The sequence below is a fragment of the Vibrio sp. Sgm 5 genome (assembly GCF_026241575.1).
Lineage (GTDB): Bacteria > Pseudomonadota > Gammaproteobacteria > Enterobacterales > Vibrionaceae > Vibrio > Vibrio jasicida.
Map to the genome: position 1 here is coordinate 1 of NZ_JAPHPY010000018.1, position 57,671 is coordinate 57,671.

Below are 57,671 nucleotides of genomic sequence, written 5' to 3' on the forward strand. Positions count from 1 at the left end.
GTTCTCCGTTACAAATCAGCAAAGTATCCAATCTGGAAAAAGAAAAATGCCAGTCAGCTTAACTGACTGGCATTAGCACAGCAGTGCTCCTTTTTTGTTGAGTTTTGCACGTCGTCATGTTGGCTTATGGAGTACTCATTCGACTAAGCGATATCTGATTGAGAAAATGGCTGGTCATTGGCGGATTTCCACCAGAGATTTAACTGCTCTTTATCCATTGGTTTACCGAACAGGTAGCCTTGCATAAAGTCGCACCGATAAGATGAAAGCCATTCGTGCATGACGTTGTGTTCGATGCCTTCTGCGGTGACTTTTTTATTCTGTGCATGGCAGAGCTCAATGATTGGCTTGATGACATGTCCATTATCGGTGTTCATTAATGTTAAAAGAAACTCTCGGTCAAACTTGATCTTTTGCACTGGGTATTGCACCAATTGTGTCAGTGATGTGTAGCCCGAACCGAAGTCGTCGATCGCGAGTTTGTATCCCAGTTTTGCCAACTCGTCGAGTAGGGCAGTACCTTGTTGGTCCGCAGCGAAGGTTTCGGTAATTTCCAACTCAATGCAATGTGCTGGCACGCCATTTAGTTTCGCTTTATCGTGAATAAACTCTGCCATAGAGAGCGAATTGAGTTCGGCAGACGACAAGTTGATGGATAGAATGATGTCTTTACCAAAAATGCTCTTAAGCTGGTGGTATTCTTCCATCGCGTTTGCGAAGACCCAACGGTCAATTTTCTCAAATAATCCGGTCTGTTCTGCTATCGGAATAAACTCTTTTGGCGGTATTGAACCAATGCCTTCCGCCTCCCAACGTAGTAAAACTTCTAAGCCTTCAATTTCGTTAGCATTGCTGTTCATGTAAGGTTGGAAGACTAAATGGAACTCGTCTTCAACGTTGTTTTTACGCAGTGCACGCTCAATTTGGCTGCGACGCTGCGCTTCAATATTCAGAGCGGCAGAATAGTACGCATACTGATTTTTACCTGCGCGCTTTGCTTGGTACATCGCGGCATCTGCACTAGAAAGCAATTTAGCGACATCGGCACCATCTCTTGGGTATTGGGCGATACCAACACTTGAGGTGACAGGAAATGAGTTTGTGGATGAGTGACTCAAATTGTGGATGGGTTTGAGTAGTTCGGTTGCAAACAAATCTGGGATGTTACTGTCTTTGTGGTTTGCACTAAGGAGAATCGCAAATTCGTCCCCAGACAAGCGAGCTCCAAAGCATGGGCTATTGTACTGTTGAGTGAACTTTTGACAGACTTTCTTGATGTGTTTGGAAAATACTTGTAGCAGTTTATCGCCTAACTCATGGCCGTATTTGTCATTTACGTATTTGAAGTTATCAAGGTCGATATAAATCACCCACAATTGTTCTGATGGTTCCGCCAGTTCGCGGGTCGCTAATTCGTGAAAACGGTGACGGTTTGCTAACTGAGTCAGGTGATCGGTTTCTGCTAATCGTTTTGTTTTGTGATAGATATTGTTTAGCTCTTCATACATATCGAAGAAGCGGGATGACAAACGTCCTATTTCGTCATCTGTATTCAGCTTCTCAATATTTTTGCGTTTGTTTGACTCAATTTCGCGTAACTGTCTATCGAGTCGAGAAACAGGACTTAGGACGTATCGGTAGAGAATCAGTACAATCAGAGTGATTGTACTGAAAGACGCAATGCCAAATGATAGCGCCAGTTCTAGCCATACTTTATCGACTTTGTTCCACATTAAGTACTCTGCAGGAGAGAGCACCGCATAAAAATGGGGTAGCAATTCGATGGTTTGTGCGAGTGGGATATCCAGAATAATCGGTTTGTTAGAAAAGGTGATGACGCTATGGGTATCGAACTCAATCTCGTGCTTGATGTTATTGAATGCTTCTAGAGAGACTGAAACCACAACGAAGAAAGCATTTTGTGGGTCAAAGCTTGGTGGGTGTTCGCCCGTTCGTTGATCAAACAGTTCGTATTGAAGCAGAATGCTCTGGCCGCTGGAGTTATAGATAAAGCCAGTGTGGCTAACCTCGCCATGCTGCGCGTAACTCGTTTCTACGTATTCAAGGATCTTGGGGTCAAAGCGACCACTGGATTCATAGAATTGGTTCTCAGTGTAATAAAGCAGTTGTTGATTGCCATCGAGGATCGCCATATTCGCATCGCCACTGTAGCCATGGCTTAATACATCAACGGTTTCATCGAGACGGTTGAATAGCTGTCGCTCACGATACGGATTGTCATGATTGACGAAGTAGTCTTGTAAAACTTCGCTTTTGCTTAATGTGTAGGCGTAGCTATTGAGGAATATGTTGGCCTGACGAAATTGCCCCGCGAGCTTTTCCATTTGCAGCTGAATGTAGCTGTCTTCTCGCTTAATCAGTGTGACTTTTTGAATGCTATATATGATGTAACTCGACACCAACGCGCTAATAAGAATGACTGGCGCGACAAGCAAAACAACTCTATTGCTTAGTTTCATTATGGTTCTTCAACTTCCGTTTGTGTCCCTACAAACGTTCCCTACTTAAAGGTTCCGAACGGATGACGATAGTATTTCTGTGTTTTTCAAATTGTAAGTGGGTGGTTTTCTAAAGTCAGACGACCTTCGTATATTTGTGATGCTGTGTGCGCTTTTTTACGAGATTGACCAGAATAAGTCTCAAACTTTAGACATATTTTCGTTATTTCAAACTAACTCAACATATTTTTGTTGTGAATGAGTTTGCTCACGGAATTAACAGTTCAATGACTTTGCTCATATTTTCATAAGTCATCGAAACGTTTCGATAGGGAAGTGTGACCTCAATATCTTTTTCTTAATCAGTTAGCACTCAATTACGGATCATTCTCACACCTTATCGATCTGTGACTGGTCAATTCTTCTTGGCGTTTTATTATTGCATCGAAACGTTTCGATGAGTGTTTTGTCAATATGGAATTTAGTCCAAGAGAGACACTCACAGTTGTATGAACGTGTAACCGAAAGGTCGATGAGATGAAAAAAAGTACCCTAATTAACTCAGAAATTTCTTACTTGGTGGCGACGCTGGGTCATACCGACGAAATCACCATTTGTGACGCGGGCTTGCCAATTCCTGATCATGTACAACGTATTGATTTAGCGTTGACTCATGGCGTACCTGGTTTCCTTGATACCGTTCGCGTGATTCTGTCTGAGTCCCAAATTGAAGGGGTCATCATTGCTGAAGAATTCGCAACAGTTAGCCCAGTTCACCATGATGCACTTGTTACTGAGCTGACGAAAGAGAGTGAGCAAACAGGTAAGCAAATCGCGATTAACTATGTATCGCATGAAGATTTTAAAGTTCGTACAGAACAGAGTCGCGCTGTTGTTAGAACAGGCGAGTGCACACCGTATGCGAACGTGATTTTCCTAGCTGGCGTGGTGTTTTAAGCCACAACTAATTGAGGACAAATTATGACTCAAGCCATTCTACAACTGAGCGACATCGAGAAAGCCTTCCCGGGTGTTAAGGCGTTGGATAAAGCCAGCCTTAATGTATACCCGGGTCGAGTGATGGCGCTGATGGGCGAGAACGGGGCAGGTAAGTCGACCTTGATGAAAGTGCTTACGGGCATCTACCACATGGATGCAGGAAGCATCAAATATCAAGGTCAGCCAGCGGCGTTTAAAGGTCCGCGTGATTCTCAAGAAGCGGGCATCAGTATCATTCACCAAGAATTGAACTTGATCCCTGAGCTGACGATTGCTGAAAACATCTATCTAGGCCGTGAATTTACCGGCTCTATGGGGCGTATTCAGTGGGGCAAAATGTATGAAGAAGCAGACAAGTTGCTTCAACGCCTTAACGTAAAACACTCTTCAAAAACTTTGCTTGGTGATTTGAGCCTTGGTGAACAGCAAATGGTTGAGATTGCGAAAGCGCTGTCTTTTGAATCTAAAGTCATCATCATGGATGAACCAACGGATGCTTTGACCGACAAAGAGACGGAGTCGTTGTTTAAAGTAATTAACGAACTTCGCGATCAAGGTTGCGGCATCGTTTATATCTCACACCGCCTGAAAGAAATCTTCGAAATCTGTGATGACATTACTGTGCTGCGTGACGGTAAGTTTATCGGTGAATGCCAAGTTAAAGACACTAACGAAGACGGACTCATCGAAATGATGGTTGGCCGTAAATTGGAAGAGCAATATCCACGTATCGATGTGACGCATGGTGATGTTTGTCTTGAAGTGATTGGTTTGACGGGCTCGGGTGTTCACGATATTAACTTCACGCTTCAACGTGGTGAAATCCTTGGCGTATCAGGCTTGATGGGTGCGGAGCGTACTGAACTGATGAAGGTCATTTACGGTGCGCTACCGAGTGAGCGTGGTGTCATCAACTTAGACAACAAAACCATTAACCCAGTTAGCCCGCAAGACGGCTTGGCGAACGGCATTGCTTACATCTCTGAAGATCGTAAAGGCGATGGCTTGGTGCTGGGCTTATCCGTGAAGGAGAACATGTCTCTGTGTGCACTGGATAAACTCACCAAAGGTTTCCAAATCCAACATGGCGAAGAAGTGTTGGCGGTTGAAGACTTCATTAAGTTGTTCAACATCAAAACGCCAACCCGAGACCAAATCATTGGCAACCTTTCTGGTGGTAATCAGCAGAAAGTGGCAATCGCAAAAGGGTTAATGACCAAACCTAAAGTTCTGATTCTGGATGAGCCAACTCGTGGTGTCGACGTGGGTGCGAAGAAAGAAATCTATCAGCTAATCAACAAATTTAAAGCCGAAGGTATGAGCATCATCTTGGTTTCTTCTGAGATGCCTGAAGTGCTGGGCATGAGTGACCGCATCATGGTGATGCACGAAGGTCGTATTACTGGCGAATTCGATGCGAAAGACGCCGACCAAGAAACACTACTCGCTTGTGCCGTAGGCAGAAAGATCAATGAGGAAGCAGCATGAGTACTAAGACCATGAGCAAACCAACCGAAGCGAACAGCACAAAGTTGTTCACCAAAGAATGGCTGATTGAGCAAAAGTCACTGATTGCACTGATTTTCTTGATTGTTGTTGTGTCATTCTTGAACCCGAACTTTTTTACGGTAGACAACATTCTTAATATTCTTCGTCAAACCTCAGTCAATGCGATCATCGCGGTAGGTATGACGTTGGTTATTCTGACCGCAGGCATAGACTTAAGTGTTGGTTCTGTACTCGCGCTGTGTGGTGCGTTTGCCGCGAGCATGATTGCGTTAGAAGTGCCGGTGCTTATTGCGGTTCCGACGGCATTGTTTGCTGGTGCGGTACTGGGTGCGATCAGCGGTATCATCATTGCTAAAGGTAAGGTTCAAGCCTTTATCGCAACACTGGTTACCATGACGTTATTACGCGGTGTCACCATGGTTTACACAGACGGTCGTCCTATCTCAACGGGCTTTACCGACACAGCAGACGCATTTGCATGGTTCGGCACAGGTTACGCACTTGGTATCCCAGTTCCTGTATGGTTGATGGTGATTGTCTTTGCAGCAGCTTGGTACCTACTGAACCACACTCGATTTGGTCGCTACGTGTACGCACTTGGTGGCAACGAATCAGCTACACGCCTTTCTGGTATCAACGTTGACCGTGTGAAAATTGGTGTATACGCCATCTGCGGTATGTTGGCAGCGCTTGCTGGCATCATCGTGACGTCTCGCCTTTCTTCCGCGCAGCCAACAGCAGGTATGGGTTATGAGCTAGATGCAATCGCAGCGGTTGTTCTTGGCGGCACCAGCTTGATGGGCGGTAAAGGTCGCATCATGGGAACTTTGATTGGTGCTCTGATCATCGGCTTCCTAAACAACGCGCTTAACCTACTCGATGTTTCTTCTTACTACCAAATGATTGCGAAAGCAGTGGTTATCTTGCTAGCAGTACTGGTAGACAACAAAAACAAGTAATTGATATTTAAAGTAAAGAGCTCCACTAAATCCTGAATACAAATCGAGCCAGAGGACGTGTGCTGGCTCACCCTACACAAAGGACTAGAACGATGAAAAAACTCGCAACTCTTATCTCTGCTGCACTTCTTTCTTCAACCGTATCGGTAGCGGCGCACGCTCAAGATACCATGGCGATTGTAGTTTCTACACTGAATAACCCGTTCTTCGTAACGATGAAAGACGGTGCAGAAGCGAAAGCGAAAGAACTGGGATATGACTTGATTGTACTGGACTCGCAAAATGACCCGAGTAAAGAACTGTCAAACATCGAAGACCTGACGATTCGCGGCGTAAAAGCAATTCTGATTAACCCAACAGATTCAGACGCTGTGTCAAACGCGATTCGTATGGCGAACCGTTCTAAGATCCCTGTGTTGACACTAGACCGTGGTGCAAGCCGTGGTGACGTAGTGAGCCACATCGCTTCTGACAACGTAGTTGGCGGCGAAATGGCTGGTCACTACATCATGGAAAAAGTAGGTGAGAAAGCGAAAGTTATCCAACTAGAGGGTATTGCAGGTACGTCTGCGGCGCGTGAGCGTGGTGAAGGCTTCATGACAGCAGTGAAGGGCAGCAACATGGAGCTACTAGCAAGCCAACCTGCTGATTTTGACCGCACTAAAGGTCTGAACGTAATGGAAAACTTGCTTGCTGCGAACCCAGATGTTCAAGCGGTATTTGCTCAGAACGATGAGATGGCTCTGGGTGCGCTTCGCGCAGTACAAGCTTCAGGTAAAGACGTAATGATCGTTGGCTTCGACGGTACTGATGATGGTATCGCTGCTGTAAACCGTGGCAAGCTAGCTGCGACGATCGCACAGCAACCAGATCTTATCGGTGCGTTGGGTGTAGAAACTGCAGCGAAAGTATTGAAAGGCGAGAAGGTTGAGGAGTACATTCCTGTTCCGCTTAAAGTCGTGACTAAGTAAGTTTAGAGCCTGACTCAGTGATTCTTCTTTGTTGAAGATAACGGAATGACCCAATGAGTGTGTTGGGTCATTCCAAACAACAAAAGCGGTAAGTTAGAAAATTAAATCTAGTTGAATCGTAATACGCTTACGTTTTTCCAAAGAGCGTAAACCTATTACTCCTGTTCAAATATAAAGGGTTCAATCAGAACCGAGGATAACCGTATGAATAAGTTAGTGGTGTTAGGTAGTGTAAACGCTGACCATGTTCTTCAAGTGCCTTCTTTCCCTCGCCCAGGCGAGACGCTGCATGGTCGCAACTATCAAGTTATCCCAGGTGGCAAAGGTGCCAACCAAGCTGTTGCGGCAGCTCGATTAAACGCAGACATCGGTTTTATTGCGTGTGTGGGTGATGATTCATTCGGCATCAACATTCGCGAGAACTTCAAAATGGATGGCATCGACATCACTGGTGTGAAGATGCAACCAAACTGCCCAACGGGCATTGCCATGATTCAAGTGGCGGACAGCGGCGAGAACAGCATTTGTATCTCAGCAGAAGCCAACGCAAAGCTGACTGCAGAGGCGATTGAGCCCGATCTAGAGCGCATTCGTCAGGCTGATTACTTGTTGATGCAACTAGAAACGCCAATGTGCGGCATCGAGAAAGCTGCGCGAATCGCGAAAGATGCGAAAACCAATGTGATTCTTAACCCTGCACCAGCTCGCGAGCTGTCAGATGAATTACTGTCTTGCATTGATGTGATTACACCAAATGAAACGGAAGCGGAAGTGCTAACAGGTGTGACGGTAACAGACGATGACAGTGCACAAGAAGCGGCGAACATCCTGCATTCGAAAGGCATTGAAATCGTCATGATCACGCTTGGTGCGAAAGGGGTGTGGTTGAGTCAAAACGGTCGCGGTGAAATCATTCCTGGTTTTCGCGTAGAAGCAACAGATACCACTGCGGCGGGCGATACGTTTAATGGGGCATTAGTCACTGGTTTATTGGAAGACTTACCTTTAGAATCAGCGATTAAGTTTGCCCACGCAGCAGCAGCGATCTCAGTAACTCGCTTTGGCGCGCAAACCTCCATTCCAACCCGTGAAGAGGTTGAGGAGTTTCTGGTTAAAAACTAATTAAGGAGTAATAACATGGCAACGATGAAAGACATCGCAAAACTGGCAGGGGTTTCCACCTCAACTGTGAGCCATGTTATTAACAAAACTCGCTTTGTCAGCGAAGAGATCTCGGAACGAGTCAACAACGCTGCCAAAGAGCTCAATTACTACGCGCCGTCTGCTTTGGCGCGTAGTCTCAAAGTGAACCGCACCAAAACCATTGGTATGCTAGTGACCACCTCAACCAACCCATTTTTCGGTGAAGTCGTAAAAGGTGTTGAGCGCAGTTGCTACCACAAAGGTTACAGTCTGATCCTGTGTAACACTGAAGGTGATAACGAGCGCATGCGTGAATCTATCAATACGCTGTTGCAAAAGCGCGTTGATGGCCTGATTTTGATGTGTTCATCGTTAGAAGGGGAGCGTATTGATGTATTCGAACGTTACCCTGACATTCCTGTTGTAGTGATGGACTGGGGCCCTATGCTGTTCACCAGCGATAAGATTCAAGATAATTCGCTTCGTGGTGGCTATCTTGCAGCTAAATACCTTATCGACTGCGGCCACCAAGAGATTGGTTGTATTACAGGTCCACTAATCAAGCATCAAGCGCAAATGCGTTACGAAGGCTATAAGCGAGCGATGATTGAAGCTGAGCTTGAATTCAATGCAAACTGGATTGTTGAATCTGACTTTGAATGTGAGGGTGGTTATCAAGCCTTCAAGAAAATGGCGGAACGTGGTCCGTTACCAAGCTCGATTTTTGTCTCCAACGACATGATGGCAATGGGCGCAATTAACGCGGCTAACGAGCTAGGAATTAAAATTCCAGAGCAGTTATCCATTATTGGCTACGATGACATCCATATCGCCAAGTTCATGTCTCCATCTTTGACAACGATCCACCAACCGAAATACCGTCTAGGGCAAGCTGCAGTCGAAACCTTATTGCGAAAACTGGATGATAAATCTGATGAAGCTCAGGTTGTACAGCTTGAACCAACATTGGTTGAGCGTAATAGTGTGAAGGTTTTAGAGAGTCAATAGTATCAATTCACCCCTGTGATACTTTGCTAGAAATTAGAAATAAATTATTTCTCTTTCTATGATAAAAGAATAATATTAACTTTCATTATAAATAGAAATGTTAATTATATATTCGGCGGAATAGCATTATGTTGTCAAAGGGATATGCGAAGTTTTCAGTGAAACACCCATGGTTTCACCGTTTGAACGTTACCGCAGTTGCGTTTATTTTTTTCTTGAGTCTTTATCAGCTATTGGTCAATGAAGCGTTTGAGTATTCAGCAGGTTTTATCATTACTCTTCTTGCGACGTTACTGTTTGCTTCATCATCTACGTTCAAAAAACGTTATTTAGGGCACGAGTCCTAATAGCTACCTGCTTAAATTGGCAGAATTCAGCTATTTTAAAACAATTATTGATCTGATTTATGATCGGATACATTGAAGGGAGGACAAATGTCCTCCTTTTTGTTTGCTGCGAGACAATAAGATGAGCGCATCCCAAGCACAATAATAAAGGACATCTTCATGGACCTATTTGCCCTGTTAGACATTAACAACACCCTTGTTAACATTCCTATTGGTGGTGGCTATGCAATGAGCTGGATCGAAGCGTTTGGTACAGTTTTCGGTCTGCTTTGTATTTGGTTTGCGAGCCAAGAAAAAACCATTAACTACTTGTTCGGTCTGCTGAACGTGACACTTTTTGCCGTTATCTTTTTCCAGATTCAGCTTTACGGATTGCTTCTGCTTCAACTTTTCTTCTTCTGCGCCAACATCTATGGCTGGTATGCATGGACAAGACCAAATGCACAAGGTGAGACACTTGAGGTGCGTTGGTTAAGCAAACAGAAGCTGATCGCGACAGGTTCAGTAAGCATTGTTGCGATTGCGATGTTAACGATTTACATCGACCCATTCTTCTTTGCGTTGGCTAACATTGCCGTTGATACGTTGAATGTGTTCGGTGCAGGTTTGTCTGAGCCAGTCTTAGAGCCAGATGCTTTTCCATTCTGGGATGCAACCATGACCGTGCTTTCTATCGTGGCGCAAATCTTGATGACACGTAAGTACGTTGAGAACTGGATTCTTTGGGTCGTAATCAACATCATCAGTGTTGGGATTTATGCGACACAAGGAGTGTACGCAATGTCGGTTCAATACGCGATTCTCATGTTCATCGCAGCAAACGGCACAAGAGAGTGGGCACGTAGCGCAAAACGCAACGGTGAGAAGCCCCTAACTCAAGCCGTAGCTCAAGGTTAAGCCAATGATGAAACAACCTCATATTGGCGTAGACAGCACTCAAATAGCGCCTCGAGTGATCGTCTGTGGTGAGCCAGATCGAGCAAACCGTATTGCCGCGTTATTTGATAACGCAGAACTGGTCTCTGAAAACCGTGAGTATCGAGTGTTTACGGGGACATACCGAGGTCAGCGCGTATCAGTGTGTAGTACAGGTATCGGCGCTCCATCGATGATCATTGCGGTGGAAGAGCTAAAACAGTGTGGTGTGACAGATGTGATTCGTGTGGGGTCGGCTGGCGCGATGCAATCTGGCATTCAACTTGGTGAGTTGATTGTGGCTGAAGGCGCAGTGAGAGACGAAGGTGGCTCGAAAGCGTACGTTCGCTCTTCTTATCCGGCTTACGCAAGCTTTTCGTTACTGAAAGCGCTGGACAGCTATTTAGCCGAAAAAGAGGCGCGCTATCATTTAGGTGTGGTTCGTTCCCATGACAGCTTCTATACCGACGACGAAGAAGCGATCTGCGAATACTGGAACAAGAAAGGTATTCTCGGCGCGGATATGGAAACCTCAGCTCTGTTTACCGTCGGTCGACTGCGTTGTCTGAATGTCGCCTCCATTTTGAACAATGTGGTTTTGTATCAGCAGGATGTGAAAGAAGGCGTAGGGCAATACGTCGACGAAGCGCAAGTGATGATGGAAGGGGAGCGTTTAGCGTCTTACGCTGCTCTTGAAGCCTTAATTGCACAGAGTTAACTAGATCACAGCTTAGTTTATTTTATAAGCGGCACCTTGGTGTCGCTTTTTTATTGGCTGTCATCAAACGATTCTAGCGAGTACAATCTATTCGAGATTGTTGTCATTAAAGAGAAACTCACGTGAAAATAAGCCCTTATCCGACTGGACGTTTCAAAAGCTTTCTAGAACAGAAAAGTGCTGAGTTTCGTGACTTGATCTATCAATGCCAAATCGGCAGTCGATACTTTGACTCTGGTGAAGAGATCCTTCGCCAAGGTGAACAACTTCAATATCTCTATGTTGTGCCAGTCGGGCGAGTTTCAATGAGTATCATTGCTGCTAACGGACGTCGTTTCCAGTTGGGCGAAGCCAATTGCGATTATCATATCTATGGTGAAATGGAGTACTTCACACAAACGCCTTGCCAATGGAATGTGGTAGCTGATGAACACATGCAGGTGGATATCATCTGTATCCAAAAACTGACTGAGGCGCTGCATCAGCAACCTGACATGATGTTCTTCTTTGCCTCTGCTTTGGCGGAGGACTATCAGGATTCAATGGACATCTATACCAATCGCTTGTTATACCCAATTACTTACAACATCGCTTATGATTTGTTAGTACAAAAACAGACTAATACATTGTTGGGTGGATTTGGCAAAGTAAACCAAGAAGCCGAAAGATTTGGCACTTCCGGGCGTGTTTATCGCCGAGCGGTGAAAGATTTAATGGACAAGGGTTTGATCAGAAAGGGCGAACAAGGGCTAGAGATTGTTGATGAACTTGCACTAAAAGCGTTTCTTGATGCCTATGAATAGCCCGCAACGATTCCATTCTAAAAATAAAAGCTGCGGGCTATCTGGTTTATCGGTTATTCAATCAAAACAATGTGTGTTTATTCTGATTTAAAAACACAATTTTTAGCAAAATCAGACGCTTCGTTAGCGGTCCATTCGCCTTTTGGCTTTTCTTTCATGTCGTTACACCACGCTTCACTGCCCACCTCTGTACAAGCCATCAGTTGCGCTGCGACAAAAACCATTAATGCTAACTTCTTCATTTTCTAATCCTTTTTGATAAGACTTGTTTTGAAGTATAAGCACTCGATCACGAGATAAACATGAAAATTATTATTTTGCGCTTACCGTCTCAAATCCGATATAGGTACAGTGTAATTTGTTGATTTATTAAGCCAATTTAGAAGTGTAACGAATGTAAAGTTATTAAATAATCGGTTGAATGCCTATGTGAGTAACGATATATTGCGAATGCGCATGATAATGGATCTCATTTAAGGTTTAAAATAATGGAAAAACTCGTCAGTGCGGCTCTTGTTTCGCTGCTCACAATCTCACCTGCTTTTGCTGCAACCGTCAAAATTGATCACTACATGGGAACGACAGAAGTCGAACAATCACCAAAGCGTGTGGTTGTGATTGGCTTTGGCCCTCTTGATATGCTCGATAGCTTTAATATCGACCCTGTTGCAGTCTCGAATGCCTCGCATCTTCCTAAATACTTATCGAAATACAATAAAGACAATTACACCTCTGCTGGTAGTTTGTTTGAACCAGATTTCGAAACCATCTATATGCAAAAACCAGATTTGATTTTGGTTGGTCCTCGTGGTTCATCGAAATACGATGAGTTAAGTGAAATTGCACCAACAGTCGTTTTTGCATCAGGAGAGAAAGAAGATTACTGGCAGGGCACAAAAGCACAATGGCGCAATCTTGGTAAGATCTTCAACATAGAGGACAAGGTTGAGCAAAAGATCGAAAACTTGGATGCACAGTTCAAGGCGATTCGCGAATACAACCAAACCAACAATAATGATGCACTCACGATTTTGAGTATCGGAGACAACATCAGTGCATTCGGTTCGAAGTCTCGTTTTGGCGCGATTTACACAGATTTTGGCTTTACTGAAACAGTGAAGAACCTCAAAACAGGCACGCACGGTGATGTCATCTCTTACGAGTTTATTCGCGAAGCTAACCCGAAAAATATTCTAGTCATTGATAGAAACTCACTTCACGCAAAGTCTGACAATGACCTCGCTAAAGCGTTGGATAACGATTTGGTTAAAGCAACTTCGGCTTACAAGAACAAGAAAATTACCTTCCTAGATGTTGATGCTTGGTACTTAGCAATGTCCGGCGTAACCGCAACAGAAAAGATGGTGAGTGAAATCAAACACACGATCGATCTGTAAAAAGCTAGCTGAGGTTAACTTTGAAAAAGTTATTGCTTGTTCTTATTGTTCTGAGCGTCGCATCGTTGTTTGTTGGGGTGGCAAATATGACACCCCAACAGTTGTTTTCGGGCGATGCAAAAGCATCAGAACTCTTCTTGACTAGTCGAATTCCACGTTTATTTGCCATTCTTCTTGCTGGAGCAGGGCTGAGCATCGCTGGATTAGTTATGCAGCAAATTAGCCAAAACCGATTCGCCGCGCCTTCAACAACGGGCACGATTGAGTGTGCCATGCTCGGTTACGTAATGAGTGTGGTGTTTTTTGGTAATGGCGAACAGCTTTGGCTTGTCTTTGCAGTCTCTATTCTGGGTACCTTGATGTTCGTCCAGTTCATTCAACGCATCCAATTCAAAAGTGTCGTGTTTGTGCCGCTCGTCGGCATCATCTTTGGTAACGTTGTTGACGCCGTTACTACCTTCATTGCCTACAAATACGATGCACTACAAAGTCTGTCAGCGTGGAGTGTGGCGAATTTTGCCAACATTTTGCGTGGTGATTTTGAGCTGCTTTATGTTGCTGTTCCCGTCGCCCTTTTAAGTTACCTATTTGCTGCACGCATATCTGCGGTTGGCATTGGTAAAGACTTTGCAGTAAACCTTGGTCTTAACTACCAACAAGTGGTGACGTTAGGTGTACTTTTGGTATCGGTAATGTCTGCCAGTGTTGTGATGATCGTTGGTCAACTGCCGTTTCTTGGGCTTATCGTTCCAAACTTAGTCAGTTACTTCTATGGTGACAATCTTAAACGCAATATCCCGCTTACTGCCATGTATGGGGCAATACTCGTTTTGGCGTGTGACTTGGTTAGTCGATTGATCATCTTCCCTCATGAAATGCCGATTTCAATCGTGATCAGTATCTTGGGTGGAGTGGTGTTTATCGCGATGTTATTGCGAGGTAAGCAAAGTGCGTGACTCCAAGAAACTGTTCTTATTGGTAGCCGTCGCGCTGCTTTTTGCGTTTTTGTTTATTGGTATTGGCTTAACGGCAGATAATTACCAGTACTTTTTGTCGCGACGCGTGCCTAAAGTGTTAGCCATGGTATTGGCGGGTATTGCGATTGCTCAATCTTCGTTGGTGTTCCAAACCATTACCCACAACCGGATTCTTACTCCAAGCATCATGGGGTTTGATGCGTTGTATGTGTTGACGCAAGTGCTGATTGTTTTGCTGTTTGGTGGTTTAAGCGCGCTCGTGCTGAATGTCTACGTCAACTTCTCGATTGCTGTGCTGGTCATGGTGGGATTTTCGCTATTGCTATTTGGTTTTTATTTTTCAAAAGGCGGGCGCAATCTCATCACTTTGCTGTTGGTTGGGCTGATCTTTGGGCAGTTGTTTAGCAATATTGCGGTGTTCTTCTCCCTTCTGATGGACCCAAATACGTTTGCGTTTGTGCAATCTAAACTGTACGCGAGTTTCAACAATGTGAAGGTGAACTTGGTGTATCTCAGTTCGCCTATATTGCTCATCGCTTGTTGGTTGTTGTATCGCATGCATCGCACTTTAGATGTTTTTTGGCTAGACCAAGACAATGCTAAGAGTCTAGGCGTTGATGTCCCTAAAGTGACGCGCAATATCTTTATTCTCTCTGCGGTTCTCATTGCCATTTCGACGGCTTTAGTCGGTCCAATCATGTTCTTTGGTTTATTGGTGACGAACTTGAACCGTGAAATGTTCCACTCTTACCAGCATCGTACCTTGTTAGTCGGTTGTTCATTGATGGCAATTTGTGCCTTGTTGTCGGGGCAGTGGATTATAGAAAACTTATTTTCATTTGAAACGACGCTGAGCGTGGTGATTAACTTTATTGGTGGTATCTACTTCTTGTATCTACTGCTGAAAAACAAAGTCGTATAAACATGATAGTTATAGATAAATTAACCAAAGCATTTGGTTCCAACAAAGTGGTTGATGGCGCGGATACCCAATTTGAGAAAGGGAAGGTGACATCGATTATTGGTCCAAACGGAGCAGGAAAGAGTACCTTGCTGTCGATGGCGTCACGATTAACCGAGCGAGATGGCGGTAGTGTCATGATTGACTGCAAAGAGATTGCAGAATGGGACACAAAAGAACTTGCGAAAAAACTGGCAGTGTTGCGCCAAGCAAACACGATCACGATGCGTTTTACCGTAAAAGAATTGGTCTCGTTTGGGCGATTCCCTTATTCAAAAGGTAACTTGTCCAAAGATGATCACGCGATCATCGAGCAAGCAATTGACTACTTAGACTTGAAAGAAATTCAAGATAAGTTCTTAGATGAATTGAGTGGTGGTCAACGACAGTTGGCGTTTATTGCGATGGTGATTGCCCAAGATACGGATTATGTTTTCCTCGATGAACCATTGAATAATCTTGATATCAAGCACTCGCTACAGATCATGAAAGTCGTTCAGCGCCTTGCTCACGATATGAATAAAGCCATGGTTGTGGTGATTCATGATATTAACTTTGCGGCTTGTTACTCCGACGAGATCCTTGCGTTGAAGAAGGGCAAAGTGGTTGCCACTGGCAAAGTAGAGGAGGTGATTCAGGCATCCACGTTAGAAGATATCTACGAGACACCTTTTAATATCATTGAGCTTAATGGCAAGCGTATGTGTACTTACCACTAAAGCTACATTCATTAAATTAAAACGAAATAGAAAGGTTGGCGAGCTTACTTGGTGAGCTCGTCAATGATTGGACATCGGCTCTCGGCATCGCCTGGGCAAGATGAAACCCAACCTTCTAATTGCTTTTTAATCTCCAACAAGTGCGCGATCTTTTGCTCAACTTCATGAAGCTTATCCATCGTACGCGCTTTCACTTCGCTGCTCTTGCGATTTGGATTGTGCGCCAGTTGCACAAATTCTTTGCATTCTTGCAGTGAGAATCCTGCGTTTTTCGCTCGGGAAACAAGGTTGAGCTCTTGGATGTGTTTGTCAGAATATTCGCGATAGCCTGAATCGCTGCGAGCTGGTGACGAGATGATGCCTTTGTCTTCGTACATACGAATCGACTTAGAAGACAAACCTGTTAATTTCGCAACTGCACCAATATTCATGATGACCTCTGTATTTCAGATAACCTTTCTCGCGAGTATAACGCCAAGTGTTTATCTTCCCAAATGGCTTTGAGAGCAAACCTATTCTGTGGCGTTGACACGGATACCATCAATGGCTGTTCACGACCTCGTGTGGTGGAACACCAAACACTTTCTTGAAGGCGTTGGTAAAGTTCGATGGGTGGTGGTAACCCGCCTCGTATGCTGCTTCTGTGATGGTGACTAATCCACGCTCCAAGTGCTGACGAGCGATCTCCAACCGGCGGTGACGGATGTAACCGTTGATGGTCATATTAAAAGATTGTTTAAAGCGACGCTGGAGGTTAGAGACGCTCATCGAGAACTGTTCTGCTAAGCGTTCTAAGGTTAAATCTTCTTCGAGGTGCGTCTCTATGTAACTGACGACATCCTCGATTCGAGCATCGCCAGAACGCTTTTTCTCTTCGCACTCCGCGCAGTAGTCGTCTGGCATTTGCCCAATCGAGTGGGAGAGCACTTGGTAAATCAAACTCTCTACCTCTATACGATCTTTCATGTTTGTCGGAGATTCATGTTGAGTGAGAGCTCGTGTCAGCTTAATTAACGTCTCGTTAAGCTCCAGCGTGTAAAAGGCTTGGTGAGTTTCAATAAAGCGCTTGTGACCGCAATGTCCCGCCATTCTCGATTCCAACCAAGGTGGCTTAATAAGAATATTAATCTTATTCATGCGGTTGTTTTGAATCAGCGAACGGCGGAAGTTTGCAGGTTTAGCTAGGTTAACAACCACGCCTTGTGGGCCTTTGCTTGCGTCAAAATCAAATTGGAGGTCATCGTAGCCAAAAGAGAGTTTCCCCTCCAAAAGAATGGTAATCAGTAGTGCAGAATGCGCGGTTGAAACGATATTCGAATCGACTAATTCAATGCAACGTCCGCCATGAACAAAGATTTGGTAGTTGTATTGGTAGGAGAGGAATTGACCTTCCGCGAGTTGGGTTTGGTTGCTTTGACCTTGGGTTACAATGATCTGTTTTTCAGTCTGCTCAAGCTTTTTGGTTAGAGCTACTTTGGCAATTTTAGTTCTTTTTTTGGTCTCTTCCGCCATTTGACGTTTCCTCATAACACCTATGCGATTTCGCATAAGTGATTCGTCTTTGTATTTATCAATAGCGACCCTATCATACGTGAGAATTATTATCATTTATATTTAGGAAGACGTTTATGGAAAGCCCAGTTAGCTCACCAATTAAGCTTTCAAGCCTATGCCTAGCAGTCGGGGTGGCACTTTCTCATCCCGCTTTAGCTCAAGATTCTCACTTCGAAGAGGTAGTGGTGTGGGGTACGAAGGTATCCAGTAACACCGAATCAATGTTTGCTGACGACATGTCGCTTAAACAAGCTGACCACATGTCTGATTTACTTCGTGATATTCCCGGCGTCGACGTGGGTGGTACACACTCTGTCAATCAACGTATTACCATTCGTGGTCTGGGGGAAACCGATCTTGATATCCGTTTAGACGGTGCCTCTCAGCACGCCAATATGTTCCACCATATTGGTAACCTTACACTCAACCCAGACATTCTAAAGTCAGCAGATATCCAAGTGGGTAATAACTCTGTTACCCAAAGCGGTCTTGGTGGTTCTGTGTACTTTGAGACTAAAGATGCTCGTGATCTGCTGCGTTACGATGAAAACTTTGGTGCTCGCGTTTACGGCGGTTATGCGTCTAACGACAACCAACAAGGTTCTCTAACGCTATATGGATTGCTGTCTGAAAACGTGGACGCGATGGTCTATGGTCACTACGTAACACGTGATGACTTTAAAGATGGTGATGGCAATAAAACCTTTGGTGCAGAAGGAGATGTTTACAACATTTTAGGTAAGCTCGGCTATGAGTTTGGTGATATCCACCGACTAGAAATCTCATACGATATGTATCGTGACAGCGGTGATTACAACCCACGCCCTGATATGTCTGGTGACGCTAATAATGGCTTGTCGAGTGAGCTTCTAATTCCTACCGATTATGATCGTGACACGGTCACATTAAGTTATGAGCTTCGTGGTGAGCAACACCAAGGAGACGTCACGTTATATAACACTGAAACCGAAATCGTCCGTGATGAATCTGTCATGGCGCCGCGTTGGCCAGCAAACCGCTTATCGAAAAATACCGCGAAAAATCAGAACTTTGGCTTAAGCGCAAAATTCCAATCATTGCTCACTCTGGGTAGCTTTGATCATCGCGCGACTTACGGCCTTGATTACATGGATAAGACTTCTGAAAGTTACTATGGCAGCAGCAAGTTCATGGATGAATCTGCGGTTTCTACAGCTTTGTTCGTCGAAGACCAATTCTTTATCTCGGACGCGCTTTCGATCACAGCCGGCCTACGATTTGACGACTACCAACGCAAAGCAGAAACAGGTAACAACGATTACGACGAAGTGACATGGGCACTAGCGGCAGAATGGGCAGTAACACAAGACTGGACGTTGTTTGCAAGTTCTCGCTCGCTGTTTAAAGGTCCAGAGCTAATGGAAACCTTTATTGCTTACCAAGATGTGGCTTATCTACAAGATGGTTTGAAGCCAGAAACGGGACTCAACACCCAAGGTGGTGTTCGTTTCAATAAGACGGTAAATGAACACACATTTGGCGCAAACCTAACCGTGTTCCAAACCGATATTGATGACTACATTGCAGAAGCGTATCAAGGAGCGACTCAAACATACCTTATTTACAATGAAGGTGATGTCGAGATCAAAGGTTTTGAAGCAAGCGCTTTCTACGGTTACGAGAGCTTCGGCAGCAAGCTGTCTTATTCTAAATCGGATACGAAGAACAAAGATACGGGCGGCCCAGTAGCGGGTGGTAATGGCCGTAGCATTGACATGGGTGACAGCATCGCTTTAACGCTGGATTACCAATCTGATTCGTTAGAAACCATTTTCGGTTGGAACTCAATGTTTGTGCTCGAGGAAGACAACGTGTTTGACGGCCAACCTAAGAAAGACAGTTACGATGTTCACAACTTGTACGCACAATGGGTACCTTCTGACGTTGATGGGCTATCGGTCACCTTTGGTATTGATAACGTATTTGATGAGCTCTACACATCCCACGCCTCTCGCTCAGGCACAGCAAGGGGGATTACGTTAGACGATTACGAACCAGGTCGTAACTATAAGTTGTCTGCCGCTTATCAATTCTAACTCTAAGGGCAATAACAACAACCTTAGATGTTTGGCTCTCGTACGAGAGCCTTTTTTATGAAAGGGACGAGGGACTGAAATGATCAAAGAAACCACTGTAATTGAAAGCGAGCATGCGGCGAAATATCTCGTGACTTTGTGTCGCCACTTTGCGCGTAAAGTGCCGGCGACTTGGAATGATGAAAAAGGTTTGGTGACATTTCCTGTTGGAAATACGGAGTTTAAGTTAGAAGGGGAGCGTTTACTGATAACTTGTGAGGCGGACTCTGAAGAGTCATTAGAAAAAGTGAAGGGCGTTGTATCGGTTCATGTAGAAATGTTTTCGCGTCGTGAAACTCTAGAGTTGAACTGGATACGATAACGAAAGTGCACGAGCGGATCAAAAGAAACAAACGAAAAAGCCCGTAAGCGTAACACTTACGGGCTTTCTAAAATCATTTCTACTAGGCTTCTTCAGGCGCTAGGCTTTTTTTTTCCTGCTGCATTTTAGCAAGGAAGTACACGTTAACACATGCAATAAAACCATTTGTTAGCACAACAGGCCACGCATCAATCATTAGACCGTATGCAGTGAACAGTGCACAGCCGATGAAGTTTAGGATACGTAGTTTAACGATGTCTTTCATAGTCAGCGAAATAGCAACCATGATTGATGCCGCGTAACCTAAAATCTCAACCATATTCATCTCCATTATTTGACCCTCTTAAATCTGCCGAATGTTTTCGGTACCTATTCTTCTCATCTTGAGATTAGCGAGGAAGCTCCATGCCTCGAATGGTCTTGTTTGTTCTGATGGGTGAACTATAGCAATGGAAAAATCGTGATAAAAGCCTCAAATCAAGGTTAAGAGAAGGTTAGCGATTACGCAAACGTTTAGGAAAGAAATTGTTGATAATTTTACTTATTATGTTGATTGATAATAACGATTCAAATGATAGACAAAACAAAGTTGAAGCAATGACAACAATGACATAATATTGAAAATGATAATCATTATTAATTAAAGAATTGAGTTATGCCTGTTGCTATTAGTTTTCTGTATTCACTTGCTTTGATGATGCGTACCAAACCTCATTCGTGGGGCGTGGTTATTCATATTATGACGCACGTTGTCATGTTGCTTGTGATTCCTTCTGACTATGCAATCCAATACTTGATGGTCATGTTTTTCTCTTCTCCCTTACTGATCAGGCTCGCCAAGCGTTCTTCTAGTTTTGACATTTTGTTCGCTTTTCTACCGCTTTTGATTGGCACCGGCGGCCTTGTTCTCAGTCATTAAGCTGATTCCATTTCTAGTTTTCATGCAAACTAACTAAACTTTGATTAATAAGCTATTATTTTCATATGCTTGGTTGGGGTTTTACCTTAGTTAAGGTGTCACATAATTGTGACTATATCCTGATTTCGTTTCGACTGATTAACGAAAGTGCAAAATATGATTGTTTATTGACTCAATAGTTAGTTAAATCAGCGTATGAGAAAATGTGAATCACATTCCGATAAACTAAAATAATTTATAAAGGTCTAACGTAAAGACGTTAACCATTTAGCGGGGGTCAGATGAGTACACAAGCTGTGCCGCAAGCCGTCATTGTAGACGCTGTCGAAGGGGATGTTTACGCTTTAGACCTTGAGGGGAAGGTCAGAGCGGTTAACGTTGGAGATACACTGGTTCCGGGTGATGTCATTATCACGGAAAACGGCGCTTCAATTGAAGTGTTAGCGGAAGGTTCTCTCTATTTAGTAGACGAAAATTGTGTGGCGTGCATTCCAGCGCCGACACCTGAAGCTGTACCGACGGAAGCGGTCGTTCAAGCGCCTGTTGACGGACAAGTCAATGTTGACCCAACGGCAGCGGCAAACGCTGAGTTTGGTGCAGAAGACGTGGCTGCGATTCAACAAGCCATTTTGGAAGGTGCCGACCCTACCGCCATTTTAGAAGCAACCGCTGCAGGCCCTGGCGGAGGTGGTGGTTCCGGTTCTGCGAATGCGGGCTTTGTTACCATTGAGTACAACAATCCTGAAGTACTCGCATCAACCTTCTTCGAGACATCGGCTCCAAGCGATGATACCGAAACCGACGATGATATTGATGGCCTCGACATCACCATTTTTGCTGACGGCGGTCAGTCTCTTTCTTCTCAAGTAACAGAAGGCTCAATTTCTCTATCAAGCTACCCGCAAACCATTTCGTCTAGTGTGCTGGTTGAAGCAGGGGATCTCGCACTTGATACTACTTCATTTGTACCCGAAACGTCTTCTTTAGAGTCTTTGTTAAGTGAGCTTAACAGTGATATTACCTCTGGTGGTCAGCCAGTGGCGTTCGTTTATGACGAAGCGCAAAATGCCATTATCGGAACTCAAGAAGGTAACGAAGTGCTTCGTATCGAGATCGAAGCGACATCTTTAGGCCGTGATTTAGAGTTAGAGGTCGTTACCACGATTAGCCAGGGTATTGACCATGTCGCGTCTGTTGCTGATGGCCAAGTATCGCTCTCCGGTGATCAAATCAATATCGCTTTTGATATTACTGGCGCAGATATTGGTGGGAACAGCATTCAAGCGCCTATCGATTTTACGACAACCGTTATTGATGGCGATGATCCTGCGCCGCAAAACGTTACTTTTGAAAACGTTGAATCTTCTTCTGAACCAATCACTGGCACCTTTGTTGATATTGGTAGTGATCAATTGGCAACGGTCACGTTTAATCAAGAAGGGCTTAGTCAATTCGATGGCCTACTGAGTGATAATCAGGCGACAGAGGTGGTACTCTCTGAAGACGGCAGTACTATCACCTTGTCCATTGCGGGCTCGAATGAAACCGTTTTAACCATCAGTTTGAATACTGATGGTACCTACCAATTTGAGCAATTTAAGCCGTTAGAACAAACAAACGGTGAAGATACGATTGAGCTCTCTTTGCCAACCACAATCGTCGACTTTGACCAAGATACGGCAAGCAACACCTTTACGATGACCATCCTTGATGGCGATAATCCAGTGATTGAAAACGTGACGGGATTGTCTTTAGACGAGGCGGGGGTTGACCAAGGTTCACAGGAAGGCGCGGTAGTAACAAGTGGTACTGGGTCGATCACCACAGCGGTCGGAAGTGACATCATTGATCACTATGAGTTGGAACCTACAGAGTTTAATGTTGGTGGAGAACTCCAATCTCAAGGGCAGGTTGTTCAACTGGAACTTGCGTCCGAGAGTAACGGCGTGCGCACTTACGAAGGCTTCATCGAGCTGGATGGCGTGCGTATCACCGTATTTGATGTGGCGATTGATGCGCCTACATTGGGCGAATACCAATTCAACTTGTATGAACAACTCGATCATACGGGTGCTAACGATGACTCGCTTACTTTCTCACTGCCAGTTTACGCGGTAGATGCAGATGGCGACCGCTCCTCGATTACCGAAGGTTCGAACACACCAGAAGCGGCGCAAATTGTCATTCAAGTTCAAGATGACGTTCCTACGATTGATGGCGTTGATGCACTAGCCGTCGATGAAGATGATCTATCAAGCATCGGCTCCGATCAAAGCGACTCTGTGCTCGCGCAAGGCAGCTTCACGACGACTCAGGGCTCAGACCGTGTTGTAAGTTATCAATTAGAGAGCGGCACTGATCCACTCAATGGGTTGGAATCACAGGGTCGATCTATCTCTCTGACGGAAACAACCAACTCAGATGGCAGCTTTACCTATTCTGCAACGGCAGAAGGGGACGCTATCTTCACCTTACAAGTGAACCCTGACGGTTCTTATTCATTTACCCTTGAAGGTCCAATCGATCATGCTGTGGGTAGTGATAGCTTAACGCTAGACTTCACTATTGTCGCAACGGACTTTGACGGTGACACCAGTTCACTTGTTCTACCGGTAACCATTACTGATGATGTGCCAACCATTAACGACGTTGTTGCTCTTACCGTCGATGAAGATGACTTAAGTTCGGTAGGCTCTGACCAATCACAGCCAACGCTGGTTGAAGGTCAGTTCACGACGACTCAGGGCTCTGATGGCGTCGTACAGTATCAGTTGGATGTAAATGCTGATCCTTTAAATGGCCTGCAATCTCAAGGACAAACCGTCTCCATTGCCGAAACGCAAAATGCAGACGGCAGTTACACCTACAGCGCAACGGCAAATGGCAGTGCAGTTTTCACATTAATTTTGAATACCGACGGCTCGTACAGTTATGAGCTGCAAGGTCCAATCGACCATGCGGCAAATACCGACAGCTTAACCCTTGATTTTAGCGTCATTGCTACCGATTTCGATGGTGACACAAGCCAAATCGTACTGCCCGTTACCATCGTGGATGATAAGCCGACCATTACCGATGTCGATGCGATTACCGTTGATGAAGATGATTTAGGCACGATTGGCTCAGATCAGACTGACCCGATTTCAATCGATGGCAACTTCACCACCACACAAGGCTCTGATCGAGTGGTGAGCTATCAGCTCGATGCTTCCGCAACACCAGTGGCTGGACTCACATCACAAGGCGTGGCAGTCACGCTGACTGAAACCGCAAATGGTGATGGCAGCTTTACTTACGAGGCAACAGCGGGCTCTGAAGCGGTCTTTACGCTGACAGTGAACACTGATGGCTCTTATAACTTCACGCTTGAAGGGCCAATCGACCAGGCAGTAGATAGCGATGAGTTGACACTCAACTTCCCAATCATCGCGACCGACTTTGATGGCGACACCACAAATGCCACGATCCCTGTGACGATTGTGGACGATAAGCCAGTGATTACCGACGTCGACGCAATTACCGTTGATGAAGATGATCTAGCTTCAATTGGCTCAGACCAAAGCAATCCAATTTCTATTGATGGTAACTTCACCACCACACAAGGTTCAGACCGAGTGGTGAGCTACCAACTCGATGGCACATCAACACAAGTTGACGGTTTAACATCGCAGGGTGTAGCGGTAACGCTAACAGAAACCGCAAACGGTGATGGCAGCTTTACCTACGAAGCAACAGCGGGGTCTGAAGCGGTCTTTACGCTGACTGTAAATACTGATGGTTCTTACAACTTCACGCTTGAAGGGCCAATTGATCACGCGGTTGATAGTGACGAGCTGACACTCAACTTCCCAATTATCGCAACCGACTTTGATGGCGACACTGTCACTGAAACTATTCCAGTCACGATTGTTGATGATGTGCCTACCATCACAGCGGTGGATGCGTTGAGTGTCGATGAAGATGACCTTAGCGGCGTGGGTTCAGACCCAGGCGGCGATCTGTCCGTTGAAGGTGCGTTTACCACTACCCAAGGCTCTGACCGAGTGGTGAGCTATCAACTGGATTCAACCGCTGATCCTGTTGCGGGGCTAACGTCTCAAGGTGAGGCGATTACCTTGGTGGAAACCGCCAATGGTGACGGCAGCTTTACCTATGTGGCGACCGCAGATGGCAATCCTGTTTTCACGTTAAATGTAGCAACAGATGGCACTTACGACTTTACGCTGCAAGGCCCGATTGACCATGCCGCCAACAGCGATAGCCTGACGATTGATTTCCCAATTATTGCCACCGATTTTGATGGTGATACGACTTCGGCAACCATTCCAGTCACCATTACGGATGATGCACCAATCATCGATAATGTTGTGCCTCTGGCCGTAGACGAAGATGATTTATCAGGTATCGGCTCAGACCAAACTGACGCTGTTTATGTTGAAGGCGCGTTCACGACCACTCAAGGTTCAGACCGTGTGGTGAGCTACCAACTTGATTCAACGGCTGATCCTGTTTCGGGGCTAACCTCCCAAGGTGAGCCAGTTACTCTGGTAGAGACTGCGAATGCCGATGGCAGCTTCACTTACGTGGCTACCGCGGATGGCAATCCTGTCTTCACCATGAATGTGAATGCTGACGGTACATACAACTTCCGTCTAGAAGGCCCAGTTGATCACGCGTTAAACAGCGATGAGCTAGTACTGAACTTCCCAATCATTGCTACAGACTTTGATGGCGATACGACAACCGCGACCATTCCAGTTACGATTACTGATGACGTTCCAACCATCGACAACGTTGTCCCACTGACAGTAGACGAAGATGATCTCGCCTCAATAGGTTCAGACCAAAACGATGATGCGTTTATGTCGGGTTCTTTCACCACAACTGAAGGCTCAGACAGCGTTGTTAAATACCAGCTTGATGCAACGGCAGATCCAGTAGCAGGATTAACCTCTCAAGGTGAGCCTGTCGTGCTTGCTGAAGCTGCTAACGGCGATGGCAGCTTTACTTACACTGCCACAGCAGATGGCAATGCCGTGTTTGAATTGGTGGTGAAGCCAGACGGCAGCTACACCTTTACTCTGCAGGGCCCACTAGACCATGCGGTGAATAGCGACAGCCTGCAAATCGACTTCCCGATTATCGCAACAGACTTTGATGGCGATACGTCGACAGAAACACTACCTGTCACCATCGTTGATGATAAACCAACCATCACTGACGTAGACGCAATCCGTGTGGATGAAGATGACTTAGCGACGATTGGCTCTGACGGCTCAGATCCAATTTCAATCGATGGCAACTTCACTACAACGCAAGGTTCTGATGGGGTAGTAAGCTACCAATTAGATACTGCTGCAACGCCAGTTGATGGTCTAACATCACAAGGTGTGGCCGTCACGCTGGCTGAAACCGCAAACGGCGACGGTAGCTACACTTATGAAGCGACAGCAGGAACTGAAGCCGTATTTACGCTGACCGTTAATACGGATGGTTCATACAACTTCACGCTGCAAGGTCCAATCGACCATGCGACAGACAGTGATGACCTGACACTGAACTTCCCAATCATAGCAACGGATTTTGATGGTGATACCACCACAGAAACGATCCCAGTCACCATCGTGGATGATAAACCGACCATTACCGATGTTGATGCGATTACCGTTGATGAAGATGATCTAGCGTCAATTGGCTCAGACCAAAGCAATCCGATTTCTATTGATGGTAACTTCACCACCACACAAGGTTCAGACCGAGTGGTGAGTTACCAACTTGATGGCACATCAACACCAGTTGACGGTTTAACGTCGCAAGGCGTGGCCGTCACGCTGACTGAAACCGCAAACGGTGATGGCAGCTTTACTTACGAGGCGACGGCGGGTAGTGAAGCGGTCTTTACGCTGACAGTGAATACTGATGGCTCTTATAACTTCACGCTAGAAGGGCCAATTGATCATGCTGTTGATAGCGACGAGTTGACACTAAACTTCCCAATCATCGCGACAGACTTTGATGGCGATACCACAAATGCCACTATCCCAGTGACAATCGTGGACGATAAGCCTGTTATTACCGACGTCGACGTTATTACGGTTGATGAAGATGATCTAGCGTCAATTGGCTCAGACCAAAGCAATCCAATTTCTATTGATGGCAACTTCACCACCACACAAGGTTCAGACCGAGTGGTGAGCTACCAACTCGATGGCACATCAACACCAGTTGACGGTTTAACATCGCAAGGTGTAGCGGTAACGCTAACAGAAACCGCAAACGGTGACGGCAGTTTCACTTATGAAGCGACAGCGGGTGGCAACCCTGTATTTACTTTGACTGTGAATACTGATGGCTCTTACAACTTCACGCTTGAAGGGCCAATTGATCACGCGGTTGATAGTGACGAGTTGACACTTAACTTCCCAATTATCGCAACCGATTTTGATGGCGACACCGTTACTGAAACCATTCCAGTCACGATTGTTGATGATGTACCGACCATCACAGCGGTGGATGCGTTAAGTGTCGATGAAGATGACCTTACCGGTATGGGCTCAGACCCAGGCGGCGATCTGTTCGTTGAAGGTGCGTTTACCACTACTCAAGGCTCTGACCGAGTGGTGAGCTATCAACTGGATTCAACGGCTGATCCTGTTATGGGGTTAACGTCTCAGGGTGAGGCTATTACCTTGGTGGAAACCGCCAATGGTGACGGCAGCTTTACCTATGTTGCGACCGCTGACGGCAATCCAGTTTTCACGTTGAATGTAGCAACAGATGGTACGTACGACTTTACGCTGCAAGGCCCGATTGACCATGCCGCCAACAGCGATAGCCTGACGATTGATTTCCCAATTATTGCCATCGATTTTGATGGTGATACAACTTCAGCAACCATTCCAGTTACGATCACGGATGATGCGCCAATCATCGATAATGTTGTGCCTCTGGCCGTAGACGAAGATGATCTATCAGGCATTGGCCCAGACCAAAGTGACGCAGTGTTTGTTGAAGGCGCGTTCACGACCACTCAAGGCTCAGACCGTGTGGTGAGCTACCAACTTGACTCAACTTCTGATCCTGTTTCGGGGCTAACCTCCCAAGGCGAGCCAGTTACTCTGGTAGAGACTGCGAATGCCGATGGCAGCTTCACTTACGTGGCTACCGCGGATGGCAATCCTGTCTTCACCATGAATGTGAATGCAGACGGCACATACAACTTCCGTCTAGAAGGTCCGGTTGATCATGCGTTAAACAGCGATGAATTAGTTCTGAACTTCCCAATCATTGCAACCGACTTCGATGGCGATACGACGACCGCGACCATTCCAGTCACGATTACTGATGACGTTCCAACCATTGACAACGTTGTTCCACTCACGGTGGACGAAGATGACCTCGGCTCAATTGGATCAGACCAAAACGATGATGCGTTCATGTCGGGTTCTTTCAGCACAACTGAAGGCTCGGACAGCGTTGTTAAATACCAGCTTGATGCAACGGCAGATCCAGTAGCAGGGTTAACCTCTCATGGTGAGCCTGTCGTGCTTGCTGAGACAACAAATGGTGATGGCAGCTTTACTTACACTGCCACAGCAGATGGCAATGCCGTGTTTGAATTGGTGGTGAAGCCAGACGGTAGTTACACCTTTACTCTGCAAGGTCCACTAGACCATGCGGTGAACAGCGACAGTCTACAAATCGACTTCCCGATTATCGCAACAGACTTTGATGGCGATACCTCAACAGAAACATTGCCTGTCACCATCGTTGACGATAAGCCAACCATCACCGACGTAGACGCGATCCGTGTGGATGAAGATGACTTAGCGACGATTGGCTCTGACGGCTCAGATCCAATTTCAATCGATGGCAACTTTACTACAACGCAAGGCTCTGATGGGGTAGTAAGCTACCAATTAGATACTGCTGCAACGCCAGTTGATGGTCTAACATCACAAGGTGTGGCTGTGACGCTGACGGAAACTGCAAACGGTGATGGTAGCTTCACTTACCAAGCGACGGCAGGTACTGAAGCCGTATTTACACTGACCGTGAATACGGATGGCTCATACAACTTCACGCTTCAAGGGCCAATCGACCATGCGACAGACAGTGATGAGTTGACACTGAACTTCCCAATCATCGCAACGGATTTTGATGGTGATACCACCACAGAAACGATCCCAGTCACCATCGTGGATGATAAGCCGACCATTACTGACGTCGACGCCATTACGGTTGATGAAGATGATCTAGCGTCAATTGGCTCAGACCAAAGCAATCCGATTTCTATTGATGGTAACTTCACCACCACGCAAGGCTCTGACCGAGTAGTGAGCTATCAGCTCGATGCTTCCGCAACACCAGTGGTTGGCCTTACATCGCAAGGCGTAGCAGTTACATTGGCTGAAACCGCAAACGGCGATGGCAGCTTTACCTATAAAGCAACAGCGGGTAGTGAAGCGGTCTTTACGCTGACAGTGAATACCGATGGGTCTTATAACTTCACGCTTGAAGGTCCAATCGACCACGCAGTAGATAGCGATGAGTTGACGCTCAACTTCCCAATCATCGCGACCGACTTTGATGGCGATACCTCTGCTGAGATAATCCCTGTCAAGATTGTTGATGACAAACCGACACTTGGTGGCATCGAAGCAACAAGTGTGCAAACGGTTGACGAGGACGATATCCCAACAGTCGGATCTGATGGTACGCAGTCGAACAGCATTGCGGGTAACTTCATCGCCACTGATGGCTCTGATGGCATTGTCGAGTACGGTGTTTCTGACCTAACGACGCCAGTACAAGGCCTGACCTCTGGTGGTCAATCACTGGTTCTGGTTGAAGTGTCAAACGCGGGTGGTGTTTCAGTTTATGAAGCGCGAACTGATGGTACGAATACTCCTGTTTTCCGAGTGACGCTCGATGCATCGGATGACAGTTATGAGTTCGACTTGCTTGCACCGCTCGATCATGCTGATGGACAAAATGAACTGGTCATCAATTTACCGATCAACGCGACCGATTTTGACGGAGACGTATCGAACAACATCACCTTACCAATTACGGTTGTGGATGATGTTCCGACTATCGACGGTTTGGCAACGGGCAGTGAACAAACGGTTGATGAAGATGATCTTCCTGCTGGTACCGATGCCGCAAGCCCAGAAGATACCGTCATTTCAGGTACCTTCAATATCACCGAAGGTGCTGACCAAGTTGCTTCTATTCAGCTGAGTGACCTGACCACGCCTGTTGCGTCACTGACTTCAGATGGTGACGCTATCACCTTAGTTCTGTCTTCTAGCGCAAACGGCGTGAACGTATACCAAGGTGTCGCTGGCAATCCTGCTGAAGTGGTGTTCGAACTGACCTTGGATGCAACGAATAATTCGTACGAATTCGACCTACAAAAGCCGCTCGATCATCCAGATGGTAATCAGCAAAACGAGATCGTCATCAACCTTCCTGTGACAGCGACGGATAATGATGGTGATACTTCACCAGCCTTCACATTGCCAATTACCGTTGTGGACGATGTTCCGGTTGTTACCAACATCGAAAGTCTACGTGTCGACGAAGATGACTTACCTCTTGGTTCTGATGGCACTAAAGAGCCATTAACGGTATCAGGTGAATTTGACGTTACTAGCGCAGATGGTATTGATGCTTTCGAATTGGATCTAAGCTCAAATCCTATCCCGAATCTGAAATCGGGTGGAGAAGAGGTAACGCTTTCTCAAGACGTCAGTGCATCAACTGCTGACGCACTTGTTTACGTGGGACAAACTCCGGGTGGAGTGACTGTCTTCACGTTGACACTTCATCAAGATGGTAAATACGACTTTGAGTTATCTGGTCAGTTAGATCATGCGGTTAACTCTGATGAGATTTTGTTGAATCTACCTGTGAAGATTACGGATGGCGACAACGATACCATCACTGCGACCTTGCCAGTGACTATCGTCGATGACAAGCCAACCATTGATGCTATTAGCTCTGGTAGTACCTTGTCTGTGGATGAGGATGATATTCCAAGCCAAGGTTCGGACGACACGCCAGAATCCAATATCATTGGTGGCAACTTTGACGTTACGGATGGTGCCGATTCTATCGTTAGCTTCCAGTTGGATAGTTTAACATCGCCTGTTTCTGGCCTTACCTCAGGTGGTCAGCCGCTTGAATTGGTTGAGTTTTCAAATTCAAATGGTGTGATTGAGTACCGAGCTTACGTACAAGGTACGACGGATACCGTCTTTAAACTGACGCTAAATGGCTCAGCAGACAGCTATGAATTTGAACTATTGGGCGCACTTGATCATCCTGCGGGTAACGATGAAAACTCGTTAGTCATCAACTTTCCGGTCAACGCGACTGATTTTGACGGCGATGTGTCTAATAACATCACCTTGCCGATCACAGTGGTGGACGATGTTCCAGCGATTGTGAAAGTGACAGACTCTAGCCAACAAACCGTTGATGAAGATGATCTTGCTGGTGGCTCAGACACGACAAGTAGCGATTCAACGGTATTAACTGGTGGATTTGAGGTGGTTGATGGTGCGGATGAGATTGTCAGCTACCAAGTTTCTGACCTCAATGCGGTTGTGTCTGGCTTAACTTCGAACGGCAGCAGTATCGAGTTGAATTTGGTGAGCTCGGTTGGCGGTGTAACCAGTTACGAAGCGGTGATTACTGGCACATCAACTAAGATCTTCACGTTGTCTCTTGATGCTAATAATGACAGCTACCAATTTGAACTGTTGGGACCAGTCGACCATGACGCTGTTCAAGGAGAAAACAACCTTGTCATTGATATTCCAATTACAGTTACAGATTTTGATGGTGACACGTCATCATCACTGAACCTTCCAATCACTATTGTTGATGATATTCCTGAAATCACATCAGCAGATGCTTTGGCTGTTGACGAGGATGATCTCGCTAATGGCTCTCAGGCAACCAACAAAGACAGCCTAGAAGCAACGGGCAATTTCGATACGGTAGAAGGGGCAGATACGGTTGTCTCTTACCAGCTGGATCTTACTTCTAACCCAATCTCAGGAGTCACTTCAGGTGGCCTCGCGGTAACGTTAGTTCAAACCGCGGTAAGCAACAACAACTTTACTTATCAAGGTCAAACACCGGATGGTAACTCAGTGTTCACGCTAGTTTTGAACGCTGACGGCTCTTACAAGTTTACGCTTGAGGGTGCACTAGACCACTCAACCCAAGGCGAAGATACACTTATACTCGATCTCCCTGTCTTCGCGACTGATGTCGATGGTGATACGGCCGGTATTAACTTACCAGTGACAATTACTGATGATGTTCCAACCTTGTACGATGCGTCTATTTCACGTGTTGAGGGACAAGGAAACCGCACGGTTCGCTTATTCCGAGACCCTGTAGAGGGCGATGATGATCTTGGTGCTGACGGCGCGCAAGTGACTTCATTCTCGGCTGATGATTCTGGTATTTACTTCAAGCAAAACGGCGTCGACTCTGATTCTGTTGATTTGAACGGCAGCAACCAAGTCGTGTTCGTTCATAAGGTTCTTGATGGTGTGGATACCGAGATCGGTCGCTTAATTGTTCTAACCGATGGGCGCGTGGCTTTCCGTCCGAATGACGATCTTGATCATACTGAAACAGACTCGATTGATTTCACCATTAACGTTGTAGCAACCGATGGCGACGGCGATACCAGTGATGCCGATGTTGATATCTCAATCACGGACCGCAACGCACAAATTGATACGTCTACCGTTACTGCCTTTGAGGATCAAGGCCGTGGAGGTGTCGTTGCAGGCGTCGATTCGGCGAATACGCAAGATAATCTATCGACCTTGGATGTGACACCAGCGAAAGTCGATCTTGTCGTGAACTTGCACGATATCGATCGTACTGAAAGCTTAGGTGATATCACCATTCGTGATGCGAACACGCACAATGGTACATTCTATTATCGAGACGGTAGCGGTAACTACATTGAATTAACGCCTGTCGGTAATACGGTTGTTCTTGATGCTTCAAATGTCGAGCAGTCATTCAACGGTGAGCTTGTCTCGTTGGACAACTTGTACTTCGTGCCGGATCGTCATTCATCTACGGATGCTTCGGGTATCGACCCACGTATCCGAGTAGAAATCCTGAACAATGGTACGCCAGATCATACGATTAATGGTCGCTTAGATATTGAAGTTGATGCGGTTGCCGATATCGCGACGTGGAATGCAAGCAGCACTTTCGATTACACCGTTGATGAAGATGGTAACAACGTTGAACTGGATATCGAAGCCAACACTCAAGACCTCAGCAACCCTGAAGCGATTGTTTATGAATTAGTGTTCACCGAAGGTGGCGCAGACGCAACGCTAGTGTACTCAGATGGTACTCCAGTCACTGAGGTTGGGGGCAAATACCTTGTTGACGCAAGCCGTATCAATGAGGTTGAAGTTGATCCTTCGGAGCATTTCTCAGGTCAAATCAAACTCGATGTTACTGCCATCACAACCGAAGACACGAACCCGTTAACGGGTAAAGAAACCGCGCGTTCTGATACAGAAGAAATTGTTATAGACGTGAATCCTATTGCGGATGAAGGTAGCTTCACGGTTCACCGAATTAATATCTTCGAGGACAATGCTCGCACTCAAGACACCGTAGATCCAGTGACTGATCATGACCCACTGCAACTGAGCGAAGTGATTAAGATGACACCTTCTGCGGATATAGATGGGTCAGAAGAGCTGTTTGTACGCATAGACAATTTCTCCATTGATGGTGTGACGTTAGTTTGGCTTGATACCGCAAATCCAAGCCAAATCAATACAGTTACAGACAGTGGCGGTAATGTTCTTTACTACGAAATTCCAGAATCAAGCCTTGCTAATGTTGAAGTGCTTCCTCCGTTACACAGTAACGAAGACTTCACGTTTGACGTAGAAGGTATTGTGAAAGACAACGCCTCTCTATCAACGGGCACCGCTCAAGATATTCGTTCTTTGGGTACGCAATCGGTGATTGTCGCGGTGAAAGGTGTAGCGGATATCCCAGACATCGAGCTGAATGATAAAACTGGCATTTGGAATATTTTTGACGATGGTACCGTTCGTGGTATCGAAGCGGAAATCGACGAAAATGGAGAAGTTGGCTTGGCTTTTAGTGTGGTATCTGGAGAGCTGAAAGATAACCCTGCTGATAGTTCAGAGTCGATCACAGTGCTGCTGTCTAATATCCCTGATGGTGTAGAACTGTTTGATAACGATGGTGCCTCTATCGACTTGACGTTTGTTGGATACGATGGAGCAGGCCAACCTATATACGAAGCAAACATTACCAATGCTAACGTCAACTCGGGCATCGTTATTCGACCTGAAGCGTCGTCAACGGAAAATATTACGATCACAGCAACCACTATCGTGACTGAGAACGATGGTCATACGCGTGAGGTAACAGGTGAAATCCGCGTTAAAGTTGCCCCTGTGATTGATGCTCAAGACAACTATGTCGTTAGCTCTGAAGGCAATGAAGACACGCGCATTAATATTGATTGGGAGCCGACAGCAACGCAAAGCCCGGATGCGGACGAATTCTTTGCTGGCCTAACAATCAGTGGCTTCCCAAATGGCAGTACTGTTTATGTTGACGGTGTCGCGCAAACCGTGACAGGTGGCAGCATCACGCTCACTCCGGGAACTAACGAGTCAGAGCAAGACTTCTCTGCCAGAATCACTCAAGATGGCTATATTCAAGTTCAGCTTGAACAGGACTCAAGTACTGACTTTAGCTTGAGTACACAGGTGACGGTGAAAGAAATTGATGCAGAGTATGTCGACTCAGGAAATCCGGGTGAGGGCATCGCATCTACCGTGATCAACGGAACAGTCAATGTTCAAGTGAATCCGGTTGTTGAACCAGAGAACTTAACAGGTGATGTCGCTGATCAAACTCGCCTTCTGGTTGAAGAGTCTGGTGGTACAACGACAGATGTGGTTCGTGCCGACGCTCAAGGCCATATCGATTTCACGATTAACACCAGTGCTGGTGGCCAAGCCGGTGCTAACATCATCAAATATCAAGAGTTTGATGATTCTTCTGATGAAGTCGTGACTCAATTGGTGGTTCAATTCAGTATTACTGACCCAGAAATCTTGAATCAGCTAGTCATTGTTGGTGCATCGAATGAAGGTGGTGGTCGCTGGACGATCACTGATGAAGAGAACTTCTCGATTATTGCGCCAGCAGGTTTGGATCTTACACCTAATGATGACACCGACGACGGCGATAACAACGGTATTTCTTCAATTGGCTTAACCATCTACGCACAAGTGAACGACTTGGGTGAAGATACGGTCGAAGAGGACGCAACAGTTCAACGTCAAACTGACATCACACTTGAGTTCCCAACAGACATCACGCCTCAAACCAGCGTTGCAGCTGAAATTGAACTTGATAACACGGTTCAAATTGATGGCGATGAGGACAACATTGTCGACCTTGGTACTCAATTAGCGTCGAAAGTGAACACTATTAATGCGGATGGCGTGGAAGATGTGTTGACGTTAGTGATTGACCCATCATCTGCGGGCGTTCCCCCTGGCCTCGTGATCGGTGGTACTGACCTTGATTTTGTTGATGGCAAGTATGTCTTCCAGGCGTCGATTGACGCGAGTGGGAACATCACCGGTTTAGACGGCCTTACTTTACGTGTAGCAGAAGACTGGGCGGGTGACTTTACCTTGCCAGTCTACTTCGTAACGACAGATACACAGTCGGGCGATGAAAACTCTACGCTTGAGTTTCTTCCTATTCAAATCTTGCCCGTTGCGGATGTCCCTGGCTCTTCCGGTGACCAGCCACTTGATAGTGATGTAACGCCAGATATCACGGTAGATATTACCGGCACACTTGGCCTAGATGCCAATAAGCAACCAGTTAATGACCTGAGCATTGATGTTCCAACCAATGACGGTGTCGGGTACGAAGATGGTTTGATTCAACTGAACTTGAATATCGATTTTGCGGATAACCGAAACGGCATATTAGCAGGACGAGAAACGCTCACCAATGTCAAGTTGACGCTTGATGATACGACACTGGGTGAGTTTGTTGATTCGAGTGGTAATTCATTAGGCACAAGCGTCGAGTTCAGTGCAGCTGAAATTGCAGCGGGAGCTTTGGATGAAGTGTTATTCAAGCCGAAAGAAAACTACCCGGTCGGTGGTGGTCAAAACACGGTTCAAATTAACATTGAAGGTGAGATTACAGATACTGCCATCATTGACCAAACGACGTTGACAAATCCTGGTGACGATATTGATGTGCGAACCTTCAACGATAATGTGTCATTTGAAATCACACCAGTGGTTGATGACATTACGGTCAGTGGTGCCGATCCTACTCAGCCTATTGTTGTTACAGGTGATGAAGATACGCTTATTTCGTTGACGCAGTCAGGCTCTGGCGTATCTGTCAGCCTAAATGATAATGATGGCTCAGAGCAGTTCGTTTCCTTGAAGCTGACAGGTTTACCTACGGACTTTATTGTTACCTCTAGCTCTTCTGATTACACGGTGAAAAACAACGGTAGTGGTGAGTGGAGCATCCAGCTCAACGACCCAACACAAACGTCAGTTGACTTGGGTGCGATTCAAATACAGCCGCCTAAGAACTTTAGTGGTGAAGCGGATATTGGTATTACCGTCTTTACGCAAGAAGAATTGCTTAAAGTGCCGACAGAACACACTAATAGTTTCACTATTGTCATCAATCCAATTGGTGATGACGTTGACGTAAACCCAGACACTCTTGTTTCGGGTAACGAAGGTGAAGACATCGATATCAATGTCAACGCGCTTGTCGTCGACAATAAAGAATCGATTGGTGACGGTGGTACTTACCAAGAGAACGATCCTGAAACACTACGAGTAGAGATTTCGAACGTCCCTGATGGCGCAAGCTTATCTTTGTCTGATGGCACAGCGTTTATCGATCAAGGCAGTGGTGTTTTTGTCCTAGAGATTGACGCTCAAGATTTGGATAAAGTGGTCTTTAACTCGGGCGATCGCAACGATAATTCATGGAATGGAACGCTAGAGTTTACAGTGCAAGCTGTAGACACTGGCTTAGATGGCAGCCAAAGCCTTGGCACGCCAAAACAGTTCGATGTGAATGTTGAAGTCGAAGCGGTTAATGACCGACCTGAATTCGTCAATACTGTCGATGTTGAAACGCCAGAAGATACCCCATTATTACTTGATGGGTTCAGTATTACCGATGTAGACGCTGTACTGGACGATCCAAATGCGGAATATGTGCTTAATGTTACTGTTGACAGCGGTATCTTGGAGCTCAACCCAACGCTCATCACTACCTACAATTTAACCGTGAGCGGTGATGGTACGGATTCAGTTGAACTGAAAGGTACTGTAGCTGCTCTAAACAATGCCATTGCAGATGGTCTGATTGAGTTCAATCCAGACCTGAACTTCTTTGGTGACGTTCAGGTAGACGTGACAGTAGATGACCAAGGCAATGAAGGTCTGGTGATTGGTGGGGTAGATGACACCCTAAATACCAACAGCAGCAGCTTCAATATTGAAGTGACAGCGGTGAACGATACCCCAGAAACTACGCCAGTGACGCTAACGGATATTGAAGAAGACAGTGGTGTGTTCTCTATCTCTGAAGCGGATCTTATTGCGAATGCGACAGACGTAGAAAACGACAACCTCACTGTTAGCAATGTTCAGTTAACCGATCCAAGTTCGGGCAGCATTACTTTCAACAGTGGTACTGGTGAGTGGGAGTTTACTCCAGCACCAGATTACAACGGTCCAGTTGAAATAACGTACACCATTACAGATGATGGCACGACAGATGGTGCATCCGATCCTAAATCGGTTAATGGCAGCGCGTCGTTCAATGTGACGGAAGTAAACGATGCACCAACAACGTCTGAAGTGACACTTTCTGATATTGCGGAAGACAGTGCGGCGGTGGAGATTACCCAAGCTGATTTGTTGGCGAATGCCTCTGATATTGAGAACGACATGTTGACAGTGAGTAGCGTTCAATTGGTCGACCCAAGTAGCGGTACATTGGATTTCGATAACGTCTCAGGTACATGGTCATTTACACCTGCGCCGGGCTATAACGGCACGGTGAATCTGACTTACACCATTACCGATGACGGTACGACGAGTGGTGCTTCTGATCCTCAGACAGTGTCAGGAACGGCAACCTTTGAAGTCACCGAGGTGAACGATTCTCCGGTAACATCTGAGGTAACGCTAAGCAGTACGGAAGAAGATGGCGGCGCGGTGACGATTACTGCGACAGAACTTCTGAGTAATGCGAGCGACCCTGAATCGGATAACTTGACCATTAGTAATGTTGCTTTGGCAGGCCCTTCGGCGGGGACGTTAACGCAAGTCAGTGCGACAGAATGGACGTTTGAACCTGCTGCAGATTTCTTTGGTGACGTTAACTTCACTTATGAAATCACAGATGACGGAACCACTAACGGTGCGCCAGACCCAATCACAATTGCTGGCACAGCAGTGTTGAATGTTGAAGCGACCAATGACGCACCTGAAATCACAGCAACGTCGGTAACGGATACGATCAACGAAGCCGATGGCCAGAAAATTACTGGTATTAGTGTAAGCGACATCGACTTTACTGGTGCACAGGCGAATGAAATCATGACGGTAACTCTAGCGGTGACAGAAGGTGACGTTCGTGTTGAGCCACCGGCAGGTAGTGGTGTCACTGTAGGTGCGGGAATGTTTGGTGAAATTATCCTAATGGGTACACCAGATAACATTAACTCCGTTCTTGGCGCGACAGATGCTTCTGAGGGCGTATTTGTGGATGCAGGAGACGTGGATGCCGCTTCAATCACCTTATCGGTGAAAGTCGAAGACAACGGCGTGTACTTTGAAAATGCATCGGGTACAGCATTGGAGGCGAATCAAGACTTCACCATCAATGTGACCCCTGTGGCTGATGCGCCAACGTTAGGTATCGATCCTCAGTTTAACTACGTTCGTCAAATTGCTGCTAGCCAAACCGCGAGCAGTCAAGGCCTTGCAATTGTGGGTATCATGGCGGCGTTGACTGACATTGACGAGGTACTTTCACTGGAACTAACGGGTGTACCTGCTAGTGCAGAGGTGACAAGTGGAGTTTCTCCATCAGGCATTAGCTTCGATGGTACCACTTGGACAGTGCCAAGCGATGAAATTGATACGCTAGAGATTGTGGCGACGGACACCAACAGTGGTATTGATACCGGTTCTTACGATATTTCTGTTACCGCGATATCAACAGAATCTAATGGTGATGAAGCCCAGTCTGCACCTGTCCAAATTAGCTTGGATGTGAGCGGTGATAACGACGATATTGATCAGTCAAGTGCAACAGACGACAGCTACCTAGTTGGTGGAGACACAGGCATTAACTTAATCGGTGGGGAAGGTGACGACCTTATCGTGGGTGGCGATGGTGATGATGTGCTTATCGGTGGTCTAGGCTCAGACATCCTAACTGGTGGTGACGGCAGCGATACCTTCAAGTGGACAGCGGATTCGGTTGATGAAGGGGCAGTGGATACCATCACTGACTTTACGGTGAACGAAGACATGATTGATTTACGTGAAGTGATCTCTGACCTGAACAGCCCAATGATCGATATGGATGATCTGTTAGGACATATCTCAGCGGATTATGACGCATCTACAGAAGCGGTATCCTTGAACATTACCACCGATACGAATGTGCACCAGACCATTGTAGTTGAGCACTTAGGTGACGCGATTGACTTCAATGGGCTTAGCTCGAATGAGATCGTTGAATCTCTACTCAATAATAACATTCTGTCTAACGGTTAAACGGACATAAAGCCAAAGCGCGGTAGCTCAATGAGTTATCGCGCTTTTTTGTATCTGAAAGGGGATGTTTTTGAAAGCAAGTGGATACAAACAAATTAACCCACATACTTGTGCATCAGATGGATGCTAATACTGGAAATTTGGATGCTTAAACGTGTATATCGAGAAGGCTACCAATCACTTCATTACTTTTATCAACGACAGAAGCGCCGATTCGGTTGTAGCTTGCGGCTTGAGTCAAATTAACCAAAGGTTCGACGGCATTTGGAGAGGGAGTAAAGTTAGGAGCGTTAAATGAGAGTTCGGAATCTTTGACTAGTTCAACCTTATTGAAGTCTAGGTCGTTTTCTTTCACAAAGTCTTTTTGGATGTCATGGGCAGCGTCTTCAGCCATCTTTTGCGATAGCTGAATCATTTGATATCCGGATTGAATTCCTGATATTGGCATGCTGCTTCTCTCACTTGTTATGCTTTTGTTAGCATAGGAAGTGTTGTAAATTCGTGCAAGTGCTTTTGTTAATCTGTTTGATTAAGCAAACAGTTTTGAAAGCATTTCACGTTCTTCACTCGACAGGAGTGGGCTTTCTTTTTTATTCAGAGAGTGATTAATATCGCCTTGAAGCGACTTTAATTGGCTCGCTGTCAGGTCATTAATCTTTTTTCTTAATTCATTAAATTGCTGAGTAGTCATCTCGATCTCCTCACATTTCTTGGGCTTCTCCTTCATCCACCCACCTCAGCGACCTTCATGGTCACAATTAAAGAATGTTCTAATATTCTTAGATTAGTTTTTGAATGGTGTTTTTTTGTCCGAGTAATGTCAGTAAGCGTCAAGTGCCTTGTAAGACTTTTCTTATGAATAAGCACGCTAATCATAAAGGGGTAGAATCATAGTCTACCCCTTTAATATGGTTACTTAGTTCAATATTCTTAGTTCGTTCTAGGCTGGGTTAGTTCACGCGAACGGCAAACTTAGAAGCGAGTGAATGCAGCTCCGGCAACATACGGTAAATCAGATGCAGTTGTTGTAGCACCATGCGGGCTGAATGGTCGTCTTCATCACGCCATTCATTCAGTCTTTGCTCTAGATCTGCATCATTGATTGATGATAGGTCGCATTCTTCACAATGATGATGAAGTTGGCGATGCAGCACATCCAAATGCTGGTGAATGCAGCGATGTGCATCGAGCACAAGTTGATGAATAGATTCATCTTCAATTCTCGTGCGGTGGGCGCCTAACGCTGAGATGTAACTCAGCATCGCGTGGTTAAGCGTTAAGAAACGGAAACTTTCATCTACCGCAGTGCGGTACTTACCTGGTTCCGCCAACATTGTACTGATGGCAGAAGAGAGGTTTGCATCATTGTTGTGTGCTTGGCGGCGAGCAATACGATAGCTGAGGTTGTCTTTCTTACCAATACGGTATTGACCGATGATCTGCCCGAGATACTGCTTGTTGGCATCAATCGCATCGGACATCACTTTGTGTAAACGTTTTGATTGCCAATCTGGCAGAATCACCATGACGGCACCGACTGCTAAAACACAACCAATTAACGTGTCCGCCAAACGTGGTAGTACTACGGCGTAGCCTTCGCCTAACTGATTGAACAAGAACAAAACCAACAAGGTAATAAACCCCGTCGCATAGCCGTAGTTGTTAATACGAAATGCAAAGAACATCACCCCCGAGAAAACAATGAATACTAACTGGCTTTCTTGGGAGGGGAAGAAGGTAAGTAGCGGGACACCAATTAACAAGCCCGCTAATGTGCCGATCACACGAGCAGTCAGCTTTTGTCTTGTTGCGCTGTAATTCGGCTGACAAACAAATAGGGTGGTTAATAGAATCCAGTAACCACGGTCGATATCAAATGCTTGAATGATGCCGTAACCGGCTGTCAAAGCAATTGACATACGCAGCGCATGACGGAACAACATCGAATCTTTATGTAGATTCGCCGCAATACGTTGCCACATTGCTTTAAACGTGTGTGGGTTGGTGTCATCGAGCACGTCTTCTTCTAGGCGTTCAGCATCTGGGTTATTGATGTTGCTCAGTTGCTTCTCAACAGTCGCTAAGTTATTGAACAAGTAGGTCAACTGAGCTAATAGGCGTTTCCAGTGACTTTGGTCTTGCTCTTCTAAATAGCCTAGTGAGTTTTGCAGTTCTGCTAAAGCCAAAATAGATTGGTCTGTGTGAGTATACTCGTTACCCAAGCGGATAGCATGGGCGATGTCGCGACACGCTTGTGCTTGTGATTCAAGCAGGTATTTGAAGCGAAACAGAACATCAGAACGCTCAAATTCTGTCGCAAGATCTTGATAACGATAGTGGCTTGAACTGACGCGTTCATGGATATCTTGTGCGATAAAATAGATGTTCAAGAAGCGGTCACTTGGACCATCGATATGGCCGCGCTTAGAACGGCTAAGCAACGTCGCTTTACAAGCATTCAGTGCATTCACAGTCGCAGCGTTGAGTTTTGCTGCTTCTATACGCATGGGTTGTGGTGTGAGATTGGTGACTGGATGAAACAGCTTTGCCTTGGCATCTAGGTAGTTTGCAATTTGAAGAAAGACAGTCGCGAGGCTTTGTTGAACGGGTTGAAGCGGCCAGAACATCTGCCAGATCATCGACATAAAGTAGTACCACGCAGCGCCTGTCAACAACAGAAGCGGTTGGAACCAAATATTCGTGCTTTCGTGCGCCCCTAGCATGGTGTAGATCGCAATCAACAAAGAGCCAAAGGCAATACTAGCGTATTTAGGTCCAATGGCACCGAGCATGATAAAGCCGAAGGTAGAGACAAACAGGCCGATAGCAAACGCCCACGGTGTATCAAACAATATCTCGATAGAGAAGGCAGCAACCGCAAAACAAATGAAAGTGAGAAATAACGCCTTCACCCTACCTGTAAAACTGTCATCGCTTTCTGCCAGAGCTGCGGCAATCACACCTAAGATAAGCGGAGTGATTAAGGTGTTTTGGCCGAAATACCAAGTAGGTATCACCACACCAAGCAAGGTGATCAAAATGAGAATGCTATAGTTGATGGTTTTGTTTGCCCAATAGAGCCGAAGTTTTAAAGCTGCTTGCACGATGCGCCTTTCGTTGCCGGTGGAAAACGAGAGAATTTTAACAAACTCACTATAGCGTGTTTATGACCTAATTTAATAAAAATCATCAGTTGCTCAGGAAATCAACAGAATTGTCATTGACTTACTGAAGGAGGCTTGTGATGGAAGCGTGTCTCTTGTTCACAAATTCAACAGTAATGTGAATTTTAATTAAGAATACCGACAGAACGCGATTTGTGCTTCATCCATCGCTACAATTTAACCGTCTAAAATGATATAAAACGGGAACTTCTATATCAAAAGGCGCACCTTTCATGCAGCTTACTGCCTCTAATAAAGCACAGTTTTTTATTCAAAATGAGTATTACCAAGTCGAAATAAAAGAAAACAGTGTTTTATTATGTTCAGTGGGTAGTGAAGAACACATCCCGTTTACGATTTGGAATGGCAAAGTGTCGGTCAAAAGAGGTCTTTTATGGAGCTCTTTGCAATTCTTTGCTCATGAGCAAGATGGCAAACAACAAAGCTGGTTAGTTCAAGGTCTACCTTGGCCACAATGTCGCAAGTTTGCTGTAGAAGCGGTGCGTCAATATCAGGATTGGCATAATACTCAATGCCGTAAGCTTGCCGAATTTCTGCCTAAGTGGGAAGACGAGTTATATCAGCTTAAAAACTTGCCTGCTTACTTACCGCATTCTCAAGTACAAAATTGGGTCGATAAACTCAACAACGAATTGGTTGAGATTAAAACCAGTCTCCTTGAAGCGAAAATGCGCATGCCAAAGCGCATGGCTGAAATCGAACCTTGGATTTCTGAAACGTCGAAAACTTTGAGCCAACGTAACCATGATTGGCTAGAGAACGAACGCCCGAATTGGGAAGTGTTGTTCAACCGTATTGAGTCGTCACCTCTGAATCTCTCCCAACAGCATGCCGTCTTACTCAATGATGATCATAACCTTGTGTTAGCGGGTGCTGGGTCTGGTAAAACGAGTGTATTGACGGCACGCGTGGCATATTTACTACAAAGTCACCAAGCGCAAGCAGAAGAATTGTTGATGTTAGCGTTTGGCCGTGATGCGGCTAAAGAGATGAAGGAGCGTTTGGTTGATAAGGTTGGCCTCGCGGCAGAAAACGTGCGCGTGAACACCTTCCACCAGCTTGGATTACGTATTCTTAATCAAGTCGAACCTCAACCGGTCGAAATTAGTCCGCTGGCTTTAGACGATAATCAACGCTCGGCTTGGTGTATTGACTGGCTTAAGAAACATTGGATGACACCAACCAACTTTAAACGTTGGCAGAAGCACTTGGATAAATGGCCGATTGCTTATTTGAAAGGTGACGATGAGCTAGGTAGCCATTCAGAAAACCCTAAGTTGATTGCTTGGTTAGACAGTCAGCTTTCGCAACTTGCTGCGGTCGGCTTGACCAAAAAGCAAGTGCAAGAGAAGCTAGTGAATCATCAAGACTACACGCGCTTGAATAGCGAACTGGCTTTGTGTTGGCCATGTTTTAGTGCATGGCAAAAAATGCTCAAAGAAACCAACCAGGTCGATTTTCCTACCATGATCAGTCGTGCGACGGATTATGTGACCAAAGGTAAGTTCATTTCACCTTGGCGTTTTGTGATGGTAGATGAGTATCAAGATATCTCTCCAGACCGCTTGGCTTTGATTGAAGCTCTGTGTGAATCGACAGAGAAGCAAACCGGCGCGACTTTGTTTGCTGTGGGGGATGATTGGCAAGCGATTTATCAATTTGCTGGAGCGGACGTGGATTTAACAACTGGGTTCCAAGATCGCTTTGTTCACTCAACGGTTCATTACCTTGATACGACCTACCGTTTTAACAATCAAATTGGTGACGTTGCGAACACGTTCATCCAAGAAAACCCATCGCAATTGCCGAAAACACTCAATAGCCATAAGCAACGTAAACAAAAGAGCGTACATACTGCACCAAGCAATCAAGTTGAGAAGATCCTAGATCAACTTAACCAGCAAGCGAAGAAAACGAAATCGGTACTGCTGTTAGGGCGAAACCATTATCACAAACCCGATCTATATGACGATTGGTTGAAGCGTTTCCCGAACCTTGAGATTCGCTTTATGACGTGTCATGCAAGTAAGGGGAGGGAAGCTGATTTTGTTATTATCTTGTCTGTGGACGAAGGGCAGTTCCCTGCTAAGAAAAAGCAAGCCCACATTGATGGCGCATTGACGGAGTCAAAAGACAAATTCTCTTATGCGGAAGAGCGTCGTTTGTTCTATGTTGCGCTGACTCGTGCTAAAGAGAAAGTATGGATCACGCACACCGGTGCTGGCTCTGGGTTTGTTCAAGAATTGGTGAACGGCGATTATCCAATTGTCACTTCTCGTTAGATAAAGACTTCACGTTAGAAGCGTTTCTCTTCGGTTAGAAACAACAAAGGCGATACTCAGTATCGCCTTTGTTTTATGTGTGATTTAACGTTCAGAGCTTATGTTCGTTCTGCTAGGTAAGCGTCGTAGTCTGGCACTTCAATGTCCACTTCTTGGTCAATCAGTGGGGAATTGAATAGGAACTTAGCTGTAGCGCGGTTTGTCGCGACCGGAATGTTCCACACGCTTGCAATACGCAACAGCGCTTTTACATCTGGGTCGTGCGGTACAGCGTTCAGTGGGTCCCAGAAGAAGACGAGTACATCGATGTTGCCTTCAGAGATGAGAGCACCAAGTTGTTGGTCACCGCCCATTGGGCCACTGATCATGCTCTTGATTGCTAGACCGGTTTCCTTGCTTAGCATGTGGCCAGTCGTGCCTGTAGCGTACAAGAAGTGGCTTTGCAGTTTCTCTTTATTCTCTTTAACCCAACGAAGTAGCTCAGGCTTGCAGTTGTCGTGGGCAACCAATGCCACATGTTTGTGCGCTGGCATGGTACGAGTCTTTTTTTGCATCAAGTTATTTCCATTTTTATGATTTTAAATTCGTTGCCGTCCAATAAAACACGTTTTTTATCTATCAATCAACTGCATTAACGCTGAATGTCGGCCTATATTCTGACGGAGATAACGATTCTTCAATTGTGTCGTCATGAAGAGTCTTCGGAGTTAGCGCTTTAATGGCTGGTGACGCATGTTTCTCATACGGTTGCTGACGTAAATAATGCACGGCTTGCATCACTGATAAACGGCCTTGTTGGACCATTTTATCGGTAGGTGCAAATAGGACTTTGTGACGCAACAAACCTCGGTAAACACCATGGCTGAGGTAAACCGAAACTAAACCAATGTCCTCGGTTTTACCCGCGCTGCGTAATTCACTGATTGCGGCCTCAATCGCAACGGCGCTGCCAACAATGTAATCAATGTTGCCCATATCAATCACACGTTGGACTAGATTGCGTTGCAGTTCTTTGTCGTTATCTGCCCAGTAGGAATCGACGATGTTAATGTCGCTGTCTTTGATCGCTTCATAAAACCCCGTTGTTACCGGTTTTGTTCCGCCACGTGTTCTTGGTCCAAGCAATAAAGCGATGTTGGTTTTGCCTGACCCTTTCGGATGTTTGTCTGCGAGGAACTTACCTGCTTCGTAACCCATCCAATACCAATCAACACCAACTTCACCTTGAAGTAGCTGTTTTTGTTCTTGATCGAGTTCAAGTTGGTTTACGGTCGCAAACACGGGCGTATTGCCTATCCAGTTTTTCAGGTTGTGTTCGTAAGCTTGTGGATCGACCGTTCCAAGAATAATGGCATCTGCACCCCATTGGGTACACAAAGCCAGTTGTTGCTCTTGGCGAGTTTTGTTTGGGTAACCACCAGCCTCTAAAACACGAAGGTTGATACCAAGTTTTTCCGCTTCGGAAACCATTCCATAGTTTACTGATAACCAGTATGAGTCCTTTAAATGAGGGTAAATAGCACAGACTTTCTCTGTCGCAAAAGCTGGCACTGAAGCGAAAAGTGACATTGCGAGAGCTGAATGCTTGAAAATTGTGCGAAATGAGCGCTGATTTATAACCATGAAATGAAGTTCGTTGGCATAGATTAAGTAAACACTGCAAAATATAACGTAATATGTCGCCGAACACGAATATTAAGGTCAGGAAAATATGTTGCTAGCTACCGCAAGCATCGGTCGCAAACTGTTATTGTCTTTCATTGCGATGGCAATGCTGGTCATGCTGTCTGCGCTAATCGGTGTATCAGGGTTTTCTCTGGTGGCAAAAACAGAAAGGAACGTGGTGGACGCTGCCATTCCGGCAATGATTGAAGCTCGACAAGTTTCGGAGCTCAGCACTCGCATTATTTCATCGGTGCAAATGTTGTCGAATGCGCAAAATGAACAAGAGCGTAAAGAGGCGGGACGAGTGCTGTTTGATCAGCTTGAATCGCTGCTTACTCACATCAAAGAACTGGGTGGCGAGTCGTTTGACGCTGATTTACTCGAAACCTTAGAAAATCACGTTCAAAACGTCATCAATAATCTAGCTGAATTGGGTGTGACGGTAGAAAGAAAGCTGTGGCTCGCCAAAGAGATCGATACGCGCGTAGAAGAAATGCGCTTATTGAGTGAAGAGCTTGAGCAACTGACTCGCACCCAAGTTCAAAACACCAGTACGATCGCGGTTGCTAACGTCACTCATATTTATGACCTTCTTGAAACCAACAAAAAAGCTCAAGTTTACCAAGCTTTGGATGCGCTCGTAGAAGTCGATCTCGATCTGACTGAGCGACTGCATGAATTGCACTTATTGGCGTTTAAGATGCTCAACCAGATTGAAGAAGCTCGCACCCTCACCAATGTGGATCGTATTCAACAAATCCAAACTGAGTTTGAAGACAATCTAAAAATCATGAAGCGACGTGTATTGGCGGTAGAAGACCCGACTCGCTCAGAGCAGATGGGGCAACTACTAAAAGAGCTGGGTAAACGACAAGTTGTGTTTACTATCCTGCTTCAACAATACGAAAACAACGAGCAGTCTCAAGAGTTAATGCAAGGGACGTTACAGCTCTTCTCTGAGCTAAATGGTACCGTCAACAAGCTGGTGGATGACTCAAACCAAACGACACGTGTGGCTGTCGATGAGCTTACGAATACCTTGAAGTTCGCACAGTGGTCCCTGACGGTGATTTCTATCATTGGTTTGATCATCGTTGTCTTGATCTTGTGGCGTGTCGTGTATGTTTCGGTGGTTAAGCGTCTGGGGGAATACTCGGCAGCGCTATTGTCGGTTGCACAAGGTAATTTGGCGGTTGAGTTAGAAGTAAAAGGCAAAGACGAACTTGCACATATGGGGCAGGCGATCATTACGGCACGTAACACGGCGCAAGCGCTTAAAGTCGTGGCCGAAGGCGAAGCGCAAGCTAAGCGAGAATTAGAAGAACACAAAGAGCACCTAGAAGAGTTGATCGAGCAACGTACCTCTCAGTTGAAACAAGCAAACCGTCGCTTAAATGAAGAGGTGCTTAACCACGCGAAAGCACGGAAACAAGCCGAACAAGCTAGCCGTGCGAAGTCTGCTTTCTTGGCAACAATGAGTCATGAAATTCGGACACCGATGAACGGAGTGCTCGGAACCGCTCGCCTGCTGATAGACTCAGGGCTAAACCCAATTCAAAAGCGTTATGCAGAGATCATCAACCGCAGTGGCAAAACCCTATTGGCGATCTTAAATGACGTTTTAGATTACTCCAAAATCGAAGCCGGGCACTTAGAGATACGAAGTTTAGGTTTCGACTTGCATCAGATCGTTGAAGACACTTTCCAGCTAATGAACGGTAAGGCACAAGAGAAGAAGTTGCTCTTTTCTTACCATATTGAAAGCGATGTAGGTCGTTATTGGAAAGGTGACGTGACACGTATCAACCAAGTGTTGAATAACTTAGTTGGTAACGCGATTAAGTTTACTGAGGAGGGGGAGATTGATATCTACGTCAGCTTGAATCCAGAAGACGAATCACAAGTTTTATTTGAAGTCTCAGATACCGGAATTGGCATTGCGAAAAAAGACCAGAAGACGTTGTTTGATGCCTTCACCCAAGCGGAAGGTGGTTTAAATCAAACTGGTGGTACAGGTTTAGGTTTAGCCATTAGCCGCCGTATTATTCAAGCCATGGGTGGACGCCTGGACGTTGACTCTGATGAAGGTCATGGTAGCCGTTTCTGGTTCTCGATTCCTTTGGAGGAAAGTGAACCAGTTGAAACCGTTTCTATTGCGAGTGCACGGTGCAAGATCAAAGCGAAGGTGTTCATTGTCGAAGATAATCCGGTAAATCGGGTGGTTGCGGAAGGTTTCTTAGAAAGCATGGGGCATGAAGTCGTCATGGCGGAAGATGGTGCGCAAGCGGAACGAATCATGCAAAAACAGGACTTCGATATCGCATTAGTCGATATTAATTTACCTGACTGTAATGGCACTGACTTGATTCATCGACTGAAACAAATAGAAAGTAACAAACCAGCAGATAAAGCACTTGCACCAACACCAATGGTTGCGGTTTCTGCTCACGTATTTGCTGAAGAAGTAGAAAGCTACTTAGCAGCGGGTTTCGATGGCTACTTACCGAAACCAATGGAAAAAGAAGCACTTGCTACGCTTATTCAAGACATGTTAGATGGCAAACAGCTTTTGCTGCCCCAAATGAGCAAGTGTGACCCTCAGGATGAGACGATAACAATCACTGATATTAACGAGACACCGGTCATCAATGAGCCGACAGCAGAGGAGCCAGCAATGGTTATCATCAATCCGAATGTGATTCAGTCAGACATGAAGATCTTGGGTAGAGAGAAAATGCTGCACATCATCGACTTGTTTAGACAAACCAGTACTGACGTACTGAGTCAGATGGAAACATCTGCGGATAATGGCGATAGCCGAGCAGTAAAAGATCTTGCTCATAAGTTGAAAGGCAGTGCAGGCAGCTTAGGTTTGACGGCATTGATGGATACCTGCCAAAGCATTGAAATTGCATCAGAACCATTAGAAGTATACTCAAGCGAGCAAGACATTATTAAGAAGCAAGTGACCGATTCGGTCGTTGCACTTGACCGTTTGATGGCAGAATAAAAGGCGTGTGATGCGCCTTGCGTCTTGCGGTTAGCTCGTGGGCTAAAAACAAAAACCTCCGGTTTGCGCCGGAGGTTTTTTCTATTCGGTCAGATCATCTTCCCACTCGAACCGAGTGTCTAGAGCATAAGGATCATCTTCGAACGGATGTTCCATTCTGCCACGCAAGTATTCGAGTTGGTGCTCAAGCATGTTGACCGTGTCGTAATCCCCCTCTGAGCAGGCAACGTATATCTGTTGCTCGAGAGCGGCGATGTTGTCTCGGATACTCATGAGAACCCCCTTAAATCATCATCGATTCTCAAAACGATTATAGTCAAGTAAACCAAATTCGATCGGTTGTTTTGTACGATACCAATCGTGGATACGATCGCTAAATGGCCAGAACTTTTCTGAGCTTCGGCGAATAGCAAAATTATCCAGTAACTTAACGTAATCATCCTCGGATTTAAGGGTGCTAAATTGATCGACAAATTCTTTTACTTGATCTTCTTCAATTGAGAAAAACGCTGCTGGATAGCTGCCAACCACACCTCGAACAATGGTCATGTCATCTTTCGCAAAGTCTCGATTGCTCTCCTCATCAAACAAGCTAGAAATGTTGATGTGAGCGTTATTATGAATAAGAGTGAAAAGCTCATCCTCACCGGATTTGCTGCGCACCATTAGCATCGTGATTTGCGGTACCGTTTTTAGCCCTTCACCACGAACTTGGTTGATGCTCGCCAACTGCTGCTCATTCTCTACGGTCAGCGCGGTATCGACGATGTCGTATCGTGGCAACAAGATAGGTGATACTTGCTTGCGCAGAATATCCAATAGCTCCGATTTAGGATCGTCGGTGTGATACACAACACTGGTCGGTTGGCTAAATGGCGCAACGTTGCGTTGTAAGAAGTCACTCAGTTGACGCGGTTGGTCCTGATACCAACTTGAATGTTCTTGGTGGCGCATATCAGCAGGCAGTAGGGCAATAAAGTTACTTTCCCCTTCAAGGCGTAAGAAGTCCATGAACATTCGGGTAATCAGCTGGTGGCCAAAGTTACCGTACACATCGAAGCCTGCAACAAGTAGGTAGTGGATACGTTCAAGCAGGGCATAGTCCAAAACCCAAGCCGTTTTCGGTTGTTCACCCACTAGACCTTGCACCACTGACGCGCTGTCAAAGTGACGGAAGACCGTAAGAGCTGCATTCGGATTTGTACCGTTGCCGTCCCAAATTACGTCGGTCGATAGGTGCTCACCGTTCTTAAACCACTTGTTGATGAAGTCAGATTTGGCTTCTAGGTAGCGTGCTTGCTGACGCGAGTATTTCACCCAGTTGGTTACTGGCACAGTATTGCTTTCAAGCTCGCCGGGAAGTTTTAGGTTCGCTGCTTGTGAGCGGTAGAATTCGTTGACTTCAGGAATGTCGGCTTTGTCTGGGTCTAGGAAGAATACCCAGAAGCGATCATTGATTACGTTTAATGCCAACTGACCACGACATACTGGGCCTTTGATGTAAGCCATGATGGTGTTCTGAGCGTTGTCCAACATGAACTTGAAGCGCGACTTCACCGGCAAATCGATGAATGCGGTCATTGGGTTTGCGGCGATTTCAGGCTCGTAGCTTGGTAATTTTGCCACTTCGTAATCGGCATCGATGAACCATTTTTTCCAGTTTTCGATACGTTGTTTGTTCAGCGCAAACGGCATGTGCGTCTTGTCGACAATAGTGCCTTGCTCAGGAATGATGCGGTAGTACACGCGTTCAACACCCGGATCATCATAAGGACGACGCGTTGTGATGCGTTTTACTGGCTCTCCCGGTGGCGTCGAAGAGCGAACGAGAGTGAAGAATCGTGGTTGCTCACCGTCCAGTTCAGAAAAGAACAGGTGCGATAAGAAAAGGTGTTCGTAAATATAACGAGCGGCGAGTTGGTTTTTGCGAGAACTCTTGTTCAGCAGCGTCTCGTATTTCTGTACCTCAGCTTTTTGTTGCTCGGTAAGCGGGATATGCGCATTCATGATGCCGCCATTTTCCAGCCAAAGCATGAGCGTTTGATATTCTATCGCCGTTAGATTCGGCATTCCGAAAGGCATTCCCCATGTCGGGTTGTCTTGTTCGTATTTTGCGTACTCTTCTATCGTCGGACACGTTTGTTCACGGTCGATAGAGAAATCGAAGCCTTCTAATTGAACTTGATCAGGGAGTGGATGACGTTCCTTTTGTTGCAACATACGAGCAATCAAACCTGCATCCATATTAGCCGCCATGCTCTGCTCACGCTCGTTGAGCACAGGATGGAAGCCAGCATCACGCCATTCTTGCGTAGTTTGCGCGTCTTCAAATAAGCGAGTTGGGGCTGCTGCGGTCAAGCGTGTGCCTTCGTAAACCAAAGCTTTGCTTGCACCACGGTCGATGCCTTCTACGGAAGAGAGTTTTAACTGACAAGGGGCATCGTAGCAGGCATGACAAACCACACATCGATTATTGACGATAGGTTTTACTTCATGTTGAAAGAAGTCCGCTTGGGGCGTCTCAAGAGCAACAGTACGCTCGCGCACTTCTTCAGGGCCAAACAGTTTGTCGTAGTTTAGGCCCGCATAGGTCGCACAACCTGCAAACAGAGTGGCGATACACAGTGTAAAAATTAAACGTAAATTCATTGAGTTATTTTGAGTAAATTGAATTTGCGTTAATTAAAGCAAAATAAGTCGCCAAATACCAAAAATCGGAGCAAATTGCTCCGATTTCCGGGTTGTTATTGTTAGGTCAATGCAAAGCAAGAGACAAACCTAGAACGCGTAAGTCACGTTAAAGCGGAAGTCTCGACCCGGACTTGCGTAGCCTTGGGCAACAGGGCTACCGATGTATTCCATGTACGACGCATGGTCAAAGTAGTATTTGTCGAATACGTTCTTCACAGACAGCGTTAGAGATAACTCTTCGTCAGCGAGGGGCATCCAATATGCGTAAACATCGTGTACGCCGTAGCCTGGCTTTTCTGGATGAACGGTTGGATCCGCCACGTCGGTTAGACGTTCAACAAATCGAGCATTCCAGCCAAACTCCAGTGTTTCCATCGGCTGATAGATCAGATCAAGCACCCAAGTGTCACCGATTGATGTGCCTAGGGTGGAGTCATCATCCGAAAGTGGAGTGCCGTTGAGTTCTGGGCGTGATTGGTTGTAGCTCAAGCGAGCTGACACATCTGAAATCGCATAACCTAGGTAAGCGGTGATGCCTTGATTATCTAAATCGCCAACATTGGTGTACACGGCCCCTTGATTGGTGACGACATCTTTGATGGTACTGTCAAAGAAGGTTAAGCCAGCAAAGAATTCGTCATATTGGTAGTTTGCACCCAGCTCTAGATTGCGCGCTTCCTCTGGCTTACGGTTTGGATCATTTTCGCGGTAGTCGATGACAAATAACTCTTTGATTTGTTGCCCACGAAACGCTTCCGCATAGCTCGCGAATAGGTTCAAACCTTCAAAGGCGTTGTAATTGATACCAACGTTAGGGCTAAAGCCACTTGAGTCAAAGTCTTGGCCCATGTTGTCGGTCAGTTCATACCAATCATAACGAGCACCAGCGGTGAGAATAAGAGCGTCTGTCAGCATCCAGTCGTCTTGAACAAACAAACCGTAGACAGTGCCTTTCTCTTCATCATCCTTTTTACCATCGTAATTGGTCTCAAATTCTGATTTGTCTTTCTTGTAATCTAGGCCGTAAACCAAAGTATGGTCGGTGAGTTTGCTAGTGTTGAAGCTCTTCACGCCAGAAGTTTGAATTGAGCCATCGCTCGTTCCCCAACGTGGGTGATCTTTGTGGGCAAGACGACTGTCCGTGTAGTAGAAGGTCGTATCGAGATTGAATAGGTCACTCGCGCTGTATTTGTGGTTTAAGGTGAATGTCGAGCGGTCCGTCTCTTGGTCTAAAGGTTCGTTTTTGAAACTTGGTTGGAAGTGCGGGCGATTCAAGCGTCGTCCATCGTCATTACGATAGTCGTAGCTTACTGAGAGGTAGTGTTCGTCATTGAGTTGACCAGATAGCTTAAGGAGGGCAACTTGCTGTTCTAGCGCTGTATAAGGCTGCTCTTCACCTTTGCCATCTTGAATGTTGTCACCATCGATGTAACCGAATGATGCCAACAAACCAAGTTGATCGGCGACTTCACCATAAAGACTTGCCGATACTTTGTAGCCTTCATTGTTGGTGTAGTAGCCACCTTTCAACATTGCACCGTAGGTTTGGTCTGCAGCGAGCAGATCGTGTGCATCTTTTGTGGTGAATTTAATTGCGCCGCCAAGTGCGCCAGGGCCGTCTGTTGCTCGTCCGGAGCCTGCACTCACATCGACTTGCTTAAGCAGCTCTGGCTCGATCGATAATCGGCCTTGGTGGTGAAATAGGTTACCGGATTGTTCTGCACCATCGATAGAGACATTCAGCATCGTATCTTCTAGACCTCGGACGTAGATCTTTTGAGAAATACCTGATGAGCCACCGACACTGACTTCGGCATCCTTTCTGAAAATATCATTAAGATCTTGAGCTTGGGATTTTGCTAGTTGGTCAGAGTCTATCGAGATATCGACACCTTCCGGTGTGTGACCAGTCACCTCGATAACTTCCATATCATCCTTGGCGTAAGTCGCTTGTGACGCCACTAAAAGCGCGATGTTAAGTGGGCTTAGCTTAAATACGGTTGAAGCAGACACCGTAACCTCCATTGTTAATGAGAATTATTATCGAGTGAGATTTTGGTGATTCTTCCACGCTGAGTAAACGACTTTTACAACTGTTACAATCCTTGTTATGGGTGAGGCTTAACGTCGTTTGGGCAAGGTAATATCCATCACTAAACCTCGCTCTGGCGCATTGTAGGCAACGATCTTGCCGCCAACGGCTTCAATATGCCTTTTCGCTAACGCGAGCCCAACACCAAAGCCCTTACGTGATGCGACTTGATTATTGGCCTTAAAGAAAGGTTTGAAAATTTGTTGATACAAACTTGGGTCGATACCAGGTCCAGAGTCGGTAATGACGATTTGATAATGCTCGCTACTGTTTCGCACCTCAATTTTTAGCGCTTCATTAGGTTGGGTGTAACGTAAACCGTTGCGAATGACGTTTTCTAACGATTGGCTGAGTGCCATTTGGTTGGAGTCATTGATAGGTAATGATTCGTCTTGCTGCAGTAACACGTGCCTATCCGGGTATTCAAATCGTGCATCTTCAACGATGATTTCAACCAGTTCTGCTAAGTCAAATGCTTCCGTTCTGAGGTTCGGTTGTTCGTTTTCAATCCATGCAAGGGTGAGAGTGTCTTCTGCTGTACTGCGCATCTTATGAGTGTCGCTTTTGATGCGTTGTAACATCTGCTCGCGCTCAATGTTTTTATCGACGCAGTCTATGGCCATTTCTATTCGAGCGAGTGGGGTACGTATCTCATGTGACATGTCGGCGATTAAGTTTCTGTTGTGTTGAATCACATCTGAGGTTCGTTCCGCCATTTTGTCGAAAGTTCGCGCGACTTGGCTTATTTCATCGTTGCCTAACTTCATGGTCTGTCCAATTCGCGCCGAATAATCCCCTTGGCTGAAAGCTTGGCTTGCTCGGTGGAACTGCTGTAATGGACGCATGACGTAACGGTACAAATACACCGTAAGTGCCAGTAAAGAGAGAAATGGAATCACAAAACGGAACAACCAAAACGCATGGGACATGTAAGTTCCGGGGCGCATTCGGTCGGGCAGTAGAATCAGAAAATGATACCCAAAAGGAGAAAGCGGCACTTCCATGATTGGATTGTCTGGAAAATCGAGGTTGATTTTCCATTCAACACTTCGACCAATGCCGTAGCCTTCCCAAAACCGTTCATTGAGCGGATTACCGCCTTTTACGTCTAGGTGTGATTGCAGAACCGTTGCCCAAGTAGACTCATTAGAAGCGAGTTCTTCTAACCAAGCGTCCAAACCTTGCCAATCTTGCTGGTCGATATAGGTTTGTGCTGTAGAGCCCCAATCGAGGATCTGTTGACGGTGGGACTTCTTAAGGTAGCTCATCTTTTCATTAGAAAGAATGGCAGCGCTATGAATCAAAGAAAAGAAAATAACCACACCGAGAGATAAGACGACAAACAGTCGCCAGAACAACATTTTCTTCATTTGAAAATATACCCTTTGCCATGCACGGTCTGGATACGGTCGTTCGACATACCTTCTGCAATGAGGCGTTTACGCACACGGCTTAAGTGCATGTCTAGGGCTCGGTCATATTGGCTAAATTGACGTTCTAGTACGGTCTGGTAAAGGAAGGGTTTACTCAGTACTTCTTCGCGGTGCTCGATTAACGTCCACAGCAGTTTAAATTGAATAGGTGTCAGTTGAATGGGGTTCATCTCAGGACGATGATGGAGCGTTACCGTGTGAGTTTGTTTATCGAGGAGTAACTCTCTCTCACTGAGTTGCGTTGCTGAATTGGGCTGCTTGATGAGTTGGGTGCGACGTAGAATTGCTTCTATACGTAAACTCACTTCGGTGAAGTTACAGGGTTTGGTGATGTAATCATCCGCTCCGCATTTAAGGCCCTGAATTCGATATTCTTCTGCGCCAAATGCAGTCAGCATAACTACGGGTGTTTGTGACTGAGAACGAATGACATTAAGCACTTCGAAACCATCGAGGTTAGGGAGGTTGACATCGAGTATGACCAAATCAAAGTCTTGCTGCTGAAAAGCCTTAACGGCTTCATCCCCGCAAAACATCGAGATGACTTGATAGCGTTGCTCTTTAAGTAGTCGGGTGAGTTGAAGGTTGAGATCTGGGTCATCTTCGACCAATAAGATTGAAGGAGCAGGAACGGATGAACTCGATGACCAGTTTGGCTTTGGCTGAACGGGGACTGACGTTGGGCTAAACATGTTGATATATCACTTATTATCGATAATGCGAACTATTATCAATAGTGACTTGGTTAAAATCAACGTGATGAATGAGAAAGCTATCAGTTATTTATAAAGAGCCTTCAAAGTGCGACATGTCTAGAAGTTTTACTTAAGCGGGGAAGGTCGAGACAAAAAGAAAGCCCACCTGAATCGGTGGGCTTTTTCGGTAGTTGCAAAAGAAACTAGTTCATTTTTTTAACTTCTTGCTGAAGTTGCTCTAGCTGCTTCATCTTGCCTTGTAGGCCAAGAGATTGGTAGCTAATCGACGCTGGGTTCATCATCTGACCTTGCTGCATTGGGTAATCTGGCAGCGTCTTGAAGAACTCACCAAGAACGTCTTGGATTGGTACGAACAACCACATGTTGTCTGCCATCCAGCGTAGGTACATACCAGATTCGTGCGGTGCTTTCTCGAATGGGTCAGCACGTAAATGGATGATCTTCGGCCAGTTTGGAGAGAAACGAACTGCATCGGTAATGTTACCTTCTAGGGTTGCGAAGTGCAGTTTCCAGTCGTTCCAACGAACTGCGTTTAGCTCACCATTAGCAGTGAAGTAAAGCAGTGACTCACGAGGACCTTTCTCTTCTTTACCTTGGAAGTAAGGCATGAAGTTGTAACCATCAATGTGTACGCGCCAGTCTTTACCGTTCGCTTTGTAGCCTTTCGCTAGCTTCTCTTTCACGTCAGGAACGCCGGCTGCAGCCATTAGAGTTGGTAGCCAGTCTTGGTGCGCCATCATTTCGTTGATCTTAGTACCCGGTTCGATTACGCCAGGCCAACGAACAAGTTGAGGTACGCGCATACCGCCTTCCCATGTCGTGCCTTTTTCACCATGGAATGGTGTTGCACCGCCGTCAGGCCACGATACAGTCTCTGCACCGTTATCGGTTGAGTAGA

The 57,671-nt window shown here is 45.8% G+C and carries 35 protein-coding genes (1 of these 35 running past the window's edge); 19 read left to right on the top strand and 16 right to left on the bottom strand.

Features of this window, described 5'->3' with window-relative positions; translation table 11 throughout:
- Positions 1–143: 143 nt before the first annotated feature.
- A complete protein-coding gene (locus OQJ86_RS11800; RefSeq protein WP_265987861.1) occupies positions 144–2,480 on the bottom strand; it encodes a putative bifunctional diguanylate cyclase/phosphodiesterase in 2,337 nt (778 codons plus the stop codon).
- A gap of 516 nt (positions 2,481–2,996) precedes the next feature.
- On the opposite strand from OQJ86_RS11800, the gene rbsD reads away from it, so the two are divergent.
- From rbsD to OQJ86_RS11845, 9 genes are all read left to right on the top strand, one after another.
- On the top strand, positions 2,997–3,416 hold the full coding sequence (gene rbsD, locus OQJ86_RS11805) for a D-ribose pyranase (protein WP_265987862.1): 420 nt from the start codon (positions 2,997–2,999) through the stop codon (positions 3,414–3,416).
- A 24-nt stretch (positions 3,417–3,440) separates the two neighbouring features.
- Positions 3,441–4,946, top strand: coding sequence for a ribose ABC transporter ATP-binding protein RbsA (gene rbsA, locus OQJ86_RS11810; RefSeq protein WP_265987864.1), 1,506 nt, complete (start codon positions 3,441–3,443; stop codon positions 4,944–4,946).
- Positions 4,943–5,926, top strand: coding sequence for a ribose ABC transporter permease (gene rbsC / locus OQJ86_RS11815; RefSeq protein WP_265987866.1), 984 nt, complete (start codon positions 4,943–4,945; stop codon positions 5,924–5,926). Before rbsA ends, rbsC begins: the two co-directional genes overlap by 4 nt.
- A gap of 92 nt (positions 5,927–6,018) precedes the next feature.
- The gene (gene rbsB, locus OQJ86_RS11820; protein ID WP_009704137.1) at positions 6,019–6,897 is read left to right on the top strand and encodes a ribose ABC transporter substrate-binding protein RbsB; all 879 of its coding nucleotides are present in this window, start codon (positions 6,019–6,021) and stop codon (positions 6,895–6,897) included.
- Between the two features lie 204 nt (positions 6,898–7,101).
- Complete coding sequence (gene rbsK, locus OQJ86_RS11825; protein WP_265987869.1) at positions 7,102–8,019, top strand: ribokinase; 918 nt, start codon at positions 7,102–7,104, stop codon at positions 8,017–8,019.
- A gap of 15 nt (positions 8,020–8,034) precedes the next feature.
- On the top strand, positions 8,035–9,048 hold the full coding sequence (locus OQJ86_RS11830) for a substrate-binding domain-containing protein (protein ID WP_171374417.1): 1,014 nt from the start codon (positions 8,035–8,037) through the stop codon (positions 9,046–9,048).
- Positions 9,049–9,554: 506 nt separating this feature from the next.
- Entirely contained in the window at positions 9,555–10,292 is a 738-nt protein-coding gene (pnuC, locus tag OQJ86_RS11835) for a nicotinamide riboside transporter PnuC (RefSeq protein ID WP_265987870.1), read from the top strand.
- 4 nt (positions 10,293–10,296) lie between these two features.
- Positions 10,297–11,028: a nucleoside phosphorylase gene (locus tag OQJ86_RS11840; RefSeq protein ID WP_265987871.1), complete on the top strand. Its 732-nt coding sequence runs from the start codon at positions 10,297–10,299 to the stop codon at positions 11,026–11,028.
- Between the two features lie 122 nt (positions 11,029–11,150).
- The gene (locus tag OQJ86_RS11845) at positions 11,151–11,831 is read left to right on the top strand and encodes a Crp/Fnr family transcriptional regulator (RefSeq protein ID WP_265987872.1); all 681 of its coding nucleotides are present in this window, start codon (positions 11,151–11,153) and stop codon (positions 11,829–11,831) included.
- Between the two features lie 77 nt (positions 11,832–11,908).
- On the opposite strand, the gene OQJ86_RS11850 is transcribed toward OQJ86_RS11845, so the two are convergent.
- Positions 11,909–12,073 carry a DUF3012 domain-containing protein gene (locus OQJ86_RS11850; RefSeq protein ID WP_078609721.1) on the bottom strand — a complete coding sequence of 55 codons (165 nt, stop codon included), beginning with the start codon at positions 12,071–12,073 and terminating at the stop codon, positions 11,909–11,911.
- A gap of 246 nt (positions 12,074–12,319) precedes the next feature.
- On the opposite strand from OQJ86_RS11850, the gene OQJ86_RS11855 reads away from it, so the two are divergent.
- Genes OQJ86_RS11855 through vctC form a run of 4 tightly spaced genes read left to right on the top strand, consistent with a single transcriptional unit; the run spans position 12,320 to position 15,885 of the window.
- The gene (locus OQJ86_RS11855; RefSeq protein ID WP_265987875.1) at positions 12,320–13,228 is read left to right on the top strand and encodes a siderophore ABC transporter substrate-binding protein; all 909 of its coding nucleotides are present in this window, start codon (positions 12,320–12,322) and stop codon (positions 13,226–13,228) included.
- 20 nt (positions 13,229–13,248) lie between these two features.
- Positions 13,249–14,184 (top strand): iron chelate uptake ABC transporter permease subunit VctD, encoded by a 936-nt coding sequence (vctD, locus tag OQJ86_RS11860; protein WP_265987876.1) that lies wholly within the window; start codon positions 13,249–13,251, stop codon positions 14,182–14,184.
- Entirely contained in the window at positions 14,177–15,127 is a 951-nt protein-coding gene (gene vctG, locus OQJ86_RS11865; protein WP_265987878.1) for an iron chelate uptake ABC transporter permease subunit VctG, read from the top strand. The genes vctD and vctG overlap by 8 nt, the downstream gene beginning before the upstream one ends.
- A 2-nt stretch (positions 15,128–15,129) precedes the next feature.
- Complete coding sequence (vctC, locus tag OQJ86_RS11870) at positions 15,130–15,885, top strand: iron chelate ABC transporter ATP-binding protein VctC (protein ID WP_039989758.1); 756 nt, start codon at positions 15,130–15,132, stop codon at positions 15,883–15,885.
- A 44-nt stretch (positions 15,886–15,929) separates the two neighbouring features.
- Here the strand turns inward: vctC and cueR are convergent, their stop codons facing one another.
- Together cueR and OQJ86_RS11880 are read right to left on the bottom strand one after the other, a co-directional pair.
- Positions 15,930–16,316 (bottom strand): Cu(I)-responsive transcriptional regulator, encoded by a 387-nt coding sequence (cueR, locus tag OQJ86_RS11875; protein WP_005437780.1) that lies wholly within the window; start codon positions 16,314–16,316, stop codon positions 15,930–15,932.
- A 109-nt stretch (positions 16,317–16,425) separates the two neighbouring features.
- Positions 16,426–17,397, bottom strand: a complete 972-nt coding sequence (locus tag OQJ86_RS11880) for a helix-turn-helix domain-containing protein (protein ID WP_265987881.1) — start codon at positions 17,395–17,397, stop codon at positions 16,426–16,428.
- 116 nt (positions 17,398–17,513) lie between these two features.
- Here OQJ86_RS11880 and OQJ86_RS11885 point away from each other — a divergent pair, with 116 nt between their 5' ends.
- Both OQJ86_RS11885 and OQJ86_RS11890 read left to right on the top strand, forming a co-directional pair.
- Entirely contained in the window at positions 17,514–19,514 is a 2,001-nt protein-coding gene (locus tag OQJ86_RS11885) for a TonB-dependent siderophore receptor (RefSeq protein ID WP_265987883.1), read from the top strand.
- A 79-nt stretch (positions 19,515–19,593) separates the two neighbouring features.
- Entirely contained in the window at positions 19,594–19,875 is a 282-nt protein-coding gene (locus OQJ86_RS11890; protein WP_038867965.1) for a DUF2218 domain-containing protein, read from the top strand.
- A gap of 82 nt (positions 19,876–19,957) precedes the next feature.
- Here OQJ86_RS11890 and OQJ86_RS11895 read toward each other — a convergent pair whose 3' ends face one another.
- Positions 19,958–20,206: a YgjV family protein gene (locus tag OQJ86_RS11895; protein WP_038867963.1), complete on the bottom strand. Its 249-nt coding sequence runs from the start codon at positions 20,204–20,206 to the stop codon at positions 19,958–19,960.
- Between the two features lie 324 nt (positions 20,207–20,530).
- Here OQJ86_RS11895 and OQJ86_RS11900 point away from each other — a divergent pair, with 324 nt between their 5' ends.
- A complete protein-coding gene (locus OQJ86_RS11900) occupies positions 20,531–20,794 on the top strand; it encodes a hypothetical protein (protein ID WP_038867962.1) in 264 nt (87 codons plus the stop codon).
- A gap of 281 nt (positions 20,795–21,075) precedes the next feature.
- Positions 21,076–39,699 (top strand): retention module-containing protein, encoded by an 18,624-nt coding sequence (locus OQJ86_RS11905; protein WP_265987884.1) that lies wholly within the window; start codon positions 21,076–21,078, stop codon positions 39,697–39,699.
- Positions 39,700–39,847: 148 nt separating this feature from the next.
- On the opposite strand, the gene OQJ86_RS11910 is transcribed toward OQJ86_RS11905, so the two are convergent.
- The 3 genes from OQJ86_RS11910 to yccS form a co-directional block, all read right to left on the bottom strand.
- Positions 39,848–40,114 carry a hypothetical protein gene (locus OQJ86_RS11910; protein WP_054757060.1) on the bottom strand — a complete coding sequence of 89 codons (267 nt, stop codon included), beginning with the start codon at positions 40,112–40,114 and terminating at the stop codon, positions 39,848–39,850.
- 114 nt (positions 40,115–40,228) lie between these two features.
- Entirely contained in the window at positions 40,229–40,390 is a 162-nt protein-coding gene (locus OQJ86_RS11915; protein WP_164492032.1) for a hypothetical protein, read from the bottom strand.
- A gap of 259 nt (positions 40,391–40,649) precedes the next feature.
- Complete coding sequence (yccS, locus tag OQJ86_RS11920; protein WP_042606028.1) at positions 40,650–42,803, bottom strand: YccS family putative transporter; 2,154 nt, start codon at positions 42,801–42,803, stop codon at positions 40,650–40,652.
- 293 nt (positions 42,804–43,096) lie between these two features.
- Here yccS and helD point away from each other — a divergent pair, with 293 nt between their 5' ends.
- On the top strand, positions 43,097–45,166 hold the full coding sequence (gene helD, locus OQJ86_RS11925) for a DNA helicase IV (protein ID WP_038878876.1): 2,070 nt from the start codon (positions 43,097–43,099) through the stop codon (positions 45,164–45,166).
- A gap of 98 nt (positions 45,167–45,264) precedes the next feature.
- On the opposite strand, the gene OQJ86_RS11930 is transcribed toward helD, so the two are convergent.
- Both OQJ86_RS11930 and torT read right to left on the bottom strand, forming a co-directional pair.
- The gene (locus OQJ86_RS11930; RefSeq protein WP_038867953.1) at positions 45,265–45,720 is read right to left on the bottom strand and encodes a methylglyoxal synthase; all 456 of its coding nucleotides are present in this window, start codon (positions 45,718–45,720) and stop codon (positions 45,265–45,267) included.
- 64 nt (positions 45,721–45,784) lie between these two features.
- A complete protein-coding gene (torT, locus tag OQJ86_RS11935) occupies positions 45,785–46,834 on the bottom strand; it encodes a TMAO reductase system periplasmic protein TorT (RefSeq protein WP_265987913.1) in 1,050 nt (349 codons plus the stop codon).
- A gap of 43 nt (positions 46,835–46,877) precedes the next feature.
- Between torT and torS the strand changes: the two genes are divergently transcribed.
- A complete protein-coding gene (gene torS, locus OQJ86_RS11940; protein WP_104028014.1) occupies positions 46,878–49,841 on the top strand; it encodes a TMAO reductase system sensor histidine kinase/response regulator TorS in 2,964 nt (987 codons plus the stop codon).
- A gap of 81 nt (positions 49,842–49,922) precedes the next feature.
- Here torS and OQJ86_RS11945 read toward each other — a convergent pair whose 3' ends face one another.
- The 6 genes from OQJ86_RS11945 to OQJ86_RS11970 all read right to left on the bottom strand — a co-directional run.
- Positions 49,923–50,114 carry a hypothetical protein gene (locus tag OQJ86_RS11945; RefSeq protein ID WP_005447215.1) on the bottom strand — a complete coding sequence of 64 codons (192 nt, stop codon included), beginning with the start codon at positions 50,112–50,114 and terminating at the stop codon, positions 49,923–49,925.
- 18 nt (positions 50,115–50,132) lie between these two features.
- The gene (locus OQJ86_RS11950; RefSeq protein ID WP_265987887.1) at positions 50,133–52,490 is read right to left on the bottom strand and encodes a fatty acid cis/trans isomerase; all 2,358 of its coding nucleotides are present in this window, start codon (positions 52,488–52,490) and stop codon (positions 50,133–50,135) included.
- 129 nt (positions 52,491–52,619) lie between these two features.
- A complete protein-coding gene (locus OQJ86_RS11955) occupies positions 52,620–54,545 on the bottom strand; it encodes a TonB-dependent receptor domain-containing protein (protein WP_265987889.1) in 1,926 nt (641 codons plus the stop codon).
- A gap of 108 nt (positions 54,546–54,653) precedes the next feature.
- Positions 54,654–55,994 (bottom strand): sensor histidine kinase, encoded by a 1,341-nt coding sequence (locus OQJ86_RS11960; protein ID WP_265987890.1) that lies wholly within the window; start codon positions 55,992–55,994, stop codon positions 54,654–54,656.
- Complete coding sequence (locus OQJ86_RS11965) at positions 55,991–56,749, bottom strand: response regulator transcription factor (protein WP_063345316.1); 759 nt, start codon at positions 56,747–56,749, stop codon at positions 55,991–55,993. The genes OQJ86_RS11960 and OQJ86_RS11965 overlap by 4 nt, the downstream gene beginning before the upstream one ends.
- A gap of 206 nt (positions 56,750–56,955) precedes the next feature.
- A protein-coding gene (locus OQJ86_RS11970; protein WP_038867939.1) for an arylsulfatase crosses the window boundary here: on the bottom strand, positions 56,956–57,671 show its 3' end. The gene runs 850 nt beyond the window's last position; only the last 716 of its 1,566 coding nucleotides appear in the window; the start codon falls outside the window, past its right edge; the stop codon is at positions 56,956–56,958.

What these genes read in the sequence shown, in the direction of transcription:
- OQJ86_RS11900 (WP_038867962.1), top strand. Translation starts at nt 20,531, where the DNA reads ATGCCTGTTGCTATTAGTTTTCTGTATTCACTTGCTTTGATGATGCGT.
- rbsA (WP_265987864.1), top strand. Translation starts at nt 3,441, where the DNA reads ATGACTCAAGCCATTCTACAACTGAGCGACATCGAGAAAGCCTTCCCG.
- pnuC (WP_265987870.1), top strand. Translation starts at nt 9,555, where the DNA reads ATGGACCTATTTGCCCTGTTAGACATTAACAACACCCTTGTTAACATT.
- OQJ86_RS11895 (WP_038867963.1), bottom strand. Translation starts at nt 20,206, where the DNA reads ATGGAGATGAATATGGTTGAGATTTTAGGTTACGCGGCATCAATCATG.
- OQJ86_RS11800 (WP_265987861.1), bottom strand. Translation starts at nt 2,480, where the DNA reads ATGAAACTAAGCAATAGAGTTGTTTTGCTTGTCGCGCCAGTCATTCTT.
- OQJ86_RS11965 (WP_063345316.1), bottom strand. Translation starts at nt 56,749, where the DNA reads ATGTTTAGCCCAACGTCAGTCCCCGTTCAGCCAAAGCCAAACTGGTCA.
- OQJ86_RS11945 (WP_005447215.1), bottom strand. Translation starts at nt 50,114, where the DNA reads ATGAGTATCCGAGACAACATCGCCGCTCTCGAGCAACAGATATACGTT.
- torS (WP_104028014.1), top strand. Translation starts at nt 46,878, where the DNA reads ATGTTGCTAGCTACCGCAAGCATCGGTCGCAAACTGTTATTGTCTTTC.
- OQJ86_RS11885 (WP_265987883.1), top strand. Translation starts at nt 17,514, where the DNA reads ATGGAAAGCCCAGTTAGCTCACCAATTAAGCTTTCAAGCCTATGCCTA.
- cueR (WP_005437780.1), bottom strand. Translation starts at nt 16,316, where the DNA reads ATGAATATTGGTGCAGTTGCGAAATTAACAGGTTTGTCTTCTAAGTCG.
- rbsC (WP_265987866.1), top strand. Translation starts at nt 4,943, where the DNA reads ATGAGTACTAAGACCATGAGCAAACCAACCGAAGCGAACAGCACAAAG.
- OQJ86_RS11910 (WP_054757060.1), bottom strand. Translation starts at nt 40,114, where the DNA reads ATGATTCAGCTATCGCAAAAGATGGCTGAAGACGCTGCCCATGACATC.
- OQJ86_RS11880 (WP_265987881.1), bottom strand. Translation starts at nt 17,397, where the DNA reads ATGGCGGAAGAGACCAAAAAAAGAACTAAAATTGCCAAAGTAGCTCTA.
- OQJ86_RS11850 (WP_078609721.1), bottom strand. Translation starts at nt 12,073, where the DNA reads ATGAAGAAGTTAGCATTAATGGTTTTTGTCGCAGCGCAACTGATGGCT.
- OQJ86_RS11960 (WP_265987890.1), bottom strand. Translation starts at nt 55,994, where the DNA reads ATGAAGAAAATGTTGTTCTGGCGACTGTTTGTCGTCTTATCTCTCGGT.
- rbsD (WP_265987862.1), top strand. Translation starts at nt 2,997, where the DNA reads ATGAAAAAAAGTACCCTAATTAACTCAGAAATTTCTTACTTGGTGGCG.
- OQJ86_RS11840 (WP_265987871.1), top strand. Translation starts at nt 10,297, where the DNA reads ATGATGAAACAACCTCATATTGGCGTAGACAGCACTCAAATAGCGCCT.
- OQJ86_RS11855 (WP_265987875.1), top strand. Translation starts at nt 12,320, where the DNA reads ATGGAAAAACTCGTCAGTGCGGCTCTTGTTTCGCTGCTCACAATCTCA.
- OQJ86_RS11890 (WP_038867965.1), top strand. Translation starts at nt 19,594, where the DNA reads ATGATCAAAGAAACCACTGTAATTGAAAGCGAGCATGCGGCGAAATAT.
- OQJ86_RS11950 (WP_265987887.1), bottom strand. Translation starts at nt 52,490, where the DNA reads ATGAATTTACGTTTAATTTTTACACTGTGTATCGCCACTCTGTTTGCA.
- OQJ86_RS11905 (WP_265987884.1), top strand. Translation starts at nt 21,076, where the DNA reads ATGAGTACACAAGCTGTGCCGCAAGCCGTCATTGTAGACGCTGTCGAA.
- rbsB (WP_009704137.1), top strand. Translation starts at nt 6,019, where the DNA reads ATGAAAAAACTCGCAACTCTTATCTCTGCTGCACTTCTTTCTTCAACC.
- vctC (WP_039989758.1), top strand. Translation starts at nt 15,130, where the DNA reads ATGATAGTTATAGATAAATTAACCAAAGCATTTGGTTCCAACAAAGTG.
- OQJ86_RS11915 (WP_164492032.1), bottom strand. Translation starts at nt 40,390, where the DNA reads ATGACTACTCAGCAATTTAATGAATTAAGAAAAAAGATTAATGACCTG.
- OQJ86_RS11830 (WP_171374417.1), top strand. Translation starts at nt 8,035, where the DNA reads ATGGCAACGATGAAAGACATCGCAAAACTGGCAGGGGTTTCCACCTCA.
- helD (WP_038878876.1), top strand. Translation starts at nt 43,097, where the DNA reads ATGCAGCTTACTGCCTCTAATAAAGCACAGTTTTTTATTCAAAATGAG.
- OQJ86_RS11930 (WP_038867953.1), bottom strand. Translation starts at nt 45,720, where the DNA reads ATGCAAAAAAAGACTCGTACCATGCCAGCGCACAAACATGTGGCATTG.
- rbsK (WP_265987869.1), top strand. Translation starts at nt 7,102, where the DNA reads ATGAATAAGTTAGTGGTGTTAGGTAGTGTAAACGCTGACCATGTTCTT.